The 57,550-nt window shown below is 61.7% G+C and carries 50 protein-coding genes and 1 pseudogene (2 of these 51 only partly in view); 25 read left to right on the top strand and 26 right to left on the bottom strand.

What is annotated here, in order from left to right:
• The 3 genes from FY550_RS16015 to FY550_RS16025 all read right to left on the bottom strand — a co-directional run.
• Positions 1-431, bottom strand: the 5' portion of a protein-coding gene (locus FY550_RS16015) for a DEAD/DEAH box helicase (RefSeq protein WP_070979946.1). The gene continues 934 nt to the left of window position 1, outside the view; the window shows 431 of its 1,365 coding nt (coding positions 1-431); it begins with the start codon at positions 429-431; the stop codon falls past the left edge of the window.
• Positions 432-643: 212 nt separating this feature from the next.
• Complete coding sequence (locus FY550_RS16020; protein WP_070979948.1) at positions 644-919, bottom strand: DUF2218 domain-containing protein; 276 nt, start codon at positions 917-919, stop codon at positions 644-646.
• 75 nt (positions 920-994) lie between these two features.
• Positions 995-2,608: a glycosyltransferase family protein gene (locus FY550_RS16025; protein ID WP_149054662.1), complete on the bottom strand. Its 1,614-nt coding sequence runs from the start codon at positions 2,606-2,608 to the stop codon at positions 995-997.
• A gap of 247 nt (positions 2,609-2,855) precedes the next feature.
• On the opposite strand from FY550_RS16025, the gene FY550_RS16030 reads away from it, so the two are divergent.
• Positions 2,856-4,142 carry a DUF445 domain-containing protein gene (locus FY550_RS16030; protein ID WP_070979953.1) on the top strand — a complete coding sequence of 429 codons (1,287 nt, stop codon included), beginning with the start codon at positions 2,856-2,858 and terminating at the stop codon, positions 4,140-4,142.
• On the opposite strand, the gene mmuM is transcribed toward FY550_RS16030, so the two are convergent.
• On the bottom strand, positions 4,135-5,103 hold the full coding sequence (mmuM, locus tag FY550_RS16035; RefSeq protein WP_149054663.1) for a homocysteine S-methyltransferase: 969 nt from the start codon (positions 5,101-5,103) through the stop codon (positions 4,135-4,137). The genes FY550_RS16030 and mmuM overlap by 8 nt on opposite strands.
• Before the next feature lie 223 nt (positions 5,104-5,326).
• On the opposite strand from mmuM, the gene FY550_RS16040 reads away from it, so the two are divergent.
• From FY550_RS16040 to FY550_RS16055, 4 genes are all read left to right on the top strand, one after another.
• Positions 5,327-6,913, top strand: coding sequence for a peptide MFS transporter (locus FY550_RS16040; protein WP_070979958.1), 1,587 nt, complete (start codon positions 5,327-5,329; stop codon positions 6,911-6,913).
• A gap of 19 nt (positions 6,914-6,932) precedes the next feature.
• Entirely contained in the window at positions 6,933-8,753 is a 1,821-nt protein-coding gene (locus tag FY550_RS16045) for an aminopeptidase P family protein (RefSeq protein ID WP_070979961.1), read from the top strand.
• A 156-nt stretch (positions 8,754-8,909) separates the two neighbouring features.
• Positions 8,910-10,094: a cobalamin-independent methionine synthase II family protein gene (locus FY550_RS16050; RefSeq protein WP_070979963.1), complete on the top strand. Its 1,185-nt coding sequence runs from the start codon at positions 8,910-8,912 to the stop codon at positions 10,092-10,094.
• 75 nt (positions 10,095-10,169) lie between these two features.
• The gene (locus FY550_RS16055) at positions 10,170-10,514 is read left to right on the top strand and encodes a DUF427 domain-containing protein (protein ID WP_070979965.1); all 345 of its coding nucleotides are present in this window, start codon (positions 10,170-10,172) and stop codon (positions 10,512-10,514) included.
• A gap of 7 nt (positions 10,515-10,521) precedes the next feature.
• On the opposite strand, the gene FY550_RS16060 is transcribed toward FY550_RS16055, so the two are convergent.
• Entirely contained in the window at positions 10,522-11,727 is a 1,206-nt protein-coding gene (locus tag FY550_RS16060; protein WP_070979967.1) for a PQQ-dependent sugar dehydrogenase, read from the bottom strand.
• A gap of 279 nt (positions 11,728-12,006) precedes the next feature.
• Here FY550_RS16060 and FY550_RS16065 point away from each other — a divergent pair, with 279 nt between their 5' ends.
• Complete coding sequence (locus FY550_RS16065; RefSeq protein WP_070979969.1) at positions 12,007-12,525, top strand: Hsp20 family protein; 519 nt, start codon at positions 12,007-12,009, stop codon at positions 12,523-12,525.
• 434 nt (positions 12,526-12,959) lie between these two features.
• On the top strand, positions 12,960-13,478 hold the full coding sequence (locus FY550_RS16070) for an Hsp20 family protein (RefSeq protein ID WP_070979971.1): 519 nt from the start codon (positions 12,960-12,962) through the stop codon (positions 13,476-13,478).
• An 82-nt stretch (positions 13,479-13,560) separates the two neighbouring features.
• Here FY550_RS16070 and FY550_RS16075 read toward each other — a convergent pair whose 3' ends face one another.
• A complete protein-coding gene (locus FY550_RS16075) occupies positions 13,561-14,814 on the bottom strand; it encodes an aldo/keto reductase (RefSeq protein ID WP_199287823.1) in 1,254 nt (417 codons plus the stop codon).
• Between the two features lie 101 nt (positions 14,815-14,915).
• Here FY550_RS16075 and dcm point away from each other — a divergent pair, with 101 nt between their 5' ends.
• The gene (gene dcm, locus FY550_RS16080; protein WP_070979976.1) at positions 14,916-16,337 is read left to right on the top strand and encodes a DNA (cytosine-5-)-methyltransferase; all 1,422 of its coding nucleotides are present in this window, start codon (positions 14,916-14,918) and stop codon (positions 16,335-16,337) included.
• On the opposite strand, the gene rhtB is transcribed toward dcm, so the two are convergent.
• From rhtB to FY550_RS16105, 6 genes and pseudogenes are all read right to left on the bottom strand, one after another.
• Positions 16,325-16,948, bottom strand: a complete 624-nt coding sequence (gene rhtB / locus FY550_RS16085) for a homoserine/homoserine lactone efflux protein (protein WP_070979978.1) — start codon at positions 16,946-16,948, stop codon at positions 16,325-16,327. The two genes, dcm and rhtB, sit on opposite strands and share 13 nt — an antisense overlap.
• A 210-nt stretch (positions 16,949-17,158) precedes the next feature.
• The gene (locus FY550_RS16090) at positions 17,159-18,736 is read right to left on the bottom strand and encodes an aldehyde dehydrogenase (NADP(+)) (protein WP_070980448.1); all 1,578 of its coding nucleotides are present in this window, start codon (positions 18,734-18,736) and stop codon (positions 17,159-17,161) included.
• A gap of 90 nt (positions 18,737-18,826) precedes the next feature.
• Positions 18,827-19,780: pseudogene (gene araD1, locus FY550_RS16940) on the bottom strand (AraD1 family protein); the annotation flags it as partial.
• Between the two features lie 326 nt (positions 19,781-20,106).
• A complete protein-coding gene (locus FY550_RS16095) occupies positions 20,107-21,510 on the bottom strand; it encodes a GntP family permease (protein WP_149054664.1) in 1,404 nt (467 codons plus the stop codon).
• A 315-nt stretch (positions 21,511-21,825) separates the two neighbouring features.
• Positions 21,826-22,776: a 3-hydroxyacyl-CoA dehydrogenase family protein gene (locus FY550_RS16100; RefSeq protein WP_070979980.1), complete on the bottom strand. Its 951-nt coding sequence runs from the start codon at positions 22,774-22,776 to the stop codon at positions 21,826-21,828.
• 32 nt (positions 22,777-22,808) lie between these two features.
• Complete coding sequence (locus FY550_RS16105) at positions 22,809-23,786, bottom strand: sugar phosphate isomerase/epimerase family protein (protein ID WP_070979981.1); 978 nt, start codon at positions 23,784-23,786, stop codon at positions 22,809-22,811.
• 377 nt (positions 23,787-24,163) lie between these two features.
• On the opposite strand from FY550_RS16105, the gene FY550_RS16110 reads away from it, so the two are divergent.
• From FY550_RS16110 to FY550_RS16120, 3 genes are all read left to right on the top strand, one after another.
• Positions 24,164-25,111 (top strand): LysR family transcriptional regulator, encoded by a 948-nt coding sequence (locus tag FY550_RS16110; RefSeq protein WP_070979982.1) that lies wholly within the window; start codon positions 24,164-24,166, stop codon positions 25,109-25,111.
• A 128-nt stretch (positions 25,112-25,239) separates the two neighbouring features.
• A complete protein-coding gene (locus FY550_RS16115) occupies positions 25,240-26,196 on the top strand; it encodes a helix-turn-helix transcriptional regulator (protein WP_070979985.1) in 957 nt (318 codons plus the stop codon).
• 98 nt (positions 26,197-26,294) lie between these two features.
• Positions 26,295-28,490, top strand: coding sequence for a TonB-dependent siderophore receptor (locus tag FY550_RS16120; protein ID WP_149054665.1), 2,196 nt, complete (start codon positions 26,295-26,297; stop codon positions 28,488-28,490).
• Between the two features lie 204 nt (positions 28,491-28,694).
• On the opposite strand, the gene FY550_RS16125 is transcribed toward FY550_RS16120, so the two are convergent.
• From FY550_RS16125 to FY550_RS16135, 3 genes are all read right to left on the bottom strand, one after another.
• Entirely contained in the window at positions 28,695-29,036 is a 342-nt protein-coding gene (locus FY550_RS16125; RefSeq protein ID WP_070979988.1) for a zinc ribbon domain-containing protein YjdM, read from the bottom strand.
• A gap of 144 nt (positions 29,037-29,180) precedes the next feature.
• Complete coding sequence (gene arfA, locus FY550_RS16130; RefSeq protein ID WP_070979991.1) at positions 29,181-30,695, bottom strand: arabinosylfuranosidase ArfA; 1,515 nt, start codon at positions 30,693-30,695, stop codon at positions 29,181-29,183.
• Between the two features lie 32 nt (positions 30,696-30,727).
• Positions 30,728-32,137: a glycoside-pentoside-hexuronide (GPH):cation symporter gene (locus tag FY550_RS16135; RefSeq protein ID WP_070979993.1), complete on the bottom strand. Its 1,410-nt coding sequence runs from the start codon at positions 32,135-32,137 to the stop codon at positions 30,728-30,730.
• A gap of 386 nt (positions 32,138-32,523) precedes the next feature.
• Between FY550_RS16135 and FY550_RS16140 the strand changes: the two genes are divergently transcribed.
• Positions 32,524-33,585: an aldo/keto reductase gene (locus FY550_RS16140; protein WP_070979996.1), complete on the top strand. Its 1,062-nt coding sequence runs from the start codon at positions 32,524-32,526 to the stop codon at positions 33,583-33,585.
• A 177-nt stretch (positions 33,586-33,762) separates the two neighbouring features.
• On the top strand, positions 33,763-34,041 hold the full coding sequence (locus FY550_RS16145) for a hypothetical protein (RefSeq protein WP_070979998.1): 279 nt from the start codon (positions 33,763-33,765) through the stop codon (positions 34,039-34,041).
• 70 nt (positions 34,042-34,111) lie between these two features.
• Here the strand turns inward: FY550_RS16145 and FY550_RS16150 are convergent, their stop codons facing one another.
• Complete coding sequence (locus FY550_RS16150) at positions 34,112-35,131, bottom strand: zinc-dependent alcohol dehydrogenase family protein (protein ID WP_070980000.1); 1,020 nt, start codon at positions 35,129-35,131, stop codon at positions 34,112-34,114.
• 149 nt (positions 35,132-35,280) lie between these two features.
• Here FY550_RS16150 and FY550_RS16155 point away from each other — a divergent pair, with 149 nt between their 5' ends.
• The 3 genes from FY550_RS16155 (at position 35,281) to FY550_RS16160 (ending at position 37,436) form a co-directional block, all read left to right on the top strand.
• Positions 35,281-36,195, top strand: coding sequence for a LysR substrate-binding domain-containing protein (locus tag FY550_RS16155; protein ID WP_070980002.1), 915 nt, complete (start codon positions 35,281-35,283; stop codon positions 36,193-36,195).
• A 432-nt stretch (positions 36,196-36,627) separates the two neighbouring features.
• Positions 36,628-36,750, top strand: a complete 123-nt coding sequence (locus FY550_RS17155) for a hypothetical protein (protein ID WP_267902458.1) — start codon at positions 36,628-36,630, stop codon at positions 36,748-36,750.
• Positions 36,751-36,830: 80 nt separating this feature from the next.
• Positions 36,831-37,436 (top strand): gamma-glutamylcyclotransferase, encoded by a 606-nt coding sequence (locus FY550_RS16160; protein ID WP_070980005.1) that lies wholly within the window; start codon positions 36,831-36,833, stop codon positions 37,434-37,436.
• Between the two features lie 10 nt (positions 37,437-37,446).
• Here FY550_RS16160 and FY550_RS16165 read toward each other — a convergent pair whose 3' ends face one another.
• Positions 37,447-37,974 carry an ankyrin repeat domain-containing protein gene (locus FY550_RS16165; protein WP_070980007.1) on the bottom strand — a complete coding sequence of 176 codons (528 nt, stop codon included), beginning with the start codon at positions 37,972-37,974 and terminating at the stop codon, positions 37,447-37,449.
• Positions 37,975-38,103: 129 nt separating this feature from the next.
• The gene (locus FY550_RS16170) at positions 38,104-39,513 is read right to left on the bottom strand and encodes a sugar porter family MFS transporter (protein WP_070980009.1); all 1,410 of its coding nucleotides are present in this window, start codon (positions 39,511-39,513) and stop codon (positions 38,104-38,106) included.
• Between the two features lie 635 nt (positions 39,514-40,148).
• Between FY550_RS16170 and FY550_RS16175 the strand changes: the two genes are divergently transcribed.
• Both FY550_RS16175 and FY550_RS16180 read left to right on the top strand, forming a co-directional pair.
• Entirely contained in the window at positions 40,149-41,342 is a 1,194-nt protein-coding gene (locus tag FY550_RS16175; protein ID WP_070980011.1) for an ROK family transcriptional regulator, read from the top strand.
• A gap of 179 nt (positions 41,343-41,521) precedes the next feature.
• Positions 41,522-41,827: a hypothetical protein gene (locus FY550_RS16180; RefSeq protein WP_070980014.1), complete on the top strand. Its 306-nt coding sequence runs from the start codon at positions 41,522-41,524 to the stop codon at positions 41,825-41,827.
• Between the two features lie 76 nt (positions 41,828-41,903).
• Here FY550_RS16180 and FY550_RS16185 read toward each other — a convergent pair whose 3' ends face one another.
• Positions 41,904-43,268, bottom strand: a complete 1,365-nt coding sequence (locus FY550_RS16185) for an aryl-sulfate sulfotransferase (protein WP_070980016.1) — start codon at positions 43,266-43,268, stop codon at positions 41,904-41,906.
• Between the two features lie 261 nt (positions 43,269-43,529).
• On the opposite strand from FY550_RS16185, the gene FY550_RS16190 reads away from it, so the two are divergent.
• A complete protein-coding gene (locus tag FY550_RS16190; protein ID WP_070980018.1) occupies positions 43,530-43,964 on the top strand; it encodes an NUDIX hydrolase in 435 nt (144 codons plus the stop codon).
• On the opposite strand, the gene FY550_RS16195 is transcribed toward FY550_RS16190, so the two are convergent.
• Positions 43,961-44,875 carry a DMT family transporter gene (locus tag FY550_RS16195; RefSeq protein WP_070980021.1) on the bottom strand — a complete coding sequence of 305 codons (915 nt, stop codon included), beginning with the start codon at positions 44,873-44,875 and terminating at the stop codon, positions 43,961-43,963. The two genes, FY550_RS16190 and FY550_RS16195, sit on opposite strands and share 4 nt — an antisense overlap.
• A 143-nt stretch (positions 44,876-45,018) precedes the next feature.
• Positions 45,019-45,951, bottom strand: a complete 933-nt coding sequence (locus FY550_RS16200; protein ID WP_070980023.1) for a metal ABC transporter solute-binding protein, Zn/Mn family — start codon at positions 45,949-45,951, stop codon at positions 45,019-45,021.
• Between the two features lie 139 nt (positions 45,952-46,090).
• On the opposite strand from FY550_RS16200, the gene FY550_RS16205 reads away from it, so the two are divergent.
• The gene (locus tag FY550_RS16205) at positions 46,091-47,119 is read left to right on the top strand and encodes a zinc-dependent alcohol dehydrogenase family protein (protein ID WP_149054666.1); all 1,029 of its coding nucleotides are present in this window, start codon (positions 46,091-46,093) and stop codon (positions 47,117-47,119) included.
• Positions 47,120-47,227: 108 nt separating this feature from the next.
• Here FY550_RS16205 and FY550_RS16210 read toward each other — a convergent pair whose 3' ends face one another.
• Entirely contained in the window at positions 47,228-48,136 is a 909-nt protein-coding gene (locus FY550_RS16210) for a CHAD domain-containing protein (protein ID WP_070980026.1), read from the bottom strand.
• Positions 48,137-48,325: 189 nt separating this feature from the next.
• Here FY550_RS16210 and rarD point away from each other — a divergent pair, with 189 nt between their 5' ends.
• Positions 48,326-49,279: an EamA family transporter RarD gene (gene rarD, locus FY550_RS16215; RefSeq protein ID WP_070980029.1), complete on the top strand. Its 954-nt coding sequence runs from the start codon at positions 48,326-48,328 to the stop codon at positions 49,277-49,279.
• 76 nt (positions 49,280-49,355) lie between these two features.
• On the opposite strand, the gene FY550_RS16220 is transcribed toward rarD, so the two are convergent.
• The 4 genes from FY550_RS16220 to FY550_RS16235 all read right to left on the bottom strand — a co-directional run bounded on the left by FY550_RS16220 (position 49,356) and on the right by FY550_RS16235 (position 53,542).
• Entirely contained in the window at positions 49,356-49,559 is a 204-nt protein-coding gene (locus tag FY550_RS16220) for a putative motility protein (RefSeq protein WP_070980031.1), read from the bottom strand.
• Positions 49,560-49,683: 124 nt separating this feature from the next.
• Positions 49,684-51,450: a methyl-accepting chemotaxis protein gene (locus tag FY550_RS16225; protein ID WP_070980033.1), complete on the bottom strand. Its 1,767-nt coding sequence runs from the start codon at positions 51,448-51,450 to the stop codon at positions 49,684-49,686.
• 215 nt (positions 51,451-51,665) lie between these two features.
• Positions 51,666-52,499: a YrhK family protein gene (locus FY550_RS16230; RefSeq protein WP_070980035.1), complete on the bottom strand. Its 834-nt coding sequence runs from the start codon at positions 52,497-52,499 to the stop codon at positions 51,666-51,668.
• A 98-nt stretch (positions 52,500-52,597) separates the two neighbouring features.
• Positions 52,598-53,542, bottom strand: coding sequence for a LysR family transcriptional regulator (locus FY550_RS16235; RefSeq protein ID WP_070980038.1), 945 nt, complete (start codon positions 53,540-53,542; stop codon positions 52,598-52,600).
• Between the two features lie 116 nt (positions 53,543-53,658).
• Between FY550_RS16235 and FY550_RS16240 the strand changes: the two genes are divergently transcribed.
• The 4 genes from FY550_RS16240 to FY550_RS16255 all read left to right on the top strand — a co-directional run.
• Positions 53,659-54,717: an SDR family oxidoreductase gene (locus FY550_RS16240; protein WP_070980040.1), complete on the top strand. Its 1,059-nt coding sequence runs from the start codon at positions 53,659-53,661 to the stop codon at positions 54,715-54,717.
• A 213-nt stretch (positions 54,718-54,930) separates the two neighbouring features.
• On the top strand, positions 54,931-56,010 hold the full coding sequence (locus FY550_RS16245) for an ABC transporter substrate-binding protein (protein WP_233350230.1): 1,080 nt from the start codon (positions 54,931-54,933) through the stop codon (positions 56,008-56,010).
• Complete coding sequence (locus tag FY550_RS16250) at positions 56,007-57,047, top strand: FecCD family ABC transporter permease (protein WP_070980043.1); 1,041 nt, start codon at positions 56,007-56,009, stop codon at positions 57,045-57,047. The genes FY550_RS16245 and FY550_RS16250 overlap by 4 nt, the downstream gene beginning before the upstream one ends.
• Positions 57,044-57,550, top strand: partial view of a heme ABC transporter ATP-binding protein gene (locus FY550_RS16255; RefSeq protein ID WP_070980045.1) — the 5' portion only. 270 nt of this gene lie beyond the right edge of the window; only the first 507 of its 777 coding nucleotides appear in the window; its start codon is at positions 57,044-57,046; its stop codon lies off the right edge, out of view. The genes FY550_RS16250 and FY550_RS16255 overlap by 4 nt, the downstream gene beginning before the upstream one ends.

Below are 57,550 nucleotides of genomic sequence, written 5' to 3' on the forward strand. Positions count from 1 at the left end.
GCCTTCTGGGAGACCAGATCCAGCAGCCGTCCCGGACAGGCCACAAGGATATCGACCCCTTCACGCAGGCGATTGATCTGCGGGTTGATCTTCACGCCGCCATAGACGACGTCGCTCTCCAGCCGAGGCGACAGGGCAGCGCCATATTTTTCCACGGATTCGTGGACCTGAGCGGCCAGTTCACGGGTCGGCGTCAGGATCAGGGCCCGCACCGCGCGCCGGCCAGTGACCGGTTGACGGGACAGCCGCTGCAGGATCGGCAGTGTGAATCCGGCGGTCTTGCCGGTGCCGGTCTGGGCAGCGGCGAGCACGTCGCGCCCTTCAAGACAGGCGGGAATGGCCTTCGCCTGAATGGGGGAAGGGGTATGGTAGCCGGCAGCCTCGACGGCACGCAGCAGCTCGGGCGCCAGCCCGAGTTCGGAAAAGGACATCAGTGAGCTTCTCGCAGCAGTCGGGAAGCCGAATGGCGCCTCTTCGCCGGCGCCCTGCGGTCACGGACTGCATGGGGGATTCGAAAGGACGGGGGCGAGGGCACTGTGACGACAATGGCATTGACTGCCCGGCCTCACCCCGTGCGAAGAGGTCGCTAACATAGGGCATTCCGGAGGCGATTACCAGCACCAATGCCCTGCGCTGTTCATGATCAGCGCCAGATGATCTCCAGCGTCTCTCCGGAAGCCATGCGCTGCAGATGCTCGGCCACCACGCCCTGCATGCGTTCGAGTTCATCCTCGCCGGCGTGCACGGTGACCACCAGCTGCTCGGCATGCGCGCTCATGGAACACTGCGACGCGCCGAAATCGATATGGCCGTGCGTCTCGTCATACTCGACCTCAAAACGATGCGACCAGTGCTTGCAGAGTCGGTTGATCAGACGACTGCCAGACTCGGTCGTCATGATGGCGGTAGCATCAGCCATGGTCATTCTCCGGAAGTTAAAACAGGGAGTATCCCATACTCCAGTGCCCCTCGTCCGAGGCTAACAGATGACCGATCATTCATGACCGACACTGTGCTGTCGCCTTATCAGCCATGGCACCAGAATCAGCAACACGATCAGACTGATGCCCCATCCCAGCAGAGTCGGCCAAAGCGGTCTGACCACACGGGCCATGAGCCGATGCTCCCCGGCCGCTACGTCGACCGTCAACAGACCCTGCCCATTGTGACCATATGCGATCCGCTGGCCATCGATATAGAGATGCCAGAACGGGAAAGCATAGCGTGCCAGCGTATAACTACACTGCGTCTCGCCACGAGTAGTGGCCTCGAGCACGCCATGAATCATGCTCGTCACTCTGGCATGACAGCCCTCAGACGCCCTGATATCCCACGCCGGACGCTGTGACGCATGCTCGATGACCCTGCTTTCGGTATGCGGATTGAGATATTCCGGGTAGCCCGCAAAGCCCTGCTCATGACGACTCAGCACCTCTGTTGTGGGTGCATGGAGATCGGGATTGCCAGCACCGTCATGGTGACTTGCCTGGAAATTCAGCAGCCCGACCCCGGCGTAGAACATGACGTAGGCCAGCACAATAAACCCATGCAGCAGGCGGCTGCGAAACAGGGTGAACGCCACCACCGGCAATGTCAGCGACACGAAGAAATAGAAGCGAAACCAGAAGCCCACCATATCAGCCACGGGCAACTGCCCGAACAGCCATACTGCACCGGGCAATTGTACGACGATCGCCACTACGCCGAGAGCTGCCATGATCTCTAGACGCTGATCCAGCTGGCGCCGCCGCAGGCCAAGTGCCAGCAGGAACACCACCATGGCTACACTGGAGATGACCAGCGCCAGCATGTTACGGCCGATCAATGAAGGCACATCCAGCAGTGTCATGTGCGAAAAGCCTGTCGGCCCTACCGCCGAAGGCGAGATGGTCGACTCGGCCAGTATCGCCGGCACCAGATACCAGGCGATCGCCAGCACGGACAGAACATAGCCCATCAGATAGTGTTTCAGCAGCGTCAGCGAGCTATCCCGCAGACAGCAGTAAAGCGTTACCGCACCCAACAGATAGGTCGAGGCGATCGCCATCGGCATATTGGTCAGCCACATCAGTGCGGCCATGCCGGCAAAGCGTAACACCCCATGGATATCCGCACGCTGTCGCATGGTGACAAAGCATGACAGCAACAGCGGAATCAGTGCACTCGCCATCATTTCCGCCATGGCATAGCGCACGATACCACTGTTGAGCATACCGAAACCGAGTGCCACCAACAGTGCCACGACCTGTCGACGGCTTCTGTCGAGCGACGCCGGCGTCAAGTGCCAGGTCGTCAGCGCACACACCCCGGTCAACAGCCAGATCATGGCCCCCGGCAACAGCACCGGCGGCAATACCCAGGACAATACCCCACCCACCATCAGGGAAAGCGGTGGATAAAAAAGATAGCGTGGCTCACCCAGCCCGAAGTTGGCCAGACTGCTCCAGATCGGCAGCAGATTGCCCTGCGCCATTGACTGCCCGTACTCCTGCCAGCTGGTGAAGTGAAAAATGAAGTCGTACTGTTCCCACGAGTAACCCAACAGGACGAGGGGAATGATCGCCAGCAGTGCGCCTCCGGCAAAGCCAGGCCATGGCACCTTGGACATGGGAGGATCCTTGCAATAGATCTTGCGAATGGTTTTTCACGGTCGAGGGGATCCGGACGAATGGATGCGGCATGCCTGCCCCCACCAAACCGTTTTGCCACTATCGGTTTATTCCCGATGCTTCTGTACCGATTGTCGAACATGGCATAACGAGACCGGACTGTCAGACTGACCAGGGCACCCGTCATGTTGTTCCGATAAGCTGGATAGCGAGTTACCGAGCCGAACGAACCATATTGCCACATCCATGACCGATGAGATTGCCTTGCAGAACGCCATACCAAATCGCCGGAGAATCGCCACACTTTCCCTGCTTGCGGCGCTGATACTGTATATCACCAGTCTCTGGCTGGAAGCGCGCTGGCCGGCCATGAGCTACCTGGCGGCCTTCGCCGAAGCGGCGATGATCGGCGGCATCGCCGATTGGTTCGCGGTCACCGCACTGTTTCGTCATCCGCTGGGACTGAAGATTCCGCATACAGCCATCATTCCGCGCAATCGTCAGCGCATCGGGCGCAGCCTCTCCGGCTTCATTCGCGAGAACTTCCTCTCCGAACGCTACGTGCGCGACTCGGTACGCCGCTTCGATCTTGCCGGGGCGCTGGTGGATTGGCTCGATCGTCCTGACCGACGCGCGCTGGTCAGTGCCAATGTGGCACGTTTCGCAGTGGCATCACTGTCGGCGCTGCGCCAGGAGGCCGCGCGGGACTTTCTCACCCAGACCCTGCGCTATCACCTGGGGCGACTGGATACTGCCCGCATGCTCGGCGCCGGACTGTCGGTACTGGCTTCCGAGGGGCGCCATCAGGCGCTGCTCGATGACTCACTGGCAAAGCTCTCACGCTGGCTGGAGGACGAAGATCATCAGGAGCAGGTCAAGACCTTCATTACCGATACCGTCTTCAAATTGTTCAATCCGCGCATCCTGGGGCGCGAGGTCAGTTTCCACCGGCTTGCCGGCTGGGTGGTCAACGAGCGCATTGTCGAGCAAAGCGCCCGGCTGATCAGCGAGGTCAGCGCCGATCCCGAGCACCCGCTGCGTCGCCATCTGGATGAGCAGTTTCAGGCGCTGATCGAGCGCACCCGCAATGATCAGAGACTGGCTCGCAAGCTCGACGGACTACGCGATGAGCTGCTCGACAACGAACGTCTGACCCGTTACCTGGGGGCGGTCTGGGAAGATGTCGTGACCTGGCTTGAGCGCGACCTGGCCCGCGACGACTCCGAGATACGCGCCCATTTCGAAAACTTTCTGGCCCACTATACCCGTTCGCTGCGCCAGGATGACGCCGCCCGCCACTGGCTCAACGAGCAGGCCGAAACCCTGCTACCGGCACTGGTCGAGCGCAATGGCCCGCGTATCGATGCCTATATTCAGCGCTATCTCGACAGCCTCGATACCGGCGAAATCGTCGAGCAGATCGAGAAAAATGTCGGCAACGATCTGCAGTACATCCGCATCAATGGCACGCTGGTAGGTGGCCTGATCGGACTGGGGATTCATGTACTGACCCAGTTGTTGCCATTCAGTTGAGTCTCCGGCGCTGCTCGGCAATGGCGGCGATATCCCGGGGCGTGGTCCGACAACAGCCACCGATGATTGCCGCGCCTGCCATCCGCCACTGGTGGATCATATCGCCAAAGGCCGAACTGCCGACGTCAGAACTCTCCTGCGGCTGCCAGCCACCCTGTTGCGGATCGTAGCGCTCTCCGGAGTTGGGATAGACGATGACTCGGCGTTCACTAACCGCGCGGATCTCATCGATCAGTCCGCTGATATGCCGCGGAGCGGTACAGTTGACCCCGATCGCCACCACCTGCGGGCACTCCGAAAGCAGCGCCGCACACTCCCGCATCGGTGTACCATCACTGATATGGGCCGCATCCCGGGCCGTGAAGCTTACCCAGGCACGCGCCTCGGGGAATTCCGGGAGCAGTCGGATCAGCGCCCGCGCTTCGCTCAGCGAGGGCAAGGTTTCAATCGCCAGCAGATCAGGGCGTTCACTCAGTAGCGCCGCCAGGCGCGGTCGGTGAAAGGCCTGCAGCACCACTTCATCGTCGGTATAGTCGCCCCGATATTCGGAACCATCGGCCAGCGTGGCCCCGTAGGGCCCCACCGAGGCAGCCACCAGTGGCCAGGGGCGGCTGTCATCGGCATGCATCTGCCAGAACGCCTCGCGCGCTCGGCAGGCGAGTTGTACCGAGCGGCGGATCAGCGCCAGCGCTTCCTCCTCGCTCATTCCGTAGCGACGAAAACCCTCGACCGATGCCTGATAACTGGCCGTGATGGCGCAATCCGCGCCGGCCTCGAACCACGCCTGATGTACCCGGACAATGGCCTCGGGCGCTTCATGCAACAGCCGGGCCGACCATAATGCGTCATTGAGCTCGAAGCCGGTGCGTTCGAGCTCGGTCGCCAGCGCGCCATCGAGCACCATGAAATCAAAACGTGCGAGCACGTCATCCAGTGCACTCGGCAAGGGGGGTTGTGCCATGCGCTACGTCTCCTGATCGGTTCTTCGATCACGGTTTTTCCCATTCACCAGAGTGCCACGCTTACCGCAAGGCGACCATGGTCCGGGTGTTACAGCGCTGCTGCCTTCGTCAGGCTGGTGTGTTGTCGCTCGGCTCGGGCATCATCCCCCCGGCTCACAAGGCCAATGCAGCCGATGCTTCAGGCATCCCCTGACTGACAGGTACACCAAGGGCTATACGCTTATGCACTCCCCCGCTGACGCCCCCGATTCTACCCGGGATCGGGGCTTTCTCGGCCATCCCCGCGCGCTGGGGCCGCTGTTTTTCACCGAAATGTGGGAGCGATTCTCCTACTACGGTATCCGCCCGTTGCTGGTGCTGTTCATGGCTGCTGCACTGCACGACGGTGGTCTGGGCTTCGAGCGCGATACCGCTTCGGCCATCGTCGGCATCTATGCCGGTGCCATCTATCTCTCGGCCCTGCCCGGCGGCTGGCTTGCCGACAACTGGCTGGGCCAGCGCCGGGCGGTCTGGTACGGCTCGATCCTGATCGCTCTGGGCCATCTGTCGATTGCCCTCTCCGCCGCCTGGGGCGCGACGATGTTTTTCATCGGGCTGCTGTTCATCGTACTCGGCTCGGGGCTGTTCAAGACCTGCATGTCGGTGATGGTCGGTACCCTCTATGACGAGGGTGACGCGCGCCGCGATGGCGGCTTCGCCATCTTCTACATGGGCATCAACCTGGGCGCTCTGTTGGCGCCGCTGTTCACCGGATTGCTGATGCGTCACTACGGCTGGCACTGGGGCTTCGGTATCGGCGGGTTGGGTATGCTGGTGGCGCTGCTGATCTTCCGGCTATGGGCCATTCCCGGTCTCAGACGCGCCGATGAACTGCGCGGCCGGGCTGCCAGCTGGGATGCACCCGCCGTGGCACGCCGTGGCGTGGGCTACTGGATCAGTGGCCTGGCGATTGCCCTGTCCGCCTTTGTGGCCCTGGTCGCCATGGGCGCGATCAGCCTCGACCCGGTCGCCATCGCCGAAGCCATGACCAGTGTGATTATCGTCTGTGCGCTGGGCTATTTCGTTTACCTGTTCGCCTTCAGCGGGCTGGATCGCAACGAGCGCATCCGGGTGGCCGTCTGCTTTCTGCTGATCATGGCAGCCGCCTGTTTCTGGGCCTCGTTCGAACAGCAGCCCACCTCGTACAACCTGTTTGCTCGCGACTACACCGATCGCATGTTGTTCGGCTGGGAGATCCCCACGGTGTGGTTCCAGTCCTTCAATCCGCTGTTCATCATCCTGTTCGGCCCGCTGTTCGGCTGGCTGTGGCCGGCCCTGGGGCGGCGCGGGCGGGAACCCGGCAGCCCGGCCAAGTTCGTCCTCGGCCTGCTGTTGGCAGCCGGTGGTTTCGGTCTGATGATGCTCGCCGCCGAACGGGTACTGAGCAGCGGCGGCGCCGTCAGTGCCGGCTGGATCACACTCAGCCTGCTGTTGCTGACCCTCGGCGAGCTCTGCCTGAGTCCGGTGGGACTATCGACCATGAGCGCGCTGGCGCCCCGCCAGATGCGCGGTCAGGTGATGGGCCTGTGGTTTACCGCTTCGGCACTGGGCAATCTGGTCGCCGGTCTGATCGGCGGCCACGTCAACGCCGGCGAGCTGCAGCAATTGCCCGAACTGTTCGGCCGCTGTGCGGTGGCACTGGTCATCTGTGCCATCATCCTGTCGCTGCTGATTCGACCGATCCAGCGTATGCTGAAGGGCAATCCGATCGTCGACCCGGCCGCTGTTCAACAGAGCGCGCCCGACTCGTCATCGACGACCCGTCACTGAATCACCGGAGCCGACCGATATGCCACTGACCGAGACGCCCGCGACCCCCGCAGAACGCCTTGCCGCCCTGCGTGACGCCATGCATGCGCATGGCTTCGATGGCTGGTGGATTCCCTCTTCGGACCCCCATATTTCGGAGTATCTGCCCGAGCACTGGCAGGGTCGTGCCTGGCTCTCCGGCTTCGATGGTTCGGTCGGTACCCTGGTGGTGACGCAACACGCGGCCGGCCTCTGGGTCGATAGCCGCTACTGGGTACAGGCCGAAGCACAGCTCGCCGGCAGCGGCATTGAGCTGATGAAGCTGCAGCCCGGTCAGGCGCAGGCGCCGATGCACTGGCTCGCCGGCGAACTGGAGCGGGGCACCACGGTCGGTTGCGATGCCGCCGTGGTATCGCTGACCCAGGCCCGCCAGCTGGAGGCGACACTGGGTGGGCGTGGGATCAGGCTGCGTACCGATCGCGATCTGCTCGATGAGATCTGGCCCGATCGCCCGGCACTGCCGCAGGCGCCGGTCTACGCTCATCCCGAGCAATACGTCAGTACCTCCCGGCGTGACAAGCTCACCGAACTGCGTGAGGCCATGCGCGCTCATGGTGCCGACTGGCATCTGCTCTCCACGGTGGATGACATTGCCTGGCTGACCAATCTGCGCGGTGCCGATGTCGACTATAACCCGGTCTTTCTCGCCCATATGGTCATCGGTCGGGATCGCGCGACCCTGTTCATTGCCCCCGGCAAGCTCGACGAGCCGCTGCGCCGGGGACTGGTCGATGATGGCATCGAGGTGGCCGACTATCAGGCGGTCAGCGGCTACATCGCTGCCCTGTCGACCGACACCCGGGTTCTGTTCGACCCGGATCGCGTCACCCTCGCACTGACTCGGGCACTGCCCGAAGGCGTTGCACCCATCGAAGCGTATCAGCCCACCAGTCTGGCCAAGGGGCGCAAATCCGACGCCGACCTTGAGCATGTGCGCCACTTCATGGCCCAGGATGGTGCAGCGCTGTGCGAGTTCTTTGCCTGGCTGGACGACGCCCTGGCACGGGGCGAGTCGCTGACCGAGCTGACCATTGATGAACGTCTGACGGCTGCCCGAGCAGCACGCGAGGGCTTCGTCTCACGCAGCTTCCCCACCATTGCCGGGTTCAACGCGAATGGTGCCCTGCCGCACTATCGCGCTACCGAAGAGACACACTCGGCGATCACCGGCAATGGCCTTTTGTTGATCGATTCCGGCGCCCAGTATCTCGGCGGGACGACCGACATCACCCGGGTAGTGCCGATCGGCGAGATCACCGCCGAGCAGCGCGCCGACTTTACCCGGGTACTCAAGGGCACCATCGCGCTGTCGCGAGCGCACTTCCCCCGCGGTATTCCCGCGCCGCAGCTCGATGCCATCGCGCGCGCGCCGCTGTGGGCCGCCGGGCTGGATTACGGGCATGGCACCGGCCATGGTGTGGGCTACTTTCTCAATGTTCATGAGGGTCCCCAGGTGATCGCCTGGCAAGCCCCGAACCGAGCCCAGACCGCGATGCAGCCAGGCATGATCACCTCGATCGAGCCCGGGCTGTATCGTCCCGGGCACTGGGGCATTCGCATCGAGAACCTGGTCGCCAACCGGCCCGCTGACGCAAGCGAATTCGGCGATTTTCTGCAGTTCGAGACGCTCACTCTCTGCCCGATCGATACCCGCTGCATTGACTGCTCGCTGCTCACCCGGGAGGAAATCGTCTGGCTGGATGCCTATCACGCTACGGTGTGGGAGCGGCTCTCACCACTGCTTGATGGCGCTGCCCGTGCCTGGCTGGAAGAGAGCACTCAGGCCATCGGCCGGGAATAGAACCGACCTGCAGCAAGGCGCCTGCCATGAAGGAAACTCATATGGCAGGCGCATGATCTTCACTCTCCTGTGGGGCCGGGTCGCTTATCCTGATGCCACTTTCCGAGCTCGGCAGGGATGTCGAGGCGCTCACCCCATTTTGACAGGCCATTACCCATGCAATACAGCGGCAGCCGTATCCTGACCACGCATACCGGCAGTCTTCCGCGCCCCCGTTCACTCTCCGAGTTATTGGTTCGACGCGAACAACACAAACCGTTCGATCAGGCAGTGCTGGAGCGCGAAATCGAGCAGGGCGTCATCCAGGCGGTGAGAGGCCAGCTCGATGCCGGCCTGGATATCATCAACGACGGCGAAGCGCCGCGGGTCGGGTTTTCCACCTATGTCATCGAGCGCATGTCCGGCTTTGGTGGCGAGCAGCGTCGCAAGCCGGCACTGGATATGCAGCGTTTCCCCGGTTACGCCGACCACATGGCCCGTCAGATTGGCGTGGCAGAAGACCTGGCACGGGTCTGGGACACTGCCGAGGCGCAGCGGGCGGTGCATTACGAGGACTCGCTGGCCGGCGTCACTGCCGAGCTGGCCGCGTTCGGCAATGGGCTGAAGCAGCAACACGCCCAGCCGATGGAAACCTTCATGACAGCCGCTTCACCGGGCGTGGTCACGACCACCATGCTGCGTGCTGCCGACAACCCGGATTACCCCACCGATCGTGACTATGTGCTGGCCGTCGCCCGGGAGATGAAAAAGGAATACGACGCCATCATCGCCGCGGGCCATCTGCTGCAGCTCGATGCGCCCGATCTGGCCATGGAACGGGTAATCATGTTCGGTGATCAACCGCTGGGCAGCTTTCTCGAACGCGTTGAACTGCATGTCGAGGCGATCAACCTCGCGCTGGCCGATATTCCGCCGGAAAAGGTGCGCCTGCATGTCTGCTGGGGCAACTGGCAGGGGCCGCACCAGGATGATGTACCGGTCGCCGAGCTGCTGCCACTGCTTTATCAGGCGCAAGTCGGGGCACTCAGCATTCCGCTCGGCAACCCGCGTCACGAACATGAGAGTGTCTCCTTCCGCTCGCATCCGCTGCCCGATCACATGCTGCTGATTCCCGGCGTCATCGATGTCACCACCAACTACCTCGAGCATCCCGAGGTCGTTGCCAATCGTCTCTGCGCCGCGGTCGATGCCGTCGGCGACCGAGAGCGGATCATAGCCGGGACCGACTGTGGCTTCGGCACCTTTGCCAGTTACGAGTTCGTGGCCCCCGATGTCGCCTGGGCCAAGCTGGGAGCGCTCAGCGAGGGTGCCGCGCTGGCCTCGCAACGGTTGTGGGGATGAGCGCTTGTGTCCTGCGAGCAGGGCCATGATGCTCGCAGGACACACATCTGCTGAAATCAACCGGAGCATGACCGCATGATCCACAATCCTGAAGGACGTATCACGCTACACCCGCATACCCGGCGCGTTCGCGTCTGGCTCGATGATGTGCTGCTCGCTGACAGCCGCCGCGCCATCGAACTGCGCGAGACGAACTATCCACCCCGGCAGTATCTACCGCAGGAAGACGTTGAGCTCTCCCGTCTTTCGAATTCGGCCACCGTCACCTACTGTCCGTTCAAGGGCCATGCCCGCTATTTTGCCGATCACGATGGCACGGATATCGCCTGGAGCTACGAGACACCGCTTGAGTTCGTCGCCGATATCCGGGAGCGGCTGGCCTTCGATGGTGAGCGAATAACGGAAACCATCGACGACTGAGTCGCTCTCAGGGCGTTTCGGGCGTGATTCGAACCAGCCGGCCATCTCGCTGATCGGTCAGTACCCAGAGTGCACCATCCGGCCCCTGGGCGACATCGCGTACCCGGCCGAGGTCTTCCAGCAGCCGCTCTTCACCGCTGACCCGATCGCCCTCCAGCGCCAGGCGCACCACTCCGCCGGGCCTGAGCGAGGCGATCAGCAGATTGCCCTGCCACCCCGCAAAGCGATTGCCGGTATAGAAGGTCATGCCACCGGGCGCGATCACCGGGTCCCAGTAGTAAATCGGCTGTTCCATGCCCTCGTGTTTTGTAATGCCCTCACCGATCGGCGCACCGGAGTAGTCCTCGCCATAGGTGATTACCGGCCAACCGTAGTTGTGCCCCGCCTCGGGCCGATTGAGCTCATCGCCGCCCTGAGGGCCGTGCTCGATGGTCCAGAGCGCGCCGCTTCCGGGGCGCAGAGCCGCCCCCTGAATATTGCGATGGCCGTAGGACCAGATCTCCGGACGAGCCTCGTCGCGACCGACAAAGGGATTATCGTCGGGAATCGAGCCATCGCGATTGATACGCACCACCTTGCCGAGGTCACTTTCCAGTGACTGTGCCTGCTGACGCGGTTCGGGCAGCGAACGTTCACCGAGGGTAATGAAGAGATGCCCCTCGCCATCGGGAATAACCCGGGAGCCAAAGTGTTTGGTGGAGTCCCAATCAGGCTGCTGATGAAAGATCGGTTGTACATCGGTCAATCGACTGCCGTCGGTAGAGAGCGTCGCCCGCACCACTGCCGTGCCGTTCTTGCCATGCTCGCGCGGCTCGGAGTAGCTCAGATAGAGCCGCCGATTGTCGGCAAAGCCCGGATCGAGTACGACATCGAGCAACCCACCCTGGCCGCGCGCATCGACCTCGGGCACGCCCGTGATCGGCTCGGAGATATCGCCTTCGGCAGTGATCACACGCAGCCGCCCCGGGCGCTCGGTCACCAGCATGCCGCCCTGGGGCAGAAATGCCAGCGCCCATGGATGCACCAGACCATCCGCCACCACTTCGACCTGCAGTTCAACCGTCGACTGCATGGCAGGCGCCCGGGTCTGGGCAGGGAAGGCGGGCTGCTGATCGGGCGCATTGGGGGGCGGTGCCTCCATCGGCGCGCCGTGGGCAGCCAGTGAGGGGGCCAACAGCAGGCTCAGGGTAGTGGCGAACAGGGCAACACGCATGGGCAAGGCTCCTCCGGGGATCACGTGGCTTCTACGCTAGCACCCCCATCGCCGACGCGAGTGACAGGCCAGGGCTGGCTTCAGCTGCACGTCGCGTGAGAATGCGATGAAGCCCTGCAGCAATATTTTTTGGCTCGCTCTTGAATTTCTTCAACGCGCCACTATTTAACATAATGTCTGAAGCGGGATGCTCACCGGAGGTCCTGCGATAGACCACCGAATGCCGCGAATGCGGGTCGGTGTCGACAGAACTTCGCTGATATTTCGGGAGGTTGAATCATGTCTACCATGTCTCTGAGCCCACTGTTTCGTCGCAGCATCGGCTTTGATCGACTCAACGATCTGTTTGAATACGCCATGCACAACGACGTACCCAGCTACCCGCCCTACAACGTCGAAAAACACGGCGATAACGACTATCGCATTGTGGTGGCGGCTGCCGGGTTCAATGAACAGGAACTGGCCATCGATGTCGAAAACCGGGTGCTGACCATCAGCGGCGGGCGTGACAGCGAAGGCGAGAACAGCGATCAGGAGCCGATGACATACCTGCATCGCGGTATCGCCAAGCGCTCGTTCCGACTGGCCTTCCGACTCGATGAAAACATCGAGATCCGTGGCGCCCGGTTCGAGAATGGTCTGCTGATGATCGATCTGCTACGGGTTGTCCCCGAGCAGCAACGCGCCCGCCGCATTCCGATCAACGGCGATGAGACGCAATCGCTGAGCGATCAGTCGTCCTCACTGTCGGGATCGCAGACCGGCGTCAGCCGCAATGAGGCAGAAGTCACTGCCTGATGCCTGAAGGGGGCCATTTTGCTCCCTCGGGACCATGACAAAAAGGCTCCGCCCTCTTCGGCGGAGCCTTTCGCTTTTCGGGACAGGTCAAAAAATGGCCGTCACCCAGCGTCAGTGCATTTTTCTATCCGGTCAATAAATACCATTAATATCCACTGGCTTATTGCTTTATGGCAGGAAAGAGGCTTTCAACAGACCTGTCGACGTATTATACTAATGGTGTATTGAACAACCCCTTCTTGCCTGTCGTAACCGTTAGCGCAGCGCAATGCATCCCCGAACTGAGGTGTGTCACGTCAGCGACAGGATCTTTCGGTACCAGCGCTGCTCTCGGAAGAAGTTCTTGCCGGCTCTCCCGAGCGCTGATACCGATGCAGCACGGTCAAGCAGGTCAACGATGTTCCGGGTCACACTTTTGATTCGAGAGGTCTTTCATGGCATCGCTTGCTCACACTTCGCCGCTGTCTCACGACAACACTGCTGCTCTTCTGCCCGATCCGATTGCATCTGCTCAGCGAGGCGAAACACCGAGTTCGCTTCCCTGTGATATCGAACAGTACACGGACAATGATTATCGCCTGACGGTCCCTGCGACCGGTCTGAGTGGCCGGGATCTGTCGGTTCGGGTTGACGATCATGTCCTTACCATCAGCGCCCGAGCCGATGATGATCAGCGCGATCAGTCGGCCATCCGGCTCTATCGCGGCATCGAGCGTCAGCCGCTTGAACTCGCCTTCCAGCTGGATGACCACGTCAGCGTGCGTCGGGCACGACTGGCCAACGGGCTGCTGAGCGTCGACCTTCATCGCAGCGCAACCGAGGCCCGCCGGGCCCAGCGGGTGGTAGTCAACTCGGAAGCCGAAACCACCGTGCGTCAGCGGCTCTCCCGCATTCGTCCGCTGCGAGGCACGCGGCGCAGTCGTTCGGCCTATCTGAGCGCAATCGACGAGTAAACAGCCGCTGTTCATGACAGCATCCATCAAAAGGCCCCGCCGAATGGCGGGGCCTTTTTCATGGCATGCCGAGTGTCGACACTTATCCCGGCGTAGGCGCTGATTCGGCAATCAGTCCTTCGCTCTTGAGGGTCTGCCAGAATTCGGCCGGGATATCGGCCTGCATCGACTGATGGTTCGCCTTCGCCTGTTCAGCGGTACGGGCACCGGGAATGGTCGCCGCGACCACATCCGGCGCCGCGGTAAACTGCAGCGCCGCAGTGCGCAAATCGGTGCCATGCTCGTGGGCGATGCGGCTGATCCGATCCCGCTGTTGACGATAACCCTGTGGGATATCGGTGCTGTACATCCAGTGATTGCTACCGGCGAGAAAGCCCGACCCCAGGGGGGCACCGATGACCAGCGGTACTTCGGCCCGGCGGGATTGCGGGAACAGCCGGCTCAGGGCATCCTGGTGGTTGAGCAGGGTGTACCGGGTGGCCTGCAGAATGACATCCGGATCAGCATGTTCAATGGCTGCCAGCGAAGGCTCGATATCATTGACGCCCATGCCCCAGCCCCCGATGATGCCCTCTTCGCGCATCCGGGTCAGCTCCGGCATGGCGCCCTTGAGGGCCGTATCAAGATATTGTTTCCAGTCATCGCCCAGGTCCTTGTTACTGGGTGCCAGATCATGGATATACACCAGATCGATCTTGGAGACCCCCAGGCGCTGCAGACTGTCCTCCAGCGAACGGCGCACCCCTGCAGCGGTATAGTCGTAGCGATAATTGAAGTTGAGATTGCCCTTCCAGATGCCGAGCTCGTCCACCGAAGCATCGGGCATCAGCAGTCGACCCACCTTGGTCGACAGCACATACTCCTCCAGCGGCTTGTCATCGAGGAAGTGGCCCAGTCGACGCTCCGAGAGCCCCAGCCCATACCAGGGCGAAGTATCGAAATAGCGCGTCCCACTCTTCCAGGCCGCTTCCAGCATCGCTTCGGCCTGATCGTCGGGCGTGACCCGGAACATGTTGCCGAGCTGGGTTCCGCCGGCGCCATAATGATGTTGCGGCGGAAACAGATCCATCGCCAGCGGCGGCTTACCCGGAAGTGCCGGGTTGCCACTTCCGGGCGCCTGGCCGGCGGGATGGTGGCCATTGCCCGCGGCCAGTGCTCTGGTGCCGACGGTCGTGGCAGCGGCAGCGACGGCTGCCTGAGTCAGAAATTCACGACGGTTGCTCATGCACTCTCCCTTCTGCACGGCTTCCGGCTCTCCCGGATCACCGTGACTACGCCAGTCATCCAATGAAAGATGCCCCCAGCCTGGCTGACCCGGCGTGGTCCGACCAGTCATGCACTCGCCCGCCTCGGGCTGGTGTCTGATGAGGCTCGTCACCGGGATAAAAGTGGCTTAAAGTAGTGCGCATTTGTCACACCTTCGACCCAGAGCAACCGATGGCCTCTTCTGTCCTGTCTGCCGCGCCCTGTACTTCTCCCGATGATGCCCTTGATGACCGGACGCTGCTCGACCGGGTACTGGCGATCCACGACCAGCGACAGATCGCTGCCTTTCTCAATGAGGTCACGCCTGAACGCTGGTGCCGCGAGACCATCAACCGCTGGGTCAAGGGCCGCGCCACACCGCGCCTGTCGCATGCCGAGCATCGCCGCCTGCAGCGTCTGCTGCCCACCCCACCGACCTCCAGGCCGGCCTTCCGCTTCATCGACCTGTTTGCCGGCATTGGCGGTATCCGGCGGGGCTTCGACGCCATCGGTGGCGAGTGCGTATTCACCTCCGAGCGCGACCGCTTTGCCGTGCGTACCTATCGCGCCAACCATTACTGCCATCCCGACCGTCACCGCTTCAATCTCGATATTCGCGATATCACGCTCTCCACACGCGAGGATATCGATGAAGAGACCGCCTACCGCCACATCAACGATGCCATCCCCGACCACGAGGTACTGCTGGCCGGTTTCCCCTGCCAGCCATTCTCGCTGGCCGGGGTCTCGAAAAAGAATTCACTGGGGCGCAAACACGGTTTCGAGTGTGATGCCCAGGGCACGCTGTTTTTCGATGTCGCCAGAATCATTGCTGCCAAGCGGCCACCGGCGTTTCTGCTCGAGAACGTCAAGAACCTCAAGAGTCACGATGGCGGCAAAACCTTTCGGGTGATCGTCGAGGCACTCGATGAGCTCGGCTATGAAGTGGCTGACGTCGAGGCGCCAAAGGGACGCGACCCCAAGGTGATCGATGCGCGCCACTTCCTGCCCCAGCATCGCGAGCGCATTGTGCTGGTCGGCTTCCGGCGCGATCTTGACGTCCATCAGGGCTTTACCCTGCGCGATCTCGAGCAGGTCATGCCCGAGCACCGCGCCAGCTTTGGTGAACTGCTCGATGAATATGTCGAGGAGCGCTATATCCTTTCCCCGAAGCTGTGGCGCTATCTGCACGATTACGCCCGCAAGCATCGCGAGAAGGGCAATGGCTTCGGCTTCGGACTGACCGGGCCACAGGATGTCGCCCGTACCCTGTCGGCGCGTTATCACAAGGATGGCTCGGAAATTCTGGTCGATCGCGGCCTCGACCCGGCGCAGGCGTTCGACAGTCCCCACAATCAGGCCCATCGCCCGCGACGGCTCACACCCCGCGAGTGCGCCCGACTGATGGGCTTCGACGGCCCCGGAGAGGCGAGCTTCGTGATTCCGGTCTCTGATACCCAGGCCTACCGGCAGTTCGGCAACTCGGTGGCCGTGCCGGTCTTCGAAGCCGTAGCCCGGTTGATGGCGCCGCGTATAGAAAGAATCGTGAGCGCCAGCGCGGCGCCCACTGTGCCATCGCATCAGAGCGGTGACCGGTCAGCTCAGGTGCGATAGCTGGCCAACAGCCCCGCAACAAAGATGAAAAGGCCACCGAAAATACGATTGAGCAGGCGCTGCTGGCGTGGCGAGCGCAGCCAGCCGGCAATCACGGTGGCCAGCCCGGCAAAGCCGCACATGACCAGGATATCGACGCCAATCATGGTCACGCCCATCACGGTAAACTGCAGGGGGCGTGGCAGGCTCGGGTCGAGAAACTGTGGCAGCAGGGCGATCAGAAAGATGGTCGCCTTGGGATTGGTCACATTGACCAGCACGCTGGTGGCAAAGCGCCTGAAGGCCGGCTCGTCAGGCCCTGCAATTTCACCCTCATCAGGCGACACCGCCCGCTCGCGCCATTTGGCCACCCCCAGATAGATCAGATAGGCCACCCCGATCCATTTGATCAGCGCAAACGCCAGCTCCGAGGAGGCCAGCAGCGTGCCCAGCCCCACGCCCACTACCAGCAGTTGAAGCCCCAGCCCGACCTGCAGACCGAGAATGGCTGGCAGCGTCCGCTTCAGGCCGTAGCGCAGGCCATTGGACATGGTATTGATCGCCCCTGCGCCGGGGGTAATGCTGATCAGCAGCGTGGCGGCCAGAAAGGCCCAGAAGAGTTCCGGTGACATGGTGGCGTGCTCGGACCGGGAGATTTGGAAGCTCCATCATACGCTCGCTCACGTGACGGTGGAATGACCCTGCCGCCGATGGCACCGGCCCGTCGCCCATTCGCGCCAGCGGTCATCATCCCTGCCCCACGCGCAGCAAAACGCCCGCCCGGAATAGCCCGGGCGGGCGTCCTCATGACCCCATGCGGGATCATGCCATGGCAGTCTCGATCAGCCCTCGCGCTTGCCGTCGACCAGCCGGTTGAGCCCCAGCGGGTTGGCTTCACGGGTCGCTTCCGGCTGCAGTGCATCGGGGATGTTCTGATAGCACACCGGACGCAGGAAGCGATAAATCGCTGCGGTGCCCACCGAGGTGGTACGGCTGTCGGAGGTACTGGGATAAGGGCCGCCATGCACCATGGCATCGCAGACCTCGACCCCGGTCGGCCAGCCATTGGCAAGAATACGACCTGCCTTGCGCTCGAGAATCGGCAGCAACCGACGCGCCTGGTCGTAATCGGCCTCTTCCATCTGCAGGCTGGCGGTCAGCTGGCCCTCGAGCTGCTCGGCCACCTGCTGCATTTCGGTGGTGTCGTTACACTCGATGACCAACGAGGTCGCCCCGAACACCTCTTCCTGCAGGCTGCGATCAGCCAGAAAATCCTGTGCCGTGGTCTGAAACAGCGCCGGCTGACAGGTGTGCGGACCACTCCCCTGCGGGCCACGAGCAATTTCGCGCACCTTGCTGTTGCCGGCCAGCCGCGACATGCTCTGGCCATAAGCTTCATGAATGCCCGGGGTCAGCATGGTCTGTGCGCTGGTGTCCCTGAGCGCCTCGGCCGCAGTCTGCACGAAACGATCCAGTGCCGGCCCTTTCTCGGCGATCAGCAGCCCGGGGTTGGTGCAGAACTGGCCAGCGCCAAGATTGAGCGAGTTGATGAAGGCACGGCCCAGATCTTCGCCCTGGCCTTCCAGCGCCTTCGGCAGGGCAAACACCGGATTGATGCTGCTCATTTCAGCGTAGAACGGAATCGGTTCATCACGCTGTTGGGCGATCTGCCACAGGGCATGGCCCCCCTTGCGCGAACCGGTGAAGCCGACTGCCTTGATCCTGGCATCGGAGACCAGCGCCTGGCCGACTTCGAAGCCCGAGTCATACAGCAGTGAAAAGACCCCTTCGGGCAGGCCGCACTTGCCGACAGCCCGCTGAATGGCGCGACCTACCAGCTCCGAGGTGCCGGGATGAGCAGGGTGCGCCTTGGCCACCACCGGGCAACCGGCGGCCAGTGCCGAAGCGGTATCCCCCCCGGCGACCGAGAAGGCCAGCGGGAAGTTGCTGGCGCCAAATACCGCAACCGGGCCCAGCGCGACATGACGCTGTCGGTGATCAGCACGCGGCATCGGTGAGCGATCGGGCAGGGCCGGATCGACCCGGACATCGAGCCACTCACCATCGCGCACCACACGGGCAAACAGACGCAGCTGATTGCAGGTACGACCCCGTTCCCCGGTGATACGGCCTTCGGCCAGGCCGGATTCGGCCACGGCGCGCTCGATCAGTTCGTCACCGATCGCCTCGATCTCATCGGCACAGGTTTCCAGAAAGCGGGCGCGCTCCTCGAGACCGGTCTCGCGGTAGCGGTCAAATGCCTCCCAAGCGAGCCGGCAGGCCTTGTCGACATCTTCCCGAGTGCCGCCCGGCCAGCTCGGCTCAAGGGTCTTCCCGGTGGCCGGATTGACCGCCGCGATGGGTGACTGGCTGCCACGAATGGCCTGCTGGCCAATGAGTTGGGTACCTTCCAGTGCCATGACTCCTCCTTCCTGCGGGACCCGATCATGGAGCGCATCTCCATGACGGGCACTCAGTGAGTGGATGTGCAACGAAGACGACTCGCGGACAAATGCCAGCGGATTACGCAGCATTCGTCCCAGAGCCGGCAGTTCGATTTCGAAGCGATCGCCATCCCGGGTCTCGATACCCTCGGCAAAACTCAGCGTGGCCGTGCCGAAGAAATGCAGGTTGAGGTCACCGGGACGACGGAACAGGTCATACTTGAAGTGGTGATACTCGAGATTGGCGAAACTGTGCGACATGTTGGCTTCGCCGGTCGCGAACGGCTTTTCCCAGAGAGTAAGACCGTCGCGCACAATGCGACTGGTGCCGGTGAGACTGGCAGGCAGCTCGCCGACGAACAGCTCGGGACCGAAACTGCAGTGGCGCAGCTTGGAGTGCGCCAGCCAAAGATAATTGTGCCGCTCGGTCACGTGATCGGAACACTCGTTGCCGATGGCATAACCGATCCGCCACGGCTGACCCTGCTCATCGTTGAGATAGATACCGACCAGCTCGGGCTCCTCGCCGGCATCCCGAGCGAAAAACGGGACCGGAATGGGCTGTTCGGGCGCAATCACACAGCGGCCATCGCCCTTGTAGAACCATTCCGGCTGAACGCCAACGGCACCTGCCTCCGGTTTGCCGCCCTCGACGCCCATTCTGAACATGCGCATCGAATCGGTGAGGTGCTCCTCGGCCGTTTCAAGCGCACTGTGCATCGCCGAGCGGGTATCGGCACTGCCCAGATGCGTCAGGCCGGTTCCGGTGACCAGACAATGGGCCGGGTCGGGATGCATGATTGGCGGCAGCAGCTGACCGCCAGCCACCAGGGTGTCGTAATCGAGCAGTTCATCACCGAGCAGCCCCTCGATGACACTCGCCAGCGACTGACCGGTCGCAACGGCCTGCCGGGCCAGCGCCAGGGTACCGCCCTCGAGATCGATCGGTCTTACCCGGGTTTCGCTCTCCACCAGTGCGGCCCGCGGGCCATGAACGCTCTGGTACTGGATCAGTCTCATGCGCTTCTCCGTGGTGATCGGGCCCAGCCGCCGCTACCGACTGCACCCTGAAGTGCCACCGGACGCGGGATGGCGTCGCGTACCGGAGGCATTCATACGGTAGCCGTTGTAGCGGTCAGTTGTCATACAACATCGCCAACAGCCCACCATCATAGTAGAACTCTGGCACCGGATAGCGATTGAAAGGCCGGATATCGACCAAGGTCGCAGAGGATGTGTTGTCTTTACGCTTCCGATCACATCCCTCTGATCATACGAGTACTCCGGCTGACGGAACCTTGACCCATCAACCGGAGCAGCAGGATCGACACGCTCACTGGTGCTCGTCAGGTGAGCAGCGTGAAGATCACCCAGACCAGTCCAAACGCCATCAGCGAAATGCCGGTTGAGACCACTGTCCAGGTCTTGAGCATGGTCTGGGTACTGACGCCCAGGAAGCGCCCCACCAGCCAGAAGCCGGAGTCGTTGACGTGCGAGTAACCAATGGCACCCGCCACGATCGCCACCGTAATGCAGGCGGCCGGGAAGCCGGCGAGCTCGGGCGCCGCCAGCACCGCCGGTGCCATGATGCTGGCAGCCGTGGTACCGGCCACGGTGGCCGACCCCTGAGCGACACGGATCACGGCGGCAATCACATAGCCGGCCACGATCAGCGGCATGCCCATCGACTGCAGGCTGCCAGCCAGTGCTTCACCGATGCCACTGGCCTTGAGCACCCCACCGAACATGCCGCCGGCCCCTGTAATCAGGATAATGCTGCAAACCGGTGCCACGGCCTGTTCGACAATGTCGTTAATGGCATCCATGGCCTTTTCACGCTGACGTCGCAGCACCAGCAGCCACATGGCTACACAGGTGCTGATCAGCAGCGCAATCGGTGTTTCACCAATCAGCAACAGGGTGTTCAGCAGGGTATTGCCCTCGGGCAGGACGCCGCTGGAGATCAGCGTCGAGATCCCGGTATTCATGAAGATCAGGCCCAGCGGCAACAGCAACACCAGCAGGACAATGCCGAAGGGAGGCAGCTCGCCCGTCTCGTCGGCCTGACTGTCGCCCATCATGTCAGGCACCGGCTGGAAAGGCGTATGCTCGGCGCGGGAAACCGACAGCCGATAGCCCATGACATACCAGGTCGGGATGGCAACTACCAGTGCCACCAGCAATACCTGACCCACATCGGCATGCAGGAACACCGCCGCTGCTACCGGGCCGGGATGCGGCGGCATCAGCGCATGCATGACCAGAAAGGCTCCCGCCGCCGGCAGGCCGTAGAGCAGCAGCGAGCCTTTCAGCTCGCGGGCGATCGAATAGATGATCGGCAACATCACCACGAAGGCGGCATCGAGAAAGATCGGGAAACCGAACAGCAGGCAGGCGATCGACAGACCCAGCGGCGCACGCTCCCGCCCGAACAGTCGGATCAGGGTATCGGCCAGCACCCGAGCGCCGCCGGAAACCGCCACGATACGCCCGAGTACGGCGCCAAAGCCGATCAGCAGGGCCACATTGCCCAGGGTGCTGCCGAAACCGGAGAGCAGGGTCGGCATCAGGTCAGAGACACCAATGCCGGTGGCCAGTGCCGTCGCAATACTGACAATGACCAGCGAAAAGAAGGGATGTAGCCGCACCCGAATAATCAGCAGCAGCAATACCGCGATGGCAACGGCTGCAACGGCCAGCAGGCCGAGCGTCGACATCCCGGAAGCGGCCGCGTCCTGAGCCCCTTGCATAGTCATTCTCCCTGGCGGGCCACCACCGCAGCCACGGTGGCTATATCTTTAATGGAAATCGGATAAGGCGTTGGCCCGGTCATCATTCGGGCAGGACCACAAAGGACGCCTGATGCACAACACCCTCTGCGACGTACGAATGAGTGGCCATCCGTACACACGCTGAAGACAGCAAACAGGACCCCGGCACATCGCCCTTGCGGTCGACGCGCTTCATGAGCCGGGTCCCGTTATTCGGTCACTCGGCAGCCGGAACCGCCTGAGCATCCATCGGCCGAGGCTCGGCATCGCCGTCGCCGAGCCCCGGGTAATGGCTCAGGACAGCGGCGGCGGACCGAGTTCTTCGAGCAGCTTCTGCAGCTTCACATAGGCCCGATTGCGATAAGCGATCAGTTCCGGAATGCGCTCGGCCGGTACATCGGTGAAGCCACCGCCACTCTTGGTCCCCAGCTTGCCCTGCTCAACCAGTTCACTGAGTACCCGAGGGGTGGCGAAGCGCTCGGGGAAATCCTTCTGCAGCGACTGATAGCAGAAGTTGTAGACATCCAGGCCGGCCATATCGGCAATCGCGAAGGGGCCGAAGAACGGCAGGCGGAAGCCGAAGGTCGTCCGCACCAGGGTGTCGATGTCCTCGGCGCTGGCAACCCCTTCCTCGAGCAACTGTGTAGCCTCGTGGAACAGCGCATACTGCAGGCGATTGAGCACAAAGCCGGTCACGTCGCTGACGGTCGCGGTCTCCTTGCCGGTCTCATGCACGATGGCACAGGCCGATTCCACTACATCGGAACGGGTGCCCGCATGCGGAATGATTTCCACACCCGGGACAAAGGGCGACGGATTGGAGAAGTGTACGCCCAAAAACCGACCCGACTCGGTCACGGCCTCGGCCAGTGAAGCGATCGAGATGGTGGACGTATTGGACCCGATGATCGCATCCTTCGGCGCCGCCGCGCATATCCGGCGCAGGGTCTCGTGCTTGATATCGAGTTTTTCGGGGACCGCTTCCTCGATGAAATCGACACCCTCGACGGCCGCTTCGATGGATTCGGCGGCGGTGACATTGCGCTCGATTCGTTCGACCGCATCTGCCGGGAACAGCTCATCGGCCACATACTGTCGCGCTTCGTCGATCAGCCGCTGGCGGTTCTTCTCGGTGACTTCGAACGAAACATCGCTGATGCGCACCTCGGCACCGGCCAGCGCCATCACCTGAGCGATGCCGCCACCCATGTAGCCGGAGCCGACGATAGCTACCTTGCGTGTCATGGAACTCTCCTGATGAAGTTGAAAACGGTTATTCAGCGCTTGCCGCCCTGACGGACCCGGCTCTGACCGAGTTCATAATCGGATGTGCGCGGCAGAATCTGCTCACGCAGGTAGCGCTGATTGGTGTTCGAAACACTCAGGCCATCACCCCCGTAATGCTCGGTGCAGATGACGCCCTGGAAGCCATGGGCCAGCGCGATTTCAAACGCCTTGCGATAGCTGATCAGCCCGAACTCCAGCGGAGCCGGCATGGCGATATACTGATCGCGCGCCACATCCTCGTCGCGGCTGTAGTTCTTGACGTGCCAGTAATTGGCATATGGCAGGGTCTTTTCCATCATCTGCTGCCAGGGCTCGATCGGGCGATGCAGGCGAATCAGATTACCGATATCGGGATTGAGGCCCACGTTCGGCAGGCCGATATCCTCGACCAGCGCCACAGCAGAGTCCGCAGTCCCCAGATAGGTGTCCTCATACATTTCCAGCGACATCAGCAGACCCAGCTCTTCCGCACGCCGACCCAGCTCCTGTAGCCGCTTCACCGCCAGATTCCAGGTATCACGATCGCCGGTCGGGTCCTTGTGGCCTTCGACAGTCCAGAACCACAGCTGCTTCTGCTGCTCCGGGGTCAGCGCCTGGTGCAAGCCCACGGAAACTACCTCGCAGCCCAGTTCGGCAGCGGCTTCCAGCGTGCGGTGGCTGTAGGCCAGGTTGTCCTCGCCGTGTTCGGTATCGATCACACTACGACGGATGGCCGACAGCGAAGGCATGCCGAGACCGACGTCCCGCGCCGTCCGCTTGAACTCATCCAGACGCGCTGCCGACAGATCACCGGGTTTCACCCAGCCATCGGTCAGATCGACATCACGGAATCCGGCATCACGAACTTCGGTAAATACCCGATGCCAGTGGGAAGCGTCGGCATCATTGACATGCCGCCCCTGGGAATCGGTTGCGGAAAACTGCAACAGAGCGGCCGCGATCGGCCATTCTTCAGCACTGTAGGGCATTGCAACGCTCCTCTTGTGTGGTCGCTCATCGGTGACAGGGGCCGTATGGCTGTCGAACACCGCCCGGTATTCGACAGGGCGCCCTGTCACGGGTTGGATCATGGAGAGGCACTGACTCCCGGAGTTTCAATGCTTCCCCAAAACCTCTTGAATTCAGGGATGGGCATGCGCCGAATGCTTTTGCAGTCGGAGGATCGGCCGGAGAGGCCGTTGCCATGGCCAGGCCGGTCTCCGGAAAGTACCGGCCAGCTTCACGCCGTGGTGATCGGGCATGCCGCAGCAATTACCATAGCGCTGATGGGCAATAACCAGACAATGCCGACAGCACGTCATTCTGATAACCTTTTGGTTATCGAAACGGCCACGGATCATATGTCATGGGGACTCTGGCGAAAGACTGGTTCTCCCGGGTTCGACTAAAGTTGCGCCACCTCGAGCTTTTCATTGCCCTTGATGAGCAACGCAACCTGCATCGCGCCGCGGCCCAGCTGGGTATCAGCCAACCGGCGGCTTCCAAACTGCTGGGTGAGCTGGAGGAGCGACTGGGAACGGCACTCTTCGAGCGTCACAGCCGTGGGCTGACCCCCAACTGGTATGGCGAACTGATGGTGCGTCGCGCTCGTTCGGTGCTGGATGAACTCGGTCAGGCGGGCGAGGAGTTCAACGCCCTGCAGACCGGGCATACCGGACTGGTGCGCGTAGGAACGGTCATGGCAGCAGCCGTCTCGCTGCTGACTCGAGCTGTCGAAAGACTGCACAGCGAGCGCCCGGGACTGCATGTCAGCATCAACGTCGATGTGAGCCATCAGCTGATCCAGGGACTGCTCGATGGCGACTACGATTTCGTGCTCTCGCGCATCCCGGCCGGTTTTTCCGGCGAGCACTTCGTGTTCGAGGAGATCGGTGAGGAGGAAATCTGCTTCGTCTGCAGTGTCCGACATCCGCTGGCCCAGGCCTCGGCCCCGAATCTGAAGGCTTTGAGCCAGTGGCCCTGGGCACTGCAACCCCGCGGTAGCCTGATGCGTCAGCGTGTCGAGGAACTGATGCATCGGGAGCGACTCGAGCTGCCCTGCTGGGTGGTGGACACACCGGATCCGATGGTCTCGCTGGCGCTGGTCGACAATTCGGAGTTCATCACCGTCGCTACCCGGGACGTCATCGAGCGGCTTTTCGATCCGGCCCGGTTTCATATCCTGCCCTACCCCCGACGACTCGGCATTCAGCCCTATGGCCTGGTCAGCCTTCGCCACCAGCGCCTCTCGCCGGGGACCGGTGCGCTGATGTCGACCCTGCGCAAGCTGATGCGGGAAGCCTCTGTCTCCTGAGCCGGTAGCCCACCCCCAGGCAACGGCGTGCGCGCCTTCGCCGTTACCTCTTGCCGAGCGCCATCCAAAATGCGATACCTGAAAATGAGTGAGTCTCATTACCATTCGAGTGTCGGAATTTTCATCGCATGACGCTTTCTACTTCTACCGCGCTCGGCCCACCACCTGTTCGGGCCCATACTTTCGGCGACCTGGAAGCGCTGGGAGAGCATTATGGTATCGATTATCACTTTCCCCGCTCGGGCTGCGCTGCACGCAGCTCAATCGTGCTGCGCGGGCGGGTACAGGAACTGGCACCCGCGCCCGGCCTGCAGCTGGTGACGTCCGATATCGAAGTACTCAAGCGCTATGACTCCTGTTCCCGAGCCCCCACGCCCCTGTCGATCATCGTCATGCTGGCAGGCGAGGCGGAAGTGGGTCTGGCTGGCAAGCGCCTCACCCTGCGCCCCGGCATGGCGCTCAGCGTCCGTCTGGATCAGCACTGCGGACTGACTGCCATTCAGGGCGCCGGCCAGCGTATTCGTGCCCTAACCCTGAGTCTTGATGACACCCGGTTGGCGGAGCTGACCGGTGAAACAGCGCAGACGCAGGAATCATCCATGCACGCATGGCGTTTGCCCGGCGTACTCCAGAGTGCACTCGAAGAGGCGGTGACCGCCCCGCTTGCGGGTATGGCACAACAGTTACAGCTGCAGGGACTGAGCCTGCAGCTGCTGGCTTACAGTCTGTCGGATACCAGGCGACCAACACCCTCATCATCGTTAACGGGCGAGCGTCAGCGTCTTGAACGGGTGCGCGAAACGCTGCGCAGCAACCCCGCCCATGAGCACCGTCTGGATACGCTGGCGCAGCTCGCGGCCATGAGTCCGGCCAGCCTGCGCCGCAAGTACCATGCCGCCTTTGGGCGCAGCGTCTTCGATGAGCTGCGCCACTTCCGACTCTCCCTGGCCCGTGACTATCTGTACAGGGGACTGAGCGTGCAGCAGGCCGCTCACTTCTGCGGCTACCGTCATGCCGGCAACTTCTCGACCGCCTTTCGTCGGCACTACGGCATTTCACCCGGTACGCTGACGCATCACAGCTGATCACCCTGCAAAACGACCTGAGCATTGCGCATAATCACGGCCGCCCTTGAAAGAGAATAATTCTCATTTCATAACGATAGGCGCAAGGATCAGGGAACATGCCACATCAATACACCCGCTATCGGCTCCGCCGCCATGCCATTGGTCAGCCACTGCTCTGCGGTGTCCTGCTGGTGGGTACGCTACCGGCCACCAACACCTACGCCGAGGAGATTGGCAGCCAGTCACAGGTCGTGGTGTCCGCGTCCTCTCTGGTGGATATCACCGGCCCCACCGAGGGGTATCGGGTCTCGGCCAGCGACGCCGCAACCAAAACCGCCACGCCGCTGATCGAGACGGCACGCACAGTCGATGTGATTACCCGGGCGCAGCTTGATGATCAGAACGTGCAGAACATGAACGATGCCCTGCTCTATACCCCCGGTGCCTTTACCGGCCTGGCCGGCGCCTCCAAACGCTCCGATGTAGTCGCACTGAGGGGCTTTCACGGCGGTGATGTCTCCAACACCTTTCTCGACGGCATGCGGCTGCAGAGCGACCCGGGCGCCTATTCGGCGATCCAGATCGACCCCTTCTTCCTGGAGCGCATTGATGTTCTCAAGGGCCCGGCCGCCAGCCTCTACGGGCGCAGCATGCCGGGCGGGTTGGTCGATTTCACTACCAAACGACCCCGCAGCGAGCAGCAGGGATTGCTGCGGATGAGCTACGGCAGCTTCGACAACCGCTTGCTCGGGCTCGATCTTACCGGCCCGGTGGGCGATGGTGACTGGGCCGATTATCGCTTCACTGCCCTGGGCAGCGCGTCCAACACCCAGTTCGATGTCGCCGGGCGTGAGCGCTATGCCGTCATGCCGCAGGTTGAGCTGCATCCCTCGGAGGATACCGATCTGCTGCTGCAGGCCTACCTGCAGCACGATCCGGCCGGTGACTTCCACGGTGCAGTCCCCTATGACCTGAGCGTTGATGACGCGCGCTTCGGACGTACCGTTGATCCCGACTTCTCCGATGCCGACCCCGCTCATGACGTGTTCAAGCGTGATCAGCGCATTTTCTCCGCGCAGCTCGAGCATCGCATCAGCGACAACCTGACCGTCAACTCGCAGCTGCGCTACATCAACATGGATGTAGAGCTCGAACAGGTCTATCAGGGCGGTTTCAGCGGCAATGGTGCCGAGCTTTTGCGCTACTACTCCGGCGCCAGCGAAGACCTCGAAGCGCTCTCCACCGATAACCGGCTGACCTGGGAGATCGACACCGGCGCGCTGTCCCACACGCTGCTGGCCGGAGTGGACTATCAGTGGCGCCACAACGATGCCGATTTCTCGAGTGCCGGCGCCACCCCGCTGGACCCTTTCAACCCTGATTACTCGGACGACTCGCTGACCAGCGAACCAGCCGTTTACAGCCGTCAGGCGCGGGAGGTGCAGCAGGCTGGTGTCTATCTCCAGGATCAGATTCAACTGGGCGGCTGGCGACTGACACTGGGTGGGCGTCAGGATTATCTTGATCGCGACTACCACTCGAAACTGACCGGGGCTACGGACAGCCGCAGCGATCATCACTTTTCCGGCCAGGCCTCGTTGCTCTATCGTTTCGACTCCGGTATCGCGCCCTATTACAGCTACAGTGAATCCTTCAATCCGAGTGCCGATTCCAGCGTTGACGGCGTGGTACCCGCCCCGGTAGAGAGCTTCCAGCATGAGATCGGCATCAAGTATCAACCGCCGGGCACCCGGGATCTCTATTCGATTGCCTTTTACGACCTGACCCAACAGAACGTCCAGCAGCGCGCCAGCGTGACGCCGGTGCGCTACATCGGGGTCGGCGATATTCGCTCACGGGGCGTTGAGCTTTCCGCGCGGGCCGCTCTCACCGAGCGACTCCGGGTGATCGCCGGCTACAGCTACAACAACATCGAGTACCGGGATGACAACAACAGCGTCAGCCCTGCCATCGAAGCGGGCAATACGCCGGTGCTGTCGCCGAAACAGATGGCTTCGCTGTGGCTGGCCTATGACTTTCCGCGCGGCGTGCGTGGCGGCGTGGGAACGCGCTGGGTGGATGAAAGCCAGGCGAGTGCCGACAACGAACGGCAGACCGACGACTACACCCTGGTCGACGCCTTCATCAGTACCGATCTCGGGCAGTTCTCCAGTGCGCTGCGCGGTGCCAGCCTGCGGCTCAACGCCACCAACCTGTTTGACAGGGAGTACGTCACCGGCTGCTTCAACACCAGTTACTGCTACTTTGGCGATGAGCGCAGTGTTACCGCCACGCTGGACTACCGGTTCTGAGCCCCGACCAGCCACCGTCTGGTAACCGGCCCGATGCCGTCGCGTTTCGACCCGCAGGCCCTGCCCTCGCCGGGCTGCGGGCGAACGTGATCAGGGCCTTGAGCGCGGCGGCACCCGAGCGGTTAAAGGCTCAGCCTGTTTCACGTGAAACACCCGATCTCCGATCCGGCCGCGAGGCATGACGGGAAAGACTCAAAGGCTTGATCAGGCCTTCCTGACGAATTCCGACTTGAGCTTCATTGCTCCGATGCCATCGATCTTGCAGTCGATATCATGATCGCCCTCGACCAGACGGATATTTTTTACCCGCGTCCCCACCTTGACCACCTGTGACGAGCCCTTGATCTTCAGATCCTTGACTACGGTGATCGTGTCGCCATCGATGAGCACATTGCCATTGGCATCCCGAATGTCGCGGCTCTCCTCGGCAGGCGAATCGTCACCCGCCTGCGCCCATTCATGACCACACATGGGGCAGACAAACAGTGTGCCATCTTCGTAGGTGTAGTCGGCGTTGCAGGCGGGGCAATGGGGCAGTGCTGACATTCGAGTATCCTGTTAACAAGCGTAATCGGGCAGGCATCTTACGTGCTTTAGCAGCTCAGGGCCGCAATATTTGACCACCCCGGGCCATGGTCATGACCCGAGGCAGTCCGATCGATCCCGGTCCATGCGAGCCGCGGGGCTGTCTTATGCACCGACCGACAGGCGAACTACGTGATAGCTCAGCGGCGGCAGGCTGCCCTTGAGCGCACCGTCTTCAACGCCCACGCCTTCGCCTGATACCGGGCGCACCTGATCCGGCTGGTTGGCCGTGTTGACGAGCTTCATCTGCGGATGGTTGATGCACTGATGCTCGACCAGACGGGCGTTTTCAAAGCCGTGCAGGGCGACATTCAGGTCCAGAGCCTCTTTCTGATGGCGGTTGATGGCAAAGAGCGTCACGTATTGCCCTTCCTCATCATGGACACCGGCAATATCGAGACATGGCACGTCCTCGAGCTCGCGGGTCTGATAGGTGGGGCCATCCACGGCCAGCTGCAGCGCTCGACCCCGGCCGTAGCGCGAGGCAAACATCAGCGGATAGAAGATGGTCTGGCGCCAGGCGTCACCGCCGGTCTCGGTCATGATCGGCGCAATCACGTTGACCAGCTGGGCGATACAGGCGATGCGCACCCGGTCCGAGCGGCGAATGAAGGTGTTGAGCACGCAGCCGATCAAAAGCGCATCCTCAACATTGTAGATGTCCTCGAGAATCGGTGGCGCAAAAGGCCAGTCGCTGCCCTCCAGCACGCGGCGATCCTGGGCCACGCTGTGGTACCAGACGTTCCACTCGTCAAAGCAGATGTGCACCTGGTGACGGGTGCGCTTTTTGGCCCGGATGTAGTCGATCACCCCGGCGATCGAGACAATGTAGCGATCAAGCTGTTCGGCGATCGCCAGATAGTCGCCGAGCTGGTCCTCATGATTGGTGAAGTACATGTGCAGCGAGATGTAGTCCACCGTCTCATAGCAGTGATCCAGCACGGTGGCTTCCCACTCCGGATAGCTCGCCATTTGAGGATTCGACGAGCCGCAGGCGACCAGTTCCAGCGAGCGGTCGTAGGCCTTGAGCGCCTTGCCGGTCTCGTTGGCCAGATGGCCGTATTCGGCGGCACTCTTGTGACCGATCTGCCAGGGGCCGTCCATCTCGTTGCCCAGACACCACAGCCGCACATTCCACGGGTGCTGGCGGCCATTTTTGATGCGCTCATCACTCCAGGCACTACCGCCGGGATGGTTGACGTACTCCAGGAAATTGCGCGCCTCGTCGATACCGCGCGAGCCCAGGTTCACCGCCAGCATCATCTCGATGCCGGCCTGCTCGCACCAATCGGCAAATTCATGAATGCCGACCTGGTTGGACTCGCGGCTGTGCCAGGCGAGATCGAGCCGCACCGGGCGCTCTTTGCGCGGGCCGATGCCATCCTCCCAGTTGTAGGCGGAGACAAAGTTGCCACCCGGGTAGCGCACCAGGGGCGGGGCCAACTCACGCACCATTGCCAGTACGTCCTGGCGAAAGCCCTGGGCATCGGCCTGTGGGTGGCCGGGTTCAAAGATGCCGCCGTAGATGGCGCGCCCCATATGTTCGAGAAAGGCACTGTAGAGGCGCCCGTCGATGGTGCTGGTGACAAAATCGCGGTGCAGGGTCACACGGGTCTGCATGAGAGTCTCCCGGTCAGAGGTCATGGTTATTATCAGGTCGTCGCCGGCCGGACAGTGCCTGCCCCGGGGTTATCATCGGTCGCGTCGCTCGAGTGCTGCCCGGCGCGTGCTTCCAGATCATGGCGAATGCGATCCATCTCGGCGTCATCCAGTCCGAAGCGCCAGCCGGCAAGCAGCATCAGCGCACTGACCAGCGCCGGAATCAGGGTGAAGAGCAAAACAATCATGCTCAGTGCCGAAGCCTGCTGAGCATCGGCACCGCCCACATAGTTACCCAGCGAGAGCATGAAGCCTACCAGGCCACCAGCAGCCGCGAGCCCCAGCTTGAGAAAGAAGAGGTTGCCAGCAAAGGAGACGCCGGTATTGCGATAGCCGCTCTGCCACTCACCAAAATCTTCGGCATCAGCCATGAAGGCCCAGGCGATTGGTGTGCCGATGCCGTGGCAGATGTTGATCAATAGCACCACGACCGCCGCCGGAATGACCTGATCGCCCGGGACGAAATAGAGCGCCACGCAGGCCACCACCAGCGCCAGTGAGCTTGCGATGAACACGCGTAACTTGGTCGAGCGGCGGGTCAGCAGCGGTGAGATGGCCGTTCCCGCCATGCCGCCAAGCACGCCCGAGGTCACGAACAGGGAGATACCGGCGGCGCCCAGTCCCAGTACCCAGGTGGCGTAATAAATCGCCGCCCCCTGACGCAGGAAGAACTGGAAAGCCTGCAGGAAGGTAATGGCCAGCACCTGACGCCATTTGGGGTTGGCAGCCAGTGTTTTCAGGCTCTTCAACAGTCCGTGGTGGTGAGTCTCGACCGGTTGTACACGTTCGCGCACGGTGGCAAAGCAGAAGCCGAACATGAACAGCGCAATGACGCACATCAGCCCCATGGTGATCTGGAAGCCGCGCGCCTGATCACCCTCGCCGAACCACTCCACCAGCGGCATCAGCGAAGAGTTGAGAATCAGGTAGGCCACACCCACCAGCACGAAGCGCCATGACTGGCATGACACCCTTTCGCGGTGGTCACTGGTCACCACGCCACCCAGTGCGCAGTAGGGAATGTTGACCGCGGTGTAGAGAAGCGACATCACCGCATAGGTGACAAAGGCATAGATGATCTTGCCCTGATCCGACCAGTCCGGGGTGGTGAACATCAGTACACAGGCCACCGCCAACGGCACCGGAATGAACAGGATCCAGGGACGAAAGCGGCCCCAGCGGCTGCGGGTACGGTCGGCAATGGCGCCCATGATCGGGTCGGTGATGGCATCCACGAAGCGCATGGAGAGAAAAATGGTACCGACCACCGCCGGCGAAATACCGTAGATATCCGTATAGAAGTAGGACAGATACATGACCACAGCGGCGAAGGTCATGTTGTTGCCGGCATCGCCCATGCCGAAGCCGATCTTTTCGATGATGCCGAGTCTGGTGCCCTGCATGGCGTACTCCTGATACCCCGGATGCCCGGCCCCAAAAGAGGCCAGCGACTTGTATCAGAAGCTATACAAGAGGATATCGCTCTCCCAATAACCAGAATATCAACCCTTGATAATATTAATGTTATCGTTGTCATTTCCATGCAATAAAAACAGAGGGATATATCAGCGCTTCATTGCGTGTACTGCACTAGAGTCGAATAGGCAGGGCGGCCCGATTAGCCCAATGTCGCATACCGGAAGCCCGGCTACCGATCACGACGATCACCCTGGGGGTACCATCACGGTTCGCTGAATCGCCGCTGAGCAACCACACTGACATCGACCCGCATGACAATTGACATCCAGCGCAAGGATGTCCTAATCCAACTGTCTTCAAGGAGGTCGTTGTGGAATATCGCAATCTTGGCAATTCCGGACTGCGCGTCTCGACCATGACGCTGGGTACCATGACCTTTGGCGGTTCGGGCCGAATGGCCAGTCTCGGAGACACCGATGTGGCCGGTGCTCGCCGCCAGATCGACATGTGCATCGATCGCGGGGTCAATTTCTTCGATACCGCCAACATGTATTCGGCTGGTGCTTCGGAAGAGATCCTCGGGGAGGCGATCAAGGACAAGCGGGATGATCTTCTGCTGGCGACCAAGGTCCGGTTTCCGATGGGAGAAGGTCCCAATGAGGATGGCCTGTCACGTCAGCATATTCTGACCCAGTGCGATGCCAGTCTGCGGCGATTGCAGACCGATCGGATCGACCTTTATCAACTGCACCAGTGGGATGGACTGACCCCACTGGAAGAGACGTTGCAGACCATGGATCAGCTGGTACGGGATGGCAAGGTGCGCTACTACGGCATCTCCAACTTTTCCGGCTGGCATCTGATGAAGGTCATGCAGACCTGTGAGCGTCACGGTTTCATCAAGCCGGTCTCCCAGCAGATCCACTATACCCCGCAGGCGCGCGAGGCCGAGTACGAGCTGATGCCGGCTGCCAGCGACCAGGGGCTGGGCACCATGATCTGGAGCCCGCTGGCTGGTGGGCTGCTTTCCGGCAAGTATCGTCGTGGCCAGACCAATCCCGATGGCACTCGCTTCAGTCAGGGCTGGACCGAGCCACCGATCCGTGACGAAGCGCAGCTCTACAATGTCATCGACAAGCTGGTGGAAGTGGGCGAAAGCCACGGTGTTTCTGCGGCTCAGGTAACACTGGCATGGCTGCTGAGCCGCCAGGGCGTTACCACGACGGTAATCGGGGCGCGCAAGGATCATCAGCTGGAAGATAATCTGGCCGGTGCCGAACTGACGCTCAGCCAGCATGAGATCGAAGCCATCGAAACGGCCAGCCGCCCACCGCTGATCTACCCCTACTGGCATCAGCTCAAGACGGCTGCCAAACGCTTCGGCCCGACTGATCGCATCCTCCATCAGCCCTATCTCGACGCCAGCGAATAAACCCACTGGTCGTTTCCCGGGACATTCGCTATCTCAACGCCCACCCCTCAGGCGGGCGTTGTCATGCGGGCGCTCAACGCCTGGCTGCGACTTTCGGCCATGCGGCCAAAGCGGAATGGAGAAAATCGGTGGACCTGCGCAGCATCGGAGCGTTGTCCAGAGCCAGGGAGTGTGGCCATGAATGCGCAATTCATCACCCGGGAACTGCTGGAGCGCTGCCGCCGCGAGCAACAAATCCAGCATGAACGTAACAGTCAGCGATTCGACCCTGCGCCCATCAGCAATCGCAAGGAACTCTCGCTACTGGTGGAGCAGGCACTGGGAGACGGCGACAGTTATGCCGATATCGCCAATCATCATCATGACATTGCACTGACTGAAGCAGAACTGACCGATCTGATCGGACCCGAGCAGGCACTGCGAGAGCGCATCGAGCGTTTCCGCATGGCGCACTGAGACGCTTGTATAGCCGCTGTCTCCGTCCGCTCAGTCACGGATTCAGCGGCTTTTCAGTACCAGCCGGCGTTCAACTCATGCATACGGCGACGCGCCCGCGCGGCCCGCGATGTTTTTCCAGATAACGGTGAGCTTCGACCATGTCATCAAAATCGAAGATTCGATCGATATGGGGCGTCAGCCGGCCTTCGAGGGTATAGCGATCGACAGCCCGGATTGCCCGCTGCAGGGCGTCCCGGTTCTGTTCGATGCCGAGCTCTGGCTTGCCGGCAAAGTTCGACAGGCAGTGCAGGAAAAAGCGAATGTTCTTGCTGAAGGCGGCCTGCGCCGGGAAGCTTGTCTGGTTCCCCCCCTGCATGTCATAGAGCACCAACCGCCCACAGGGCGCCACGGCTTCGCCCAACAGGCTCAGCTGTGGTCCACCCAGCGCATCCAGCACGATATTTACCCCGGCCCCATGGGTAATCCGCTCAATGGCGGTCAGCAGATCGCTGGTTTCGGTATTGATCACCCACTCGGCCCCCAGTTCGCGCAGAAATGCCTCATGCGTCTCACGCGTCGTGGTGGCGATGACCCGCCCGCCCAGGGCCAGCGCCATCTGAATGGCATAAGGGCCGTTGAGCTGACAACCGGCAGTAATCAGTACGGTATCTCCGGGCCGAAGTTCGGCCAGCTCACTGAGCCCCAGCCAACTGCTCAGAAGCGGCGTATAGTGCACGCTCGCTTCAATCGGGGTCAGCAGGTCGGGGTAGCGGATCAGGGACTGCTGCGGCAGGACGATCTGTTCACCATAAGTGCTGTAGCGGTTGGGGTCGAAGGCCGATATGGAAGCGACACGGTCTCCTGGAGAGAAGCGCTCAACATGTTCGCCCACGGCCAGTATCCGTCCGGCCATCTCGGTCCCCAGACCAGCCGGCAACGTCGCTCTCGTCTGTCCCAGATTCTGACGCCAGAGCACGTCACGCCAGCTCACTCCGATGGCTTCGGTGGTGATCAGTACCTCATCGGCAGCCGGCCGCGGCGGAGTATACTCGGTATACTCGAGCACATCGGCCGGACCAAACCGATTGAAGCGAATCATGCGAGACATGTCGCAGCCCTCTCCTGTTCATTGGATACCCCGACTCTATCCCGCTGTCGCGGCTAACACTATGCATGGTCATTGATACTCTTTATAACCGGCAATGATACTGCTCTGACAAGGCAGTCGCCGACTGTCGTTACCACCCGGGGGCCTTCATGAATCGCAGTGATCTGCGGCGGGTCGACTTCAACCTGCTGATCGTATTCGAAACACTGATGCAGGAGCGCAGCGTCTCACGCGCTGCCGAGCGGCTTTTCCTCGGCCAGCCCGCGACCAGCGCCGCACTGGCCCGTCTGCGTACCCTGTTTGACGATCCCCTGTTTGTGCGTACCGGACGCACCATGGAACCGACGACCCGGGCCCAGGAAATCTTCGAATCACTGCAACCGGCCCTGGATGCCATTTCCGGCGTATTGAGCAATACCCGGGATTTCGATCCGGCTACCAGCGAGGCGGTTTTCCGGATAGGCCTGTCCGATGATGTCGAATTCGCCCTGTTACCACCACTGCTCAAGCGGCTGCGCAGCGAAGCACCGAATGTGGTACTGGTCATCCGTCGGGCCAACTACCTGCAGGCCCCGCATCTTTTGAGCTCCGGCGAGATCACGGTCGCGGTATGCTATACCCGTGAATTGCCCGCCAATGCCAAGCGACGCACTCTGAGGCGTACCACCCCCCGAGTCATCCGGGCAGATGCCACGCCGGGGGCCCTGTCACTGGATGATTTCTGCGCTCGACCCCATGCTCTGGTATCCCATGATGGTGATCTCACCGGCTACGTCGATGACCACCTCGCCAAAATGGGACGACAGCGTCACGTGGCGCTGGCCGTGCCCCAGTTCAACGGGCTGGGCTCATTGTTGGCCGGGACCGACATCATCGCGACCGTACCGGATTATGCCGCCGGTGTCCTGACCGCCGGTGGCGGCCTGCGAGAAGATGAGCTGCCCTTTGCGGTCGACCCTTTCGAGCTCTCCATGGTCTGGCGCAGCGCCCAGGACAATGATCCCGGTGAGCGCTGGCTGCGCTCGCGTATCCAGATGTTCGCCGGTGATCCGGATTCGCTCTGAGCCATTGCAGAGCTCATTGCTCTCAAGTTCAGGAACACACTGCCGTTATTGCCGGCGTCGATAGTTGACTTCGCTGCGTTCGATTCGTCTTTACCCCCTGGCCGGTTCAGAATAGCGACATCCGCTGTCAACGCTTCTGATGCCGGGAGAATCGAACCATGAAAGCCCGTCTGATCATTGCTCTGCTGGTGCTGGCCATGGTGGCTGCCATTCGGCGGGCACGGCGTTGTCGACGGCTCAGGCTTGGTCATCGCCCGACACCGCACGGCTGCTGATCAGCCTCGGGTGACACATCAGCTTCATACGTAGTGGATAGAATAAAGCGCCTTGCGGCCCCGGATAAGCGACGTCGCCGTCCTCGAGGGCCTTGAGACGGATGCTGGACGAACGCTTACCGGCTGCCTGCAGCCACCTGCTACAGGATATTCGAACATGAAACCCCGCCTGATCGTCGTGCTGATCGCCGCGGCCCTGATCGCCTCGGCCCATCGCACGCTCGCGCGCAGGCCGAGGCTTCGTGACCGTCGCTCGACACGCTGGCAGGGGTCCCCCTGAACGAGCCGGCCTGCCCGCGGGGTGACATCCTGACCACCGCCTGGTCACAATGGCGGTCGTTTCCATTACGAGAGTCCTGCATGTCCCCCCATCCCGTTTCCGGAACGCCGGCCGCCGGGCTCGATACCACGGCCACCAACCGGCTGATGGATTATTTCGACCACCATGATCAGGTCTGGCTGTTCGGCTATGGCTCCCTGCTCTACAAGGCAGGATTTCCCTGGCTTGAGTGTCGTCCCGCAGCCATTCGCGGCTGGACGCGGCGCTTTTGGCAGGGCTCCCACGATCATCGCGGTACGCCCGAGGCGCCGGGTCGGGTCGCAACCCTGGTCCCGGAAGAAGGCGCCCTCTGCGACGGCATGGCCTATCTGATTACCCCCGCCGTGTTCGATCAGCTCGATATCCGCGAGAAGAACGGCTATCTGCGCTTCGTGACCGAACTGTATTTCGATGATGGCGCGCGAGCCGAAGGGCTGGTCTACATTGCCACCGAAGAGAACGAGGCCTGGCTGGGGCCGGCGTCGGATCATGAGATCGCCCGGCGGATTGCCGACTCCGCCGGGCCAAGCGGCCCCAATCGCGACTATCTGCTGCACCTGGCCGAGACACTGCGCGCGCTGGGCCACGTGGATGAACACGTTTTTGCGCTGGAGCGGGCGCTTTTGGACATCGAACGCAGCAGCTGAGGTATCAAATTCACTCGCTATCGCCGGTCAATTGCGCTGCCGTATCGCTGGCGCCCATCGAGACCGCCAGGTCGTGGGCACTCATGCCCCCCATGGCACGTGCCGCCGGATTGGCACCGTTGGCAATCAGATAATCGACAATGGTGGTGTGATTGAACATGGCGGCGAACATCAGCGCCGTCTTGCCATCCGGCGTGGTGCCATCGACGGCGGCACCGTTTTCCAGCAGTAGTTGCACCATCGCCAGATTCCCCTTGAACGCGGCACCCGCCAGCGGACTCTGACCGTTGTCGTTGCACAGTTCGGGATCGGCGCCATGTTCAAGCAGTACCCGTGTGGTCTCGAGATGGCCATGATAGCTGGCCAGCATCAGCAAACTGTCGCCCTTGTGATTACGCATATTGGGCGGCAACCCCTGTGGCAGCCAGTGGCGGAATTTCTCGGTCTCACCGTTGCGGGCGCTATTGAACACCTCGGTAGCCAGTCGGATCGTCTCCTCGTCCGGCTCATTCCGGGGCGGCTGTTGCTCATCCGACATGAAAGCTCCTGTTGTGCGGTGAATGATGCCGTCATGATCGGCCATTTCCCGATATCAGCATAGCCTCAACGGACAGGGCCCGGGGCAAATCGCCCCGGGCCCTGTGCTATCAGGCTATTTTGAACGGCCTTATTCGTAGGCCATGTCCTCCAGCTCGCGCCCTTTCGTCTCGAGAATGAAGCGAGAGACGAAGAAGATCGAAATGATGGCACACAGCGCGTAGAAGCCATAGGCGCCGGCCAGACCGATCGCTGCAAGCATGATCGGGAAGGTGATGGTGATACCGAAGTTGGCCAGCCACTGGCACAACCCGGCTACCGCCAGCCCCGAACCACGAACCCGGTTGGGGAACATTTCGCCCAGCATGACCCACATCACCGGCCCCCAGGAAGCGTTGAAGAAGAAGACATAGGCGTTGGCAGCCAACAGGGCGACCACACCATTGTTGCCCGGCAGTTGCAGACTGCCATTGACCAGCTCACCGGTAGAGAAGGCGTAGACCATGATGGACAGTGTCACTGCCATACCGATCGAACCAGCCCAGAGCAGTGGCTTGCGACCGATGCGATCGATCACCCCGATCGCCAGCAGACAGGCCAGGATACTGACGGCACCACTGATAACGTTGATCAGCAGGGCATCATTTTCGGAGAAGCCCACCGCCTGCCATAGTACGGCGCCGTAGTAGAAGACCACATTGATGCCGACCAGCTGCTGGAAGACCGCCAGCCCGATACCGATCCAGACCACCTTGTAAAGCTTGCCGGTTTTCGAGTTGATCAGATCGCGCAGACGCGGTTTGTGACTCTGCTCCAGAGAATTGCGGATCTCGCCGAGCCGCTCCCGGGCTGCGCTCTCTTCATGCACCATGTTGAGCACCCGATCGGCCTGCTCGGTCTTGCCGGCGCTGACCAGATAACGCGGACTTTCGGGAATGAACAGCAGCGCCACCAGGAAGATACCGGCCGGCAGCAGTTCCATCCAGAACATGCAGCGCCAGGCCTCGAAACCGAACCACAGCGGCTCGGTCGAAGCGCCGGCCAGGTGCGCCAGTACATAGTTGTTCAGAAAGGAGAAGAACAGCCCCAGAATGATCGCAATCTGCTGCACCGTGGCCAGGCGACCGCGTACCGCAGCCGGGGCGATCTCACTGATATAGGCCGGCGACATGACACTGGCAGCGCCCACGGCCAGACCGCCCAGTACACGATAGATGACGAACTCGACCGACCCCGAGGCCACCCCGGATCCCCACGCGCTGATCAGGAAGAATACCGCCGATACCAGCAGCAGCGAGCGTCGCCCGAAACGATCTGCCAGACGACCGGCAAAGAAGGCACCGACAGCGCAGCCCAGCAGCATCGAGGCCACGTTGAAACCGGTTGCAGCGCTATTGGAACCGAACGCCTGCTTGAGGCCATCCACCGTGCCGTTGATGACCCCGCTATCAAAGCCGAACAGGAAACCGCCGATGGCGGCCACGCAACAGGTGAGAAATACCACCATGGAGCGTTGTGAATCAGTGGAAGCTTTTGCCATCTTCTCTCTCCTCGAGTGCGACGATTCCGGCAGTGATCGCGCACGGCGTTGAACATGCAAAGCGGGCTGATCCATGACGCCATCCAGCGCCGCCCACCTTCACCCGGTAGTTGTCATCGATACACGCCACATCACCGCCAGTCATCGGCAAGGGCATCAGGCATGCTCGGGCCGAAGCGCACTTCCGAAATCCGATGGCCGGCGATCCAATGCACGTTCTCGGGCCATGCATGGCTAGGTCGTGACGTTCCCCCTGGCTCGACACCCTGCCATCCATTCGAATCCATGCTTCGCTCCGGCGGTGCTGCAGAGAAGAGGGCCCCTCCCTGCCAGCACCCACCAGGCACTTGGTATGAACTCTTAACCAAGTGCCGATGGTGAGGCTGCCAAGGCGACATCGCCATTGAGCAAAGGTCGAAAGACCGCTTTCAGCACACTGCACTTTGGTCGTATCAGCGCCAGGGACTACGACCAGGGTGGTATTCCGCAATAGCGCGATGCGGGTAACACTGAGGCTTCGTTCAGGCTCACAATCAAGCGCTGTTACTGCCTGTTCGGATACCGCTGCGCCGACCTTGCAAAGGCCAGCCATTCTCCTTTTGCCGGAATAACCTGATGCGGAAATCACCAGCGCCATGACCGGTCCACTCCGCTCTCACCACGGTGGTGATCTCGGTTTTCTCAAACGCCACAACCGTAGTGTCATCCTCGAAACGGTACGACGCGCCCCGGGGGTGACCCGAGCCGATGTCGCGGTGCGTACCGGGCTGACCAAGGCCACGGTCGGCGCCATCGTGCAGGAACTGTTGAACCGGGAGTGGTTGCGGGAAGGCGCGCTTCAGCAAAGTGGCGGCGGCCGGCCGGGACGCAGTCTGCATCCCGATGCCAGTCGCCATGTGCTGTTGGGGGTCGACATCGGCGTCAAGAGTCTGCGTCTGATCGCCTGCAGTCTGACGGGAGAGCCGCTGATTCAGCATCACATCGAGCAGGTGCCCACGACGCCCGAAGAGACAGCGACCACACTGACCGAGCACATTCGGACCATGCTTGCCGACGATGCAGTGCGCGATCGCCACTGCCTGGGGATGGGCGTGACCCTGCCCGGGCCGGTGTCACCCGATCGCCCTCTGCTGCGACTGGCGCCCAATCTGGGCTGGCGCGATGTGCCCTTTCTGGAGCTGCTGAAGCCGCTGCTGCCGCAGGTCACCGGTCACTGGCTGCTGGATAACGAAGCCAATGCGGCTGCTTTCGGTGAGTACTACTTCCATCCCGGCCTGTTACCCGACTCACTGGTCTATCTCAGCGCCAGTACCGGGATCGGTAGTGGTCTGGTGACCGGCGATGGTCATGTCCCGATTGTCTCCCGGGGGCGTGGCGGACTCGTCGGTGAAATCGGACATACCATCCTGCAGCCCGGTGGACTCTACTGTCATTGCGGCAACCGCGGCTGCGCCGAGACGCTGGTCAGTGGCTGGGCGATCCGGGCAGCACTCAATATTCCGGCCGATCGCAGTGTCGCCGAAACGCTGCGGCCGCGACTGAACGAGCCGGAAGTCGCCCTGACCCTGCGCCGAGCGGGCGAGGCCCTGGGCATGCTGTTGCTCAATCTGCACCATACGCTCAACCCCCCCGAGATCGTCATTGGCGGCTCTCTCGCCGGCCTCGGTGATGCCCTGCTGGCCCCCGCGCTGGCGTATTTCGAACAGCATCGCAATGGGCTGCTGGACACCACCGGCCAGGTCACTGTCCGGGTACTGGAAGACAGTACCTTCACCGCGGCGCGAGGCGCTGCCGCCGAAGTCATGGCCCGGGCCGTACAAGCTCCCTGAGCCCATGCACCGGCCTCCTGTCACTTTCGGGCCGATTTTCTTCAAATCAGGCCCGGACCTGGCTATACCCGATTGAGAGCAACCGCGATCGATCACCCGATCACCCCACACAACCACAATCCGGCAATCGCCGTGCCTTTCCGAACAGGGGCGCGCCCGAGCATCCGAGGGGGTGCAACATGAATGAACGTCAGATGGCACTCGAAGCCTTGCGCTACGATCTGCGTGAGCGTCTGCAACTCTACCGCACGCATCAGCCCCATGAAGGCGAGACAGCGCCCCCGGGCGATAATGTCATGGATCAGCGCGCCACCCATGTGGCGCAGGAGCTGGCACGGGTCGAACAGGCACTGCTGCGCATTGCCGCTGGTGAGGGCGATTACTGTGGCCGATGCCTGATGCGTCTGGAGGGGTGGCAACTCACTACCGACCCCTGCGCCACCCTGTGTGCCTACTGCGAAGCACGACCGAACGACGACGTATAAGACACACGCTGTCAGTCGGTCGTATCAGGTTCGCCCTCGGCGGCCGATCAAATAATGACGAGCCCCGGATGCAGGGTTACTGCGTCGGGCAGCCCGGCAGGCGCCGTGCCGGATCACTGCAGTCGGATCTGACCGGCTGCTCGGCATGCGGCGTTCCTGCAGGTGCCCAGTCATACGCCACCGGCTGAGCGCGATAGATGGCATTGGTCGTGTAGTTGTCGTTCTTCGATAACCGGCCGAACCAGGGGCTCACATACTCCCAGACGATCGCGCCCTGCGGCGTGACCTGAAAGAGCCGACCATGCTGACCCTCATCGATCAGGGTGTTGCCGTTGGGCAGGCGTCGGGCGCTGCTGATAAAGGCACTGTAGAAACTCCACAGCGCCCGCCCGGAGTCGGTGGCGTTGTACTGCCAGACGATCTCGCGGGTGACAGGATCCACCTCGATCACCCGTGACCAGGCAAAGACCCCCTGTCGGGCGGGCGGAAAGCCGGCATTTCCCTGGTTGTCGAAGATCAGCAGATGGCCGGCACCGGGCAATCCTTGTGCAATCATGTGAACATCATGCTCGCCAACCAGCTGATCGACCGGCCGTGGCAGCTTGCCGCCGGCACGAGCCGGCGCCGAATCAAAATTAGGCCCCAGTCGCCAGACCACCCGACCGGTTTGACGATCGATGATCCAGGCCACATTGGCATTGCGTGCATTGAGTAGCAGATTATCCGGTGCAAAGCGCGTATCCCCCTTGTCATACCAGCGGTTCGGGCCCAGCGGGGCAGCCGTGTTGATATGCAGGAAGTCGGGATCGTCGGAGCCGCGCACCTGCTTCAGCTGCGACGCGGTGAACCCAAGCTCATCAAGATGTTGAGAGGCCACCCAGCGCCAGACCACCTGCCCGTCGGGATTGACCTCCACCAGGGCATTGTCCACTACCCTGGGCGCAGCAAAGCCCCTGATGGGATGAGGCAAACCGACCAGCACCAGGGTATTGCCATTGGGGAGCCGACGGATGTCATGGTTCTGATAGGCCGGATGCTCATGATCTCCCCAGCGCCAGACCACCTGCCCCTGCCAGTTCACCTCACCTACCGAAACATTGGTCAACCCATTGCCGGGACCGGCCAGCCCCTTCGGTGCCTCGTCTTCGGCCAGTTGTACAAGGATATGGCCATGTTCGCCTCCCGCCTGTGACGGCATGATCGCCTGCGCGGGGAAGCCTCGCCAGGCCCAGCGATGCACCTCATTGCCGTTCATGTCGATCAGATGGGTCTGCTGATCGCTGCCGGTAAACAGGACATGACTGTTGTAGGCACGATCAGGATCGTAATAAGTCACCCCGGTAGGAAAGACGCTGGGAATGGCCTGAGCCCGAGGAGCACACAACAGGGCCATCATCAGGGTGATACAGGGCAGGGCGTAACCGCCCCTGAGACATTTCATGACATGACAATCCTCAAAACCTGTCGAAAGTGCCGGCACTCGGCCGGTCCGCTCGAGGATAGAGCGAAAGGCATGACACTACCCGGTCCGATACGCTTTCAGGAGCCTTTGATTGCAGCCTTGTGTGGCATTACTGCAACAACAGGTAGCCAACGTCCGGAGAGATCAGTGATCCGGAGGGCTCACTCGGAGGGTTTGAACCGATGACCGAACACGCTTCATGCTAACGTCCCCTCTCCTGTCCGAAGCCTTGAGAGTGCCATGACGTCTGTTCATATACCTCGTCCGGCAGCACTGAGTGTGGTCACCCGCGATGATCGCGTTCTGCTGGTACGCCGCCGCCATCCACCGGATGCAGGGCTGTGGGGCTTTCCCGGCGGTCGCATCGAATGGGGAGAACGTATCGAGCAGGCCGCGGTCCGCGAGCTTCGGGAAGAGACCGGCGTGGCCGCGACCGCCGGGGAGGTGCTGACCGCGCTGAATGTCATTGATGCCAATCGCCAGGCCATCCACCATCACTTCGTGCTGATTGCCGTACGCTGCCACTGGCAGTCGGGTGATGGCATCGCCGATGACGATGCCAGTGAGACCGGCTGGTTCACGCCCGCGGACATTGCGGCTGTCGAAGATGAAGTCAGTGCCGATGTCGAGTGGCTGGCCAGGCTGGCCCTGCACCAGAGTGATGCCAGGGCCTAGCCGACAGAGACGCTTCGACCGGTTCGCGTGGAGAGCGCCTCACAAAAGCCGGCAGTAATCACCAGCCCGGTGCCAAGCGCCATCAGCGGCGTATAGGGCTCATCCGCCAGCAGTGCAGACGAGATGGCCCCCACAATCACTTCGGTCATCATGAAAATGCCGAGCCGGGCAGGGTCCAGGCGCGTCACCGACCACATGAAGGCAGTCAATGAGAGTGCCCACCACAGAATACCGATGGCCAGCACAGCCGATACGATCGCGCCAAAATCCGGCGCGCCCTTCGGCTGTTCCGAGGGGGTGCCCAGCATCAGGCTCAGCAGGATCGCCGCGGCCAGCGCCCCCAGGCAAAAGAGGAGATTGCTGACAGCAGGATGGAGCCGGGCATGCCGATTCATGCCGGTCGACCCGATCGACCACAGCAACCCCGACAGCAGCCCCAGCCAGTCTCCGATACTTTGCGGCAGCGGCAGACCCGAGGTATCACCACTGTTGAGCACCAGGAAGACCCCCGTCAGGCCCAGCAGAATGGCCGCATAGCGCCACCGGGAAACGGGCGTGCCAAGCCCCCAGCGGGCAATGAGAATGCTCCAGACCGGCGTCATGTAGAACAGCACGATAACGGTTGCCACATTGCCGTACAGCAGCCCTACCGAATACAGGGTGAAGGCCACGCCTCCCAGCAGCGTGCTATACAGACCGATGCGACTGGCATGCCCCGGCGCGTGTCGCTTCAGCCAGGCCATTGGCAGCATGACGAGACAGCCAATGACCAGCACCATGACATTGGTCCAGGCCCCGGCGCTGACATGTGACTCCAGATAACGCAGGGGCAACCAGTAGATACCCCACAGGGCCGGCACCAGAAGCGCTACCCAGATGGCAAGCATGCCTGTTCCATCATGACGCTGCATTCAACCCTCTCTTTGCCCTGGACTGTCATTGAACGACGATGAGGCCGCCTGTTGCCGCTCTCCTGTCGATCGGGTGCAGCAGCATAGCAAAAGGGCCGGCGATATATCGCCGGCCCGGGAGGGAAGTACTGCAAGGCGGGCGCTCAGTGCTTACCTTTTTCAAAGCCGCTGGCCAGTGCATCGGCCATGGCTTTCAGGTTGGCGGGATAGTCTTCTGCCAGAGGATCAAGCGCAATGACGCGAGCGTTCAGTGCCTGTGCCAGCCGATCGGCAGCCTGCTGCGAAAACTGCTGCTGCACGAAGATGGTATGAATGTCGTGTGCCTTTGCCCGATCGATGAGTTGGCCCAGCGAACGCACACCGGGCTCACTACCGCTCAGCTCAATGGGCAGCTGATGCAGCTGATAGCGATCGGCGAAATAACCGAATGCCGGGTGATAGACCATGAAGGTCTCGCCCGCCCAGGGTTTGAGCTGTTGGGCAATATGCGCATCGAGGGTCTGCAGCTGCTGCACCAGCGCCTGCTCGCGCTGATGGATGGCATCGCTCTGCGCCGGCAGACGCGCCGCCAGAATATCAGCCACATGATGCGCCATCATGACCATGTTGTGCGGATCCAGCCAGACATGGGGATCGGCTCCGCCATGCTCATGATGATGACCCTGGTCGTGGTCGTGGTCGTGGTCATGAGCCTCACTGTCGTGCTGATGTTCGCCTTCATCATGCTCGACATGCGCCTCGATCTGTCGCAGCGCCAGCCCCTGTTGCAGCTCCACCACCTGCATATCCGGCGCGTGCTCTTCAAGACGCGGCAGCCAGACCTTTTCGAAAGGCACACCAATGGCGAAGTAGAGTTGTTCGCTGGTCAGCTCGGCCATCTGGCGAGGCGAAGGTGAATAGTCATGAGGCTCCATGCCCGGTTTGACCAGCACCGTGACATTCACATCACTGCCACCGATCTGCTCGACCAGCCATTTCTCGGGCAGGATGCTGACCGCCACGTTCAGCGGTGCTGCCATCGCCAAAGCCGGCATCAATCCCACGGCACCCGCTACCAGATAACGCCATGCTTTCATTTCCCAGCCATCCTTCTGAATTGATGTATTTTGATACGTTATAACATATTTAATAATAGCGCCATTTCAAATCCCGCGAACCCGCGATGACAGCGTTATACTGGTGACAAGGATCCTGCATTACAGCGAGGTATGACTCATGCGCGCCATGTTGCTGGAACGGCTTTCCAGAGTGGAAGCAGACAGCACACCACTGCGCCTGGTAGATATGCCGCCCCCCACGCCCGGCGACCATGAAGTATTGATTCAGGTCAGTTGCTGCGGCGTTTGTCATACCGAGCTGGATGAAATCGAGGGGCGTACGCCCCCTGATCGACTACCGCGGATTCCCGGCCATCAGGCGGTAGGCCGGGTAGTGGACTGCGGTGCCGGGGCAGCCGGTCTGTCGCTCGATCAGCGTGTCGGGGTGGGCTGGATTGCTTCGGCATGTGGCCACTGCCATTTCTGTCAGCGTGGTGATGAAAACCTGTGTCCATCATTTCGGGCCACCGGACGCGATATCGATGGTGGCTACGCCGAATACATGGTGGTCGATGCCCGGTTTGTCTGCCCCCTGCCGCCGTCACTCACCGACGAACAGGCGGCCCCCATGTTCTGTGCCGGCGCCATCGGTCATCGCTCCCTGCGACTTTCCGAACTGCGCAATGGGCAGGCACTGGGCCTGACGGGCTTCGGCGGCAGCGCCCATCTTGTGCTGCAACTCGCTCGCTACCGCTTCCCCGATTCTCCGGTTCTGGTATTTGCACGGGATGAAGAGGCGCGGGAGCTGGCCCGTCAGCTCGGCGCGACCTGGGCTGGAGATATCGGCGAGCAGCCGCCACGACTGCTCGATGCCATCATTGATACCACCCCGGTCTGGCGCCCCGTCATTGAAGCGCTGGCCGTACTGGCGCCCGGTGGACGTCTGGTCATCAATGCCATCGGCAAGGAAGAGCATGATCTCGATCAATGGCAACGACTCGATTACCCCCGCCATCTCTGGATGGAAAAGGAGATCAGATCCGTGGCCAATGTCACTCGGCGCGACATCAGTGAATTTCTGAGTCTGGCGGCCGCCATCGGTATTCAGCCGACCATCACGACCTACCCGCTGGAAGAAGCCAACCGAGCGCTGATCGAGCTCAGAACGCATCCTGTCACAGGGGCCCGCGTACTGCTTAACCAGTAGATGCGGTCATCCTGCCCGGCATTCCGAGCCGGCAGCCGCTCTGCGCTCAAAAGCATCTCCGGCTGGCCTGAACGCCAACCGCGAGGGTCGATCTACCCCTCGCCCGCTTCACTGACCGGTCGCCCACATCGTCTGCCAGGCCTGCCAGTACAGCGCCAACCGATCGCCCAGTGCCTCGCTCTGCTCATCGAACAGACACTGTCCCAGCGGCATGACCGCCTGCTGAAGTGCTGCACGCCGCTGACTGATCAGCTCCAGCAGCGCCGGCTGATACTTGTAGCGGGCCAGATCATTGGCGGGATTTCGCACGACCTCTTCCAGCACTGCCAGATCGTGCTCTTCGCCCAGTAGATCGGAAAGCCGGTGCAGCTCCTGCCCACGCGCCTTCATCGGCGCCTTCCAGATATTGCGCAGCAGATCGCAGTGATAGCGGTGATATTTCACCCGTTTGCGCCACTCATGATAATCGCTGGCGCGCGCCTTTTTACGTGCAACATGCATCGAGCGACCGGCCCGATAATAGGTGCGATCGAGACCCCCCCGCACTGCCGCAAAACCCTCACGCCTGAGCGACCATTCCGGTACCTCGGCACGGGCTTCCATCATGGCTTTATCAAGTCGGGCAATCCTGTCCTCATTGTCACTGCTCTCCAACGCCGCTGTCCGGCGCGCCACCAGGACATTGCGGATCGGCGCAAAGCGGCGCCGGTCGCTCCCCCCATCGCCCTGTTCGAGCAAATGATCGAACGTCTCGACCAGCATCTGACTGTCACGGGCACCGGCAACCGATCGGCCCAGATCGCGGAAGCGTTCGTTCTCTCGGGCAAAATGCTTGCCCAGCGCCGGCCGCACCAGCCTCAGGGCAGCGCGAATCTTCTTGCAGCGCTGACGAAAATGGTGAATGGCCGCTACGCGATCCTCATCCTGCAGCTCCCGGCGTGCCCGGTCGATCTGCTCGATGACAATACGCTGTATCCCGGTCTCAACAGATTCATCGGCTCTGAGACGATACGACATGGTGACCCCCTCCTGACAATCCGGCATGGGCTAAACACCGGCCAGCGAAGCGTCAGTATAGAAAGAGACCCGGGAGGCGAATAGCTCACGGTTATCCAGCTCAAGCGATATCAGCCCGGATGACAGGCTCATCGCTCCCCGGGAACGGGGCGGTTATCATGCCGCTTTTCCTCTGTTCGGACGGCACTCATGTCTCAATCGCGTGATCAGGTCATCGGCCTGCTGTCTGCCTTCAGCTGCTTTCTGCTCTGGGGCTTTCTGCCGCTCTACTTCCACCTTTTCGGTTCGTCGGCCTCGGCGTGGGAGATCCTGATTCAGCGTGTGATCTGGGCTGCCATCCTGCTGGCCCTGTTTGTGGCAGTGAGCAGGCGCAGCCAGCGGGTACGCGCCGCCATGGCCACGCCGAAACTGCTGCTGCCGCTGTGCGCGACCGCCATGTTGATCAGCTGCAACTGGGGCACCTTCATCTGGGCCGTGACCAGCAATCACGTACTGCAGGCCAGTCTCGGCTACTACATCAATCCCCTGCTTAATGTCCTGCTGGGCTTTGTCTTTCTGCGCGAACGATTGCGGCCACTCCAGTGGATGGCTGTTGCCATTGCGACCACCGGCGTACTGGCCATGGTGATCGGCTACGGTCGGGTCCCCTGGGTATCGCTGTTACTGGCGGGCTCATTCGGCTTCTATGGCCTGATTCGCAAGCGGATCAACATCGACAGCATTACCGGTCTGTTCATCGAGACCCTGCTACTGCTGCCCGTCGCGCTGATCTGGCTGGGCTGGTTGTATGCGCATCAGGAAGCTGCCTTTCTGACCAGCGGCCTTCGGGTCGACCTGCTGCTGATCGGTTGCGGCGTGGTCACCATCTTTCCGCTGGTATTCTTTGCCATGGGCGCGCGCCGATTGAAGCTGGGCACGATTGGTCTGATCCAGTACATGACGCCTACCCTGCATCTGCTGACCGGTGTTTTCATTTTTGGTGAGCCCTTTACCCAGGGCAACCTGGTCACCTTCGCCTGCATCTGGGCGGGTCTTGCGCTCTACACCACTGATACCCTGCGCGATCAGCATCGGCGCCGACGCTCAACCGCCACGGCCGGTACCTCTACCGCTGCTTCGCGAATCAGGGAGGAGAAGAGGTAGCCCGGGACCACACGATACGTACCAAAAATGCCGTGGCGGTTTCCCGCCACGGCATCGGTCACTGCCTGCACCCGGTTCAGGCGAAGGTATTGATCCTTGTGCCCAGATCACCGCTGGTTGCCAGAGACGGCTGAGAAGCGGCCTGCTCCATCAGCTGTCCGACCTGAGCGGCCTGAGTATCCAGCGACTCCTTCAACAGACCGGCCTGGGCCTGCTGCTGAGCATTGACCTGCTGCAGCGCCAGCGCAGAGCTGACAGTGGCATTCACGGACATTTCCATACGCAACATCTCCTCATGATGAGAGGGATAAGCCCGGGACCGCTGAAGCTGCCGGTCGTCGGGCATTGTTGAGCGCCCCGCCCTGCTGGCCGGGGACGCCAGGTGGACTGGCACGAAGCCCGGTTCAGAACTCCGTCCACTCCTCTTCGGCCACCTCATGACGTGCCGGTGACGCTTTTCGTGCCGAAGGAGCAGGCTTTTCTTCCGACTCGACCTTCGCTGTCGGGGTCTCGGTCTTCACTCCGGAGGGCGCGGGCGACACGGCAGACCCTGTCGACGCTGCCGGCGTTACGGGCGCCACCGCAGCGGTCGTCCTCCGATCGCTCTGCTCACTATCCCGTTCATCAACGCGGAAGGTCGTGATCAGACTCGCCAGCTGTTCGGCCTGTTCCTTCAGCGAGGAGGCCGCAGCGCTGGTCTGCTCGACCAGTGCCGCATTCTGCTGGGTGACCGAATCCATCTGGGTGACAGCCCCGTTGATCTGCTCGATGCCGCTATTCTGCTCACGCGTGGCCGAGGCGATCTCGTTCATCAGCGCGGTGACCCGCTGAATGGATTCGACGGCTTCGCCGATAACTCGGCCACTGCGCTCGGACTGTTCGGCACCACTGGCAATGCGCTGGGTCGTCTCCTCGATCAGTGCCCGGATCTCCTTCGCGGAATCCGCACTGCGTCCGGCCAGCGAACGCACCTCACCGGCGACCACGGCGAAACCGCGACCCTGCTCACCGGCCCGAGCCGCTTCGACCGAGGCATTGAGCGCCAGCAGGTTGGTCTGGAAGGCAATGCCGTCGATGACCTCGATAATGCTGTGAATCTGTTTCGAGCTTTCTGCCACTTCACGCATGGTCGTCACGGTCTGATCGACTTCGCGACCGCCCTCTTCCGCCTTGCGGGAGGCCTGCTGCGAAAGCTGGTCCGCTTCAGCGGCCGAATCCATGTTATGACGCACGGTGGCGGCCATCTGCTCCATGCTGGACGCCGTCTGCTCCAGCGATGCAGCCTGCTGCTCGGTGCGCGAGGACAGATCCTGACTGCCACTGGCAATCTCGTTGGAGCCACTGAATACACTTTCGCTGCTATGGCGCAGCGACATGACCAGCTCCCGCAGCTTGCCCTGCATGTTGCGCAAAGCGGCAAACAACTGCCCGATCTCATTGCGACCGCGATCTTCGATACGAGCTGTCAGATCACCGCTGGCAATGCGATCAAAATGTTGCACTGTTTCCTGCAGAGGATTGACCACCATCCGCATGATCGCGATGCGCACCATCACTGCCGCGATCAGTGCCAGTACCAGCAGTGAGATGGCACTGATCCGAAGGGTCTGATTCAGGTCGGCATTGGCTGCCATCAGCTGCTGACCGCGCTGTTCGGTGTAATGAATGAACTCGCGCACTTCCCCGTCAAACGTCTCGGCCAGCTCGTCGAGACGCTGCTGCTGACGCTGCAGCTCCACCGCTGTCAACTGGTCATTATTCAAAAGCGGTTGCAGGGTCTCGGTCACCAGTGCCTGGTAGGCTGCCTCGATCTTCTGCACATAGGGTGCCCGACGACTATCCCGGCCCAGAGGAATCTGCTGAAAGGCATTGAAGCGCTGCTGTGCCTTGTCGAGCGCTTGCTGCGCGCGCTGTCTGATAGCTGTTGCCGTCTCGCTCTGGCCTTCCCATTTCAGTTCAGCGTATTTACTGAACAGAACCCGGGCACGCAGCGTATTAACCTGAGCCCGATTGAGCAGACTGGTCTGTCTGACGTTGATTTCCGCCAGCTCATTCAGATCCTGGGTACTCTGATTGTTGGAATAGAACCCCAGCGCACTGATGATTCCGACCATTACGACCAGCACACCCAGGGCCAGCGTCAGGCTCCATTTGATGGATAAATTTTTCATGTGGCGACATCCCGTTCTGCAGAACTCGGCCGTTCAGGTTGAAAGAGATTTTGATCAGCTGATCTGGGAGTTCTAACGGCATGGCCCACGGGAAACTGAACCGTCCGGGCAAGGTTGGGTTCAGCCTGGAGGGGAGTACCACTACATAAAATCGGCATGACAACAAAATACCCCGGCCTGAGGGCCGGGGTATCAGAGCGTCACAGGGCTGCCAGTCAGCGGTTCGAAGTACCGCGCTTTCCCCTGGTTTCACCAATTCGCCCCTGCTTGTGCGAGTAGAATTCATCCTCCTCGATCTCGCCACGCACGAAGGAAAGCAGCCGATTATCGGCCTGGGGGTCATTGGCCAGCGCATCAAGCCTGGCCTGCATCACCAATCTCGAGCGTTGATGGTTGAAGAGCCCACCTACCAGAAACAGCACACTGCCAATCAGAAACAGCCAGGCCAGGAAGGCAAACATCTTCTCTTCATCCGCCGGACTCTTTATATCCCAGAGATAGGGAATGGAGGCGACCACGAACAGGCCGGAACCGATCACGAAAGTCACGGCCGTGAGATTCATCAGCTGCAGCGTCATCAGCGACGAGGCGCGAATGATCATCAGCACGTTCAGGCAGGCGCCGAACACAAACAGGATCGAGCCGATCACGAAACACCAGGCGCCGGCCATGATCCAGTCCCACCAGGAGAGAAAAAACAGGCTGCCCACCGTGAACAGTACGGTCCCCGCGACATAGGACCATAACGCACTGACTTCCAGCATCCGGCTGGGAGAGAGCCGGCGTTTGGGCCAGAACTGGTAGATCTCCATCATGTCGTGCACCAGCACCAGCAGATAGACCAGCGAGCCGACGAAGAACAGCCAGGCCCCGAGATCCTTGTAGGCTTCGAAACGAGGAAAGAACAGGGCACTGCCCACAATGAACAGCAGGCCGCCCAGCTCGTAGAGCAGGGAGTTGACCGTCTCCCAGCGGAAATTGATGGTCAGATTCGAGTCATTATCAAAGACCCGTGAAGTGCGCGGCCGATTCGTGAACAGATGCGGCATATGTAGCGGTTACCTGATTGCAGCATGAAGACATGACGTTCAGGCCATTGTGGTGGGCATGGGCGCATCCGACCAGGTGCGATGGGCAGATCATCGGTTCAGGGCGCCTCGCGCCAGCGATCCCAGGGCGGTACGGGATCGACGGCACTCATCAGATGATCAATGAAAGCCTGTACCTTGTGTGAGCGCTGGCGGCCTTCAGTGGTCAGGAGATGAATCATGCGCCGCTGCGGGGCGACCTCGCACTGCCATTCCTCCAGCAGCGGCACCAGCCGATGCTCCTGAAGCAGCTCCCCGATCAGCCAGGTAGGAAACATGACGATCCCCTGCCCCAGCAGCGCCGCCTGCAACAGGCTCTCGGCATCATTGCTGTAGAGCGAGCCGGAGAGCCCGAGGGCTGTGGCTCGTGCCTCACCGTCACCGCGAAAGTACCAGCGCTGGCGTCCCATCTCCCCCTGATAGAGCAGGCAATCGTGCTCGAACAGGTCCTGCGGCTCGTTCGGTGTCCCCCGGCGAGCGAGATAGGCCGGCGACGCCGCGGTGACATAATTCATCGGTGCCAGCGGTCGCGCGACCAGCGAGGAGTCGGAGAGCTCACCGACCCGAAAGGTAATATCACTGCCCTCGCGTACCGGATCGGTTACCTCGTCGGTCAGCAGCAGTTCCGCCTTTACCGCCGGATAGCAACGCTGAAAGGCGTTAAGCAGTGGCAGGATACGGCGCTGCCCGAAAGCCACCGGCGCATTGATGCGCAGTGTTCCGGCAGGTTCGGCCCCGGGGTCGGTCAGCGCCTCGGTTGCGTGATCGAGCTGCTCCAGCGTGCCACGGATCTGCTCGTAATACTGCCGCCCGGCATCGGTGAGACTGACTGCCCGGGTATGGCGATAGAGCAGCCGGACGCCCAGTGACGCTTCCAGCGCACTGATCTGACGCGAGACCGAGGAGACCGCGACATGAAAATGTCGCGCCGCCGCGGTAAAGCTGCCATTGGCGGCCACTCGTTCAAAGACGCGCAGAGCATTGAGATCAATCGAGTTGTCCATAATGCAATAATACTTTGCAAACCATTCTATTGTCGCAACAAATCGACCCTACCAGACTGCATGGCGTTATCGGCGACGTCATGTGACGCCGCCTTCGCACTAAAGGAGGCAGTACTATGCGCAAGGGTACGGCACTGGTCGTCGGCGCCACCGGCATTACCGGTGGCAATCTGGCGGCTTATCTTGTCGCCAGCGGCTGGACCGTTTATGGCCTGTCACGACGTCCCTCGGGTCAGGCCGGGGTGATCCCCGTCTCCACCGACCTGCTTGATCGCCATGCGACCCGACAGGCGCTGGAGGGGCTGCCGATCAGTCACGTTTTCTTCTGCACCTGGACCCGACGCGACAGCGAACGGGAGAACGTTGAAGCCAACGGCGCGATGATGAACCATCTGTTCGATGCCCTCGACGCCGGCAAGCTTCAGCATGCCTCGCTGGTCACCGGCACCAAGCAGTATCTCGGTGCCTTCGAGAGCTACGGCAGTGGCCGGGTCGAGACCCCCTTCCGGGAATCCGCGCCACGCGTACCGGGCGAAAACTTCTACTACACCCTGGAAGACATCCTGATCGAAGCGGCCGAGCGGCACGGCTTCAACTGGAACGTGCACCGTCCGCACACCGTGATCGGTCATGCCCGGGGCAACGCCATGAACATGGGTGTGACCATCGCCATCTATGCTTCGATCTGCCGGGAGCAGGGCTGGCCCTTCGTCTTCCCCGGCTCGCAGACCCAGTGGAACGCACTCACCGACATGACCGATGCGCTGCTGCTGGCACGCCAGATGGAGTGGGCAGCACTGGCACCCGGGGCGCAGAACGAGGCGTTCAATACGGTCAACGGCGATACCTTCCGCTGGCGACGGATGTGGCAGGAGATCGGCGAATTCTTCGGCCTCGAGGTACCGGACTGCCCGGAAACCCCGCGACCCCTGGAGGAGCAGATGGCCGGCATGGAGGAGACCTGGCGCGAGATTGCCACGCGTCACGGACTGGTGGAAGCAGATGTCACGAAGCTGGCCTCATGGTGGCACACCGATGCCGACCTGGGCCGCGAGCAGGAGTGCGTCAACGATCTCACCAAGTGCCGCGACTTCGGCTTCAACGAGTTCCGCGAAACGCGGGCTGCCTTTCTGGATTTGTTCGCCCGGCTGCGCGCCGAGCGCGTGATTCCCTGAGCCCATGATGATCGGGGCGCCTGCGGGCGCCCCGCCCGTGCCCACCGGCAGGTATTCGGCTGACAACGTCTTGATTGTCACATCGAGCCTGTCATTCTCGTACTTGTTTAATGGTATGATATAACATATCTTTTTGTGTTAGCGGGTAATGTTATGATCGCTGGCGCTGTTGCACTGGAAGCTGCCACCTGCCCTGTTAGAGGACCTTACGCCATGGCTGTTCGGCTCCTGCCGCGCTCCCTTGCTGTCATCATGTGCCTGATGAGCCTGCTGTTGACCCAGCAGGTACGCGCCAGCCAGCCGACAGATACCGCGGAACACACCATGGCCTCCCATACCCACTACCCGCTGACCATCGACAACTGCGGCCGCTCGCTGACCTTCCGCCAGGCGCCGCAGCGCCTCGTGACGCTGGGCCAGCTCGAGAGTGAGCTGATGCTGTCGCTGGGTGTGGCCGATCGCATGGTAGGCACTGCTGTCTGGTTTGGCCCGGTACGCCCGTCACTGCGTCAGGCCAATCAAACCGTACCCCGGCTATCGGAAGATGTGCCGAGCTTCGAGTCCGTGACCCGCCTGCGGCCGGATCTGGTGGCTGCCCAGTTCACCTATCATCTGGGTACTCACGGCGAGGTCGCCACACGGGATCAGTTCGAACAGCTCGGCATTCACACCTGGGTGTCACCCAGCGACTGCATCGGCAAGCAGGTGACCGAAAGCTCCAACAGCGACGGGAGTCGCAGCCGTCCCTTCACCATGGCCATGATCGATCAGGAGATCACCCAACTGGCGCGCATTCTCGATGTCCAGGCACGAGGCAAGACCTTGATCGATCAGTTGCACCAGCGCATTGCAAGGGTCAGAGCCGAGGCAGCACTGCCCAGAGGCAGCGACAGGCCCACGGTGGTGTACTGGTTCTCCAGCCCGCGGCTGCAGGGCGATCCCTGGGTAGCCGGCAATGATGGGGCCCCGGGCGTTATCTCGCGGACCCTGGGTCTGGATAACATCATCGATAGTGCTCAGGAATGGCCGGCCGTAAGCTGGGAGCGAATTGCCACGCTGGATCCCGACATCATTGTGATCGCCGACATGAACCGACGCCGCTTTCCCGCCGACGATGTCCGTAAAAAGCTCGATTTCCTCCACCATGATCCGGTAGCCCGGGAACTCGATGCCGTGAAGCAGGGGCACATCATTACCGTCGAGGCCCAGGGGCTCAATCCCTCCATGCGCGTGGTCGATGCCATTGAAACCATCGGTCGACAGCTGGCCGACTTTCGCGCAGCCGGCTCATGATCGAATGGCTGGCAGCCCGGGATGGCTGGCCGGTGCGCTGGGGGCTGGCGCTGCTGGCCCTGATCATGCTGGCAGGCGTGGTGACTCTGGCGGCCTCGATCGGTGAGATGCCGATTCCACTGTCGGTGACGCTTGCCAGCATCACCAATGGCCTGGGCATCACCGACCTGCCACTGGATCGCATTCAGCAGGGCATCGTCTGGCAGTACCGCATGAGTCGAGCGCTGATGGCGGCCAGTTGCGGTGCCGGGCTGGCGCTGTGTGGCACCATCCTGCAGGCACTGCTGCGTAACGCACTGGCCGAGCCCTATGTGCTGGGCATTTCCGCGGGCGCCTCTACCGGCGCCGTCACGGTATTGCTGCTGGGGCTGGGTGGCGGACTCATCGGCATGCCGATGGGGGCGTTCCTCGGTGCGCTGGCCGCCTTTGCGCTGGTGATCCTGCTGGCCGCCGGGGCACGCAGCAGTACCACCCGGGTGATTCTCGCCGGCGTCGCCGCTGCCCAGCTGTTCAATGCCCTGACAGCGTGGGTGGTCAGTACCTCGGCCAATGCCGAACAGTCCCGCAGCATCATGTTCTGGCTATTGGGCAGTCTCGGCGGCGTACGCTGGCCGGATGTCGGGCTGGCCGCTTCGGTCGTGATCCTCGGGAGCCTGATCTGTCTCTGTTTCGCCCGAACCCTGGATGCCTTCGCCTTCGGCGAGGACGCCGCTGCCGCGCTCGGGGTCGCCGTGGGCCCGGTGCGCCTGATCCTGCTGACCATGACCGCCCTGATCACCGCCACCATGGTCAGTATCGTCGGAGCCGTGGGATTCGTGGGCCTGGTTATTCCGCATGCAGCGCGATTTCTGATCGGCCCGGGCCACATGCGGCTGCTGCCCGCGTCGGTCCTGATCGGTGCCAACTTCATGGTGCTGGCCGATATTCTCTCCAGAATCATTGTGCCCCAGCAGGTGCTGCCGATCGGGGTCGTTACGGCCCTGTTCGGGGCGCCCGCCTTCGCGTTCATCCTCTATCGCGCGAGGCCCTCGGCATGAGTCTGCAGGGACTGAATCTCTACTGGACGAAACATCAGGTTGCCATCGTCGATGACGTGACGCTGAGCGTCCAGCCAGGCGAAACGCTGGGCCTGCTCGGCCCCAACGGCGCAGGAAAATCATCACTGCTGCATCTGCTGGCCGGATTACGGCGTCCCGACTCGGGTCAGGTACTGCTCGACGACACGCCGCTGCGACGACTGTCGAGACGGCAGATTGCGCGTCAGCTGGCGCTGCTCGAACAGCACGCCACGACAGACTCCGATCTCAGCGTAGAGGAAGTGGTTCAGCTTGGCCGCACGCCTCACCGGGGTGCACTGCGCCCCTGGCAGCCGGAAGATACGCGCCTCATCCTGCATGCGCTTGAGCGTGTCGGCCTGACCGAACTGCGCCGGCGGCGCTGGCATACCCTCTCCGGCGGCGAGCGCCAACGGGTGCAGCTCGCCCGGGCCCTGGCCCAGCAACCCCGGGTCCTGTTGCTGGATGAGCCCACCAACCACCTC

This window comes from Kushneria phosphatilytica, from assembly GCF_008247605.1.
Classification (GTDB): domain Bacteria; phylum Pseudomonadota; class Gammaproteobacteria; order Pseudomonadales; family Halomonadaceae; genus Kushneria; species Kushneria phosphatilytica.

Excerpts from the sequence above, each read along its gene's own strand:
- FY550_RS16020 (WP_070979948.1), bottom strand. The coding sequence starts at position 919 with ATGGCTGATGCTACCGCCATCATGACGACCGAGTCTGGCAGTCGTCTG.
- FY550_RS16025 (WP_149054662.1), bottom strand. The coding sequence starts at position 2,608 with ATGTCCAAGGTGCCATGGCCTGGCTTTGCCGGAGGCGCACTGCTGGCG.
- FY550_RS16030 (WP_070979953.1), top strand. The coding sequence starts at position 2,856 with ATGACCGATGAGATTGCCTTGCAGAACGCCATACCAAATCGCCGGAGA.
- mmuM (WP_149054663.1), bottom strand. The coding sequence starts at position 5,103 with ATGGCACAACCCCCCTTGCCGAGTGCACTGGATGACGTGCTCGCACGT.
- FY550_RS16040 (WP_070979958.1), top strand. The coding sequence starts at position 5,327 with ATGCACTCCCCCGCTGACGCCCCCGATTCTACCCGGGATCGGGGCTTT.
- FY550_RS16045 (WP_070979961.1), top strand. The coding sequence starts at position 6,933 with ATGCCACTGACCGAGACGCCCGCGACCCCCGCAGAACGCCTTGCCGCC.
- FY550_RS16050 (WP_070979963.1), top strand. The coding sequence starts at position 8,910 with ATGCAATACAGCGGCAGCCGTATCCTGACCACGCATACCGGCAGTCTT.
- FY550_RS16055 (WP_070979965.1), top strand. The coding sequence starts at position 10,170 with ATGATCCACAATCCTGAAGGACGTATCACGCTACACCCGCATACCCGG.
- FY550_RS16060 (WP_070979967.1), bottom strand. The coding sequence starts at position 11,727 with ATGCGTGTTGCCCTGTTCGCCACTACCCTGAGCCTGCTGTTGGCCCCC.
- FY550_RS16065 (WP_070979969.1), top strand. The coding sequence starts at position 12,007 with ATGTCTACCATGTCTCTGAGCCCACTGTTTCGTCGCAGCATCGGCTTT.
- FY550_RS16070 (WP_070979971.1), top strand. The coding sequence starts at position 12,960 with ATGGCATCGCTTGCTCACACTTCGCCGCTGTCTCACGACAACACTGCT.
- FY550_RS16075 (WP_199287823.1), bottom strand. The coding sequence starts at position 14,814 with ATGACTGGTCGGACCACGCCGGGTCAGCCAGGCTGGGGGCATCTTTCA.
- dcm (WP_070979976.1), top strand. The coding sequence starts at position 14,916 with ATGGCCTCTTCTGTCCTGTCTGCCGCGCCCTGTACTTCTCCCGATGAT.
- rhtB (WP_070979978.1), bottom strand. The coding sequence starts at position 16,948 with ATGTCACCGGAACTCTTCTGGGCCTTTCTGGCCGCCACGCTGCTGATC.
- FY550_RS16090 (WP_070980448.1), bottom strand. The coding sequence starts at position 18,736 with ATGGCACTGGAAGGTACCCAACTCATTGGCCAGCAGGCCATTCGTGGC.
- FY550_RS16095 (WP_149054664.1), bottom strand. The coding sequence starts at position 21,510 with ATGCAAGGGGCTCAGGACGCGGCCGCTTCCGGGATGTCGACGCTCGGC.
- FY550_RS16100 (WP_070979980.1), bottom strand. The coding sequence starts at position 22,776 with ATGACACGCAAGGTAGCTATCGTCGGCTCCGGCTACATGGGTGGCGGC.
- FY550_RS16105 (WP_070979981.1), bottom strand. The coding sequence starts at position 23,786 with ATGCCCTACAGTGCTGAAGAATGGCCGATCGCGGCCGCTCTGTTGCAG.
- FY550_RS16110 (WP_070979982.1), top strand. The coding sequence starts at position 24,164 with ATGGGGACTCTGGCGAAAGACTGGTTCTCCCGGGTTCGACTAAAGTTG.
- FY550_RS16115 (WP_070979985.1), top strand. The coding sequence starts at position 25,240 with ATGACGCTTTCTACTTCTACCGCGCTCGGCCCACCACCTGTTCGGGCC.
- FY550_RS16120 (WP_149054665.1), top strand. The coding sequence starts at position 26,295 with ATGCCACATCAATACACCCGCTATCGGCTCCGCCGCCATGCCATTGGT.
- FY550_RS16125 (WP_070979988.1), bottom strand. The coding sequence starts at position 29,036 with ATGTCAGCACTGCCCCATTGCCCCGCCTGCAACGCCGACTACACCTAC.
- arfA (WP_070979991.1), bottom strand. The coding sequence starts at position 30,695 with ATGCAGACCCGTGTGACCCTGCACCGCGATTTTGTCACCAGCACCATC.
- FY550_RS16135 (WP_070979993.1), bottom strand. The coding sequence starts at position 32,137 with ATGCAGGGCACCAGACTCGGCATCATCGAAAAGATCGGCTTCGGCATG.
- FY550_RS16145 (WP_070979998.1), top strand. The coding sequence starts at position 33,763 with ATGAATGCGCAATTCATCACCCGGGAACTGCTGGAGCGCTGCCGCCGC.
- FY550_RS16150 (WP_070980000.1), bottom strand. The coding sequence starts at position 35,131 with ATGTCTCGCATGATTCGCTTCAATCGGTTTGGTCCGGCCGATGTGCTC.
- FY550_RS16155 (WP_070980002.1), top strand. The coding sequence starts at position 35,281 with ATGAATCGCAGTGATCTGCGGCGGGTCGACTTCAACCTGCTGATCGTA.
- FY550_RS17155 (WP_267902458.1), top strand. The coding sequence starts at position 36,628 with ATGAAACCCCGCCTGATCGTCGTGCTGATCGCCGCGGCCCTGATCGCC.
- FY550_RS16160 (WP_070980005.1), top strand. The coding sequence starts at position 36,831 with ATGTCCCCCCATCCCGTTTCCGGAACGCCGGCCGCCGGGCTCGATACC.
- FY550_RS16165 (WP_070980007.1), bottom strand. The coding sequence starts at position 37,974 with ATGTCGGATGAGCAACAGCCGCCCCGGAATGAGCCGGACGAGGAGACG.
- FY550_RS16170 (WP_070980009.1), bottom strand. The coding sequence starts at position 39,513 with ATGGCAAAAGCTTCCACTGATTCACAACGCTCCATGGTGGTATTTCTC.
- FY550_RS16175 (WP_070980011.1), top strand. The coding sequence starts at position 40,149 with ATGACCGGTCCACTCCGCTCTCACCACGGTGGTGATCTCGGTTTTCTC.
- FY550_RS16180 (WP_070980014.1), top strand. The coding sequence starts at position 41,522 with ATGAATGAACGTCAGATGGCACTCGAAGCCTTGCGCTACGATCTGCGT.
- FY550_RS16185 (WP_070980016.1), bottom strand. The coding sequence starts at position 43,268 with ATGAAATGTCTCAGGGGCGGTTACGCCCTGCCCTGTATCACCCTGATG.
- FY550_RS16190 (WP_070980018.1), top strand. The coding sequence starts at position 43,530 with ATGACGTCTGTTCATATACCTCGTCCGGCAGCACTGAGTGTGGTCACC.
- FY550_RS16195 (WP_070980021.1), bottom strand. The coding sequence starts at position 44,875 with ATGCAGCGTCATGATGGAACAGGCATGCTTGCCATCTGGGTAGCGCTT.
- FY550_RS16200 (WP_070980023.1), bottom strand. The coding sequence starts at position 45,951 with ATGAAAGCATGGCGTTATCTGGTAGCGGGTGCCGTGGGATTGATGCCG.
- FY550_RS16205 (WP_149054666.1), top strand. The coding sequence starts at position 46,091 with ATGCGCGCCATGTTGCTGGAACGGCTTTCCAGAGTGGAAGCAGACAGC.
- FY550_RS16210 (WP_070980026.1), bottom strand. The coding sequence starts at position 48,136 with ATGTCGTATCGTCTCAGAGCCGATGAATCTGTTGAGACCGGGATACAG.
- rarD (WP_070980029.1), top strand. The coding sequence starts at position 48,326 with ATGTCTCAATCGCGTGATCAGGTCATCGGCCTGCTGTCTGCCTTCAGC.
- FY550_RS16220 (WP_070980031.1), bottom strand. The coding sequence starts at position 49,559 with ATGGAAATGTCCGTGAATGCCACTGTCAGCTCTGCGCTGGCGCTGCAG.
- FY550_RS16225 (WP_070980033.1), bottom strand. The coding sequence starts at position 51,450 with ATGAAAAATTTATCCATCAAATGGAGCCTGACGCTGGCCCTGGGTGTG.
- FY550_RS16230 (WP_070980035.1), bottom strand. The coding sequence starts at position 52,499 with ATGCCGCATCTGTTCACGAATCGGCCGCGCACTTCACGGGTCTTTGAT.
- FY550_RS16235 (WP_070980038.1), bottom strand. The coding sequence starts at position 53,542 with ATGGACAACTCGATTGATCTCAATGCTCTGCGCGTCTTTGAACGAGTG.
- FY550_RS16240 (WP_070980040.1), top strand. The coding sequence starts at position 53,659 with ATGCGCAAGGGTACGGCACTGGTCGTCGGCGCCACCGGCATTACCGGT.
- FY550_RS16245 (WP_233350230.1), top strand. The coding sequence starts at position 54,931 with ATGGCTGTTCGGCTCCTGCCGCGCTCCCTTGCTGTCATCATGTGCCTG.
- FY550_RS16250 (WP_070980043.1), top strand. The coding sequence starts at position 56,007 with ATGATCGAATGGCTGGCAGCCCGGGATGGCTGGCCGGTGCGCTGGGGG.